Origin of the sequence: Olleya marilimosa CAM030, from assembly GCF_000518485.1 — a bacterium.
In the GTDB taxonomy this organism is placed as follows: domain Bacteria; phylum Bacteroidota; class Bacteroidia; order Flavobacteriales; family Flavobacteriaceae; genus Olleya; species Olleya marilimosa.
Map to the genome: position 1 here is coordinate 173015 of NZ_JADR01000002.1, position 57671 is coordinate 230685.

The 57671-nt window shown below is 31.5% G+C and carries 59 protein-coding genes (2 of these 59 running past the window's edge); 11 read left to right on the forward strand and 48 right to left on the reverse strand.

Going from position 1 to position 57671, the window contains the following annotated elements; all coding sequences use genetic code 11:
• The 7 genes from M890_RS0104765 to trhO all read right to left on the reverse strand — a co-directional run.
• On the reverse strand, positions 1-413 hold the 5' portion of the coding sequence (locus M890_RS0104765; protein WP_028282435.1) for a hypothetical protein. It extends 214 nt beyond the left edge of the window; only the first 413 of its 627 coding nucleotides appear in the window; the start codon lies at positions 411-413; the stop codon falls past the left edge of the window.
• Positions 414-415: 2 nt separating this feature from the next.
• Entirely contained in the window at positions 416-1069 is a 654-nt protein-coding gene (locus M890_RS0104770; RefSeq protein ID WP_028282436.1) for a CoA transferase subunit B, read from the reverse strand.
• Positions 1070-1089: 20 nt separating this feature from the next.
• Positions 1090-1782, reverse strand: a complete 693-nt coding sequence (locus tag M890_RS0104775) for a CoA transferase subunit A (RefSeq protein ID WP_028282437.1) — start codon at positions 1780-1782, stop codon at positions 1090-1092.
• A gap of 88 nt (positions 1783-1870) precedes the next feature.
• On the reverse strand, positions 1871-4231 hold the full coding sequence (locus M890_RS0104780; protein ID WP_028282438.1) for a penicillin-binding protein 1A: 2361 nt from the start codon (positions 4229-4231) through the stop codon (positions 1871-1873).
• A 15-nt stretch (positions 4232-4246) separates the two neighbouring features.
• Positions 4247-4729, reverse strand: coding sequence for a gliding motility lipoprotein GldH (locus M890_RS0104785; RefSeq protein WP_028282439.1), 483 nt, complete (start codon positions 4727-4729; stop codon positions 4247-4249).
• A complete protein-coding gene (locus M890_RS0104790; protein WP_028282440.1) occupies positions 4716-6086 on the reverse strand; it encodes a PSP1 domain-containing protein in 1371 nt (456 codons plus the stop codon). The genes M890_RS0104785 and M890_RS0104790 overlap by 14 nt, the downstream gene beginning before the upstream one ends.
• A 188-nt stretch (positions 6087-6274) precedes the next feature.
• Positions 6275-7339, reverse strand: a complete 1065-nt coding sequence (gene trhO / locus M890_RS0104795) for an oxygen-dependent tRNA uridine(34) hydroxylase TrhO (protein ID WP_028282441.1) — start codon at positions 7337-7339, stop codon at positions 6275-6277.
• Between the two features lie 431 nt (positions 7340-7770).
• On the opposite strand from trhO, the gene recA reads away from it, so the two are divergent.
• The 4 genes from recA to M890_RS0104815 all read left to right on the forward strand — a co-directional run bounded on the left by recA (position 7771) and on the right by M890_RS0104815 (position 11396).
• The gene (gene recA / locus M890_RS0104800; RefSeq protein ID WP_028282442.1) at positions 7771-8775 is read left to right on the forward strand and encodes a recombinase RecA; all 1005 of its coding nucleotides are present in this window, start codon (positions 7771-7773) and stop codon (positions 8773-8775) included.
• A 100-nt stretch (positions 8776-8875) separates the two neighbouring features.
• Positions 8876-9280 carry a hypothetical protein gene (locus tag M890_RS0104805; protein ID WP_028282443.1) on the forward strand — a complete coding sequence of 135 codons (405 nt, stop codon included), beginning with the start codon at positions 8876-8878 and terminating at the stop codon, positions 9278-9280.
• Positions 9281-9309: 29 nt separating this feature from the next.
• On the forward strand, positions 9310-9852 hold the full coding sequence (locus M890_RS0104810; protein WP_028282444.1) for an RNA polymerase sigma factor: 543 nt from the start codon (positions 9310-9312) through the stop codon (positions 9850-9852).
• A complete protein-coding gene (locus M890_RS0104815; RefSeq protein ID WP_028282445.1) occupies positions 9852-11396 on the forward strand; it encodes a hypothetical protein in 1545 nt (514 codons plus the stop codon). Before M890_RS0104810 ends, M890_RS0104815 begins: the two co-directional genes overlap by 1 nt.
• An 81-nt stretch (positions 11397-11477) precedes the next feature.
• On the opposite strand, the gene M890_RS0104820 is transcribed toward M890_RS0104815, so the two are convergent.
• The gene (locus M890_RS0104820; RefSeq protein WP_028282446.1) at positions 11478-12215 is read right to left on the reverse strand and encodes a lysophospholipid acyltransferase family protein; all 738 of its coding nucleotides are present in this window, start codon (positions 12213-12215) and stop codon (positions 11478-11480) included.
• A 79-nt stretch (positions 12216-12294) separates the two neighbouring features.
• On the opposite strand from M890_RS0104820, the gene trpS reads away from it, so the two are divergent.
• The gene (gene trpS, locus M890_RS0104825; protein ID WP_028282447.1) at positions 12295-13263 is read left to right on the forward strand and encodes a tryptophan--tRNA ligase; all 969 of its coding nucleotides are present in this window, start codon (positions 12295-12297) and stop codon (positions 13261-13263) included.
• A gap of 8 nt (positions 13264-13271) precedes the next feature.
• Here the strand turns inward: trpS and dprA are convergent, their stop codons facing one another.
• Positions 13272-14375 (reverse strand): DNA-processing protein DprA, encoded by a 1104-nt coding sequence (gene dprA / locus M890_RS0104830; protein ID WP_028282448.1) that lies wholly within the window; start codon positions 14373-14375, stop codon positions 13272-13274.
• A gap of 106 nt (positions 14376-14481) precedes the next feature.
• Between dprA and M890_RS0104835 the strand changes: the two genes are divergently transcribed.
• Positions 14482-15417 carry an HU domain-containing protein gene (locus tag M890_RS0104835; RefSeq protein ID WP_028282449.1) on the forward strand — a complete coding sequence of 312 codons (936 nt, stop codon included), beginning with the start codon at positions 14482-14484 and terminating at the stop codon, positions 15415-15417.
• Positions 15418-15551: 134 nt separating this feature from the next.
• Entirely contained in the window at positions 15552-16061 is a 510-nt protein-coding gene (locus tag M890_RS0104840) for an acyl-CoA thioesterase (RefSeq protein ID WP_028282450.1), read from the forward strand.
• A 74-nt stretch (positions 16062-16135) separates the two neighbouring features.
• Here the strand turns inward: M890_RS0104840 and M890_RS0104845 are convergent, their stop codons facing one another.
• From M890_RS0104845 to M890_RS0104965, 25 genes are all read right to left on the reverse strand, one after another.
• Positions 16136-17368, reverse strand: coding sequence for a murein hydrolase activator EnvC family protein (locus tag M890_RS0104845; RefSeq protein ID WP_028282451.1), 1233 nt, complete (start codon positions 17366-17368; stop codon positions 16136-16138).
• A gap of 3 nt (positions 17369-17371) precedes the next feature.
• Entirely contained in the window at positions 17372-18145 is a 774-nt protein-coding gene (locus M890_RS0104850; protein ID WP_028282452.1) for a lipoprotein insertase outer membrane protein LolB1, read from the reverse strand.
• A complete protein-coding gene (locus M890_RS0104855; protein WP_028282453.1) occupies positions 18145-19509 on the reverse strand; it encodes a tetratricopeptide repeat protein in 1365 nt (454 codons plus the stop codon). Before M890_RS0104855 ends, M890_RS0104850 begins: the two co-directional genes overlap by 1 nt.
• 28 nt (positions 19510-19537) lie before the next feature.
• The gene (locus tag M890_RS0104860) at positions 19538-20557 is read right to left on the reverse strand and encodes a sugar phosphate nucleotidyltransferase (protein ID WP_028282454.1); all 1020 of its coding nucleotides are present in this window, start codon (positions 20555-20557) and stop codon (positions 19538-19540) included.
• A gap of 89 nt (positions 20558-20646) precedes the next feature.
• Positions 20647-21081 carry a dUTP diphosphatase gene (dut, locus tag M890_RS0104865; protein WP_028282455.1) on the reverse strand — a complete coding sequence of 145 codons (435 nt, stop codon included), beginning with the start codon at positions 21079-21081 and terminating at the stop codon, positions 20647-20649.
• Positions 21082-21122: 41 nt separating this feature from the next.
• On the reverse strand, positions 21123-22550 hold the full coding sequence (locus M890_RS0104870; RefSeq protein WP_028282456.1) for an oligosaccharide flippase family protein: 1428 nt from the start codon (positions 22548-22550) through the stop codon (positions 21123-21125).
• A 53-nt stretch (positions 22551-22603) separates the two neighbouring features.
• Positions 22604-23062: a hypothetical protein gene (locus M890_RS0104875; RefSeq protein WP_028282457.1), complete on the reverse strand. Its 459-nt coding sequence runs from the start codon at positions 23060-23062 to the stop codon at positions 22604-22606.
• 19 nt (positions 23063-23081) lie between these two features.
• On the reverse strand, positions 23082-23555 hold the full coding sequence (locus M890_RS0104880) for a hypothetical protein (protein WP_028282458.1): 474 nt from the start codon (positions 23553-23555) through the stop codon (positions 23082-23084).
• A 116-nt stretch (positions 23556-23671) separates the two neighbouring features.
• Positions 23672-24532 carry an ATP synthase F1 subunit gamma gene (atpG, locus tag M890_RS0104885; RefSeq protein ID WP_028282459.1) on the reverse strand — a complete coding sequence of 287 codons (861 nt, stop codon included), beginning with the start codon at positions 24530-24532 and terminating at the stop codon, positions 23672-23674.
• Positions 24533-24636: 104 nt separating this feature from the next.
• Positions 24637-26217, reverse strand: a complete 1581-nt coding sequence (atpA, locus tag M890_RS0104890) for a F0F1 ATP synthase subunit alpha (protein WP_028282460.1) — start codon at positions 26215-26217, stop codon at positions 24637-24639.
• Positions 26218-26259: 42 nt separating this feature from the next.
• The gene (gene atpH, locus M890_RS0104895; RefSeq protein ID WP_028282461.1) at positions 26260-26796 is read right to left on the reverse strand and encodes an ATP synthase F1 subunit delta; all 537 of its coding nucleotides are present in this window, start codon (positions 26794-26796) and stop codon (positions 26260-26262) included.
• Positions 26797-26805: 9 nt separating this feature from the next.
• On the reverse strand, positions 26806-27306 hold the full coding sequence (locus M890_RS0104900) for a F0F1 ATP synthase subunit B (RefSeq protein WP_028282462.1): 501 nt from the start codon (positions 27304-27306) through the stop codon (positions 26806-26808).
• A gap of 98 nt (positions 27307-27404) precedes the next feature.
• Entirely contained in the window at positions 27405-27593 is a 189-nt protein-coding gene (gene atpE / locus M890_RS0104905; RefSeq protein ID WP_004569351.1) for an ATP synthase F0 subunit C, read from the reverse strand.
• A 40-nt stretch (positions 27594-27633) separates the two neighbouring features.
• A complete protein-coding gene (gene atpB, locus M890_RS0104910; protein WP_028282463.1) occupies positions 27634-28746 on the reverse strand; it encodes a F0F1 ATP synthase subunit A in 1113 nt (370 codons plus the stop codon).
• A gap of 135 nt (positions 28747-28881) precedes the next feature.
• A complete protein-coding gene (locus M890_RS0104915; protein WP_051437448.1) occupies positions 28882-29253 on the reverse strand; it encodes a DUF6168 family protein in 372 nt (123 codons plus the stop codon).
• On the reverse strand, positions 29246-29488 hold the full coding sequence (locus M890_RS0104920; protein ID WP_028282465.1) for an AtpZ/AtpI family protein: 243 nt from the start codon (positions 29486-29488) through the stop codon (positions 29246-29248). Before M890_RS0104920 ends, M890_RS0104915 begins: the two co-directional genes overlap by 8 nt.
• Complete coding sequence (locus M890_RS0104925; protein ID WP_051437449.1) at positions 29457-29843, reverse strand: bactofilin family protein; 387 nt, start codon at positions 29841-29843, stop codon at positions 29457-29459. The genes M890_RS0104920 and M890_RS0104925 overlap by 32 nt, the downstream gene beginning before the upstream one ends.
• Before the next feature lie 11 nt (positions 29844-29854).
• A complete protein-coding gene (gene porW, locus M890_RS0104930; RefSeq protein WP_232219130.1) occupies positions 29855-32401 on the reverse strand; it encodes a type IX secretion system periplasmic lipoprotein PorW/SprE in 2547 nt (848 codons plus the stop codon).
• A 146-nt stretch (positions 32402-32547) separates the two neighbouring features.
• The gene (locus tag M890_RS0104935; protein ID WP_028282468.1) at positions 32548-33258 is read right to left on the reverse strand and encodes an ABC transporter ATP-binding protein; all 711 of its coding nucleotides are present in this window, start codon (positions 33256-33258) and stop codon (positions 32548-32550) included.
• Between the two features lie 21 nt (positions 33259-33279).
• Complete coding sequence (locus tag M890_RS0104940; RefSeq protein ID WP_028282469.1) at positions 33280-34758, reverse strand: DUF5687 family protein; 1479 nt, start codon at positions 34756-34758, stop codon at positions 33280-33282.
• Positions 34759-34811: 53 nt separating this feature from the next.
• The gene (locus tag M890_RS0104945) at positions 34812-35501 is read right to left on the reverse strand and encodes a hypothetical protein (RefSeq protein ID WP_028282470.1); all 690 of its coding nucleotides are present in this window, start codon (positions 35499-35501) and stop codon (positions 34812-34814) included.
• Positions 35502-35506: 5 nt separating this feature from the next.
• A complete protein-coding gene (locus M890_RS0104950; RefSeq protein ID WP_028282471.1) occupies positions 35507-36184 on the reverse strand; it encodes a hypothetical protein in 678 nt (225 codons plus the stop codon).
• A 3-nt stretch (positions 36185-36187) separates the two neighbouring features.
• On the reverse strand, positions 36188-36811 hold the full coding sequence (locus tag M890_RS0104955) for a hypothetical protein (RefSeq protein WP_028282472.1): 624 nt from the start codon (positions 36809-36811) through the stop codon (positions 36188-36190).
• A gap of 2 nt (positions 36812-36813) precedes the next feature.
• Positions 36814-37464, reverse strand: coding sequence for a hypothetical protein (locus M890_RS0104960; RefSeq protein WP_028282473.1), 651 nt, complete (start codon positions 37462-37464; stop codon positions 36814-36816).
• A gap of 1 nt (position 37465) precedes the next feature.
• Positions 37466-37804, reverse strand: a complete 339-nt coding sequence (locus M890_RS0104965; RefSeq protein WP_028282474.1) for a PadR family transcriptional regulator — start codon at positions 37802-37804, stop codon at positions 37466-37468.
• Between the two features lie 110 nt (positions 37805-37914).
• On the opposite strand from M890_RS0104965, the gene M890_RS0104970 reads away from it, so the two are divergent.
• Positions 37915-38970 (forward strand): ferredoxin--NADP reductase, encoded by a 1056-nt coding sequence (locus M890_RS0104970; RefSeq protein WP_028282475.1) that lies wholly within the window; start codon positions 37915-37917, stop codon positions 38968-38970.
• 198 nt (positions 38971-39168) lie between these two features.
• Here M890_RS0104970 and M890_RS0104975 read toward each other — a convergent pair whose 3' ends face one another.
• Both M890_RS0104975 and M890_RS0104980 read right to left on the reverse strand, forming a co-directional pair.
• On the reverse strand, positions 39169-40194 hold the full coding sequence (locus tag M890_RS0104975) for a glycosyltransferase family 9 protein (protein WP_232219131.1): 1026 nt from the start codon (positions 40192-40194) through the stop codon (positions 39169-39171).
• A gap of 36 nt (positions 40195-40230) precedes the next feature.
• Positions 40231-40839, reverse strand: coding sequence for a DUF4254 domain-containing protein (locus M890_RS0104980; RefSeq protein ID WP_028282477.1), 609 nt, complete (start codon positions 40837-40839; stop codon positions 40231-40233).
• Between the two features lie 111 nt (positions 40840-40950).
• On the opposite strand from M890_RS0104980, the gene upp reads away from it, so the two are divergent.
• The gene (gene upp / locus M890_RS0104985) at positions 40951-41610 is read left to right on the forward strand and encodes a uracil phosphoribosyltransferase (RefSeq protein ID WP_028282478.1); all 660 of its coding nucleotides are present in this window, start codon (positions 40951-40953) and stop codon (positions 41608-41610) included.
• Here upp and M890_RS0104990 read toward each other — a convergent pair.
• Entirely contained in the window at positions 41599-42522 is a 924-nt protein-coding gene (locus M890_RS0104990; RefSeq protein WP_028282479.1) for a DUF6427 family protein, read from the reverse strand. The two genes, upp and M890_RS0104990, sit on opposite strands and share 12 nt — an antisense overlap.
• A 46-nt stretch (positions 42523-42568) precedes the next feature.
• Here M890_RS0104990 and M890_RS0104995 point away from each other — a divergent pair, with 46 nt between their 5' ends.
• Positions 42569-42796 carry a DUF6341 family protein gene (locus M890_RS0104995; RefSeq protein WP_028282480.1) on the forward strand — a complete coding sequence of 76 codons (228 nt, stop codon included), beginning with the start codon at positions 42569-42571 and terminating at the stop codon, positions 42794-42796.
• A 3-nt stretch (positions 42797-42799) separates the two neighbouring features.
• Here M890_RS0104995 and purD read toward each other — a convergent pair whose 3' ends face one another.
• A complete protein-coding gene (gene purD / locus M890_RS0105000) occupies positions 42800-44071 on the reverse strand; it encodes a phosphoribosylamine--glycine ligase (RefSeq protein ID WP_028282481.1) in 1272 nt (423 codons plus the stop codon).
• Between the two features lie 112 nt (positions 44072-44183).
• On the opposite strand from purD, the gene M890_RS0105005 reads away from it, so the two are divergent.
• Positions 44184-45491, forward strand: a complete 1308-nt coding sequence (locus M890_RS0105005; protein ID WP_028282482.1) for a phenylacetate--CoA ligase family protein — start codon at positions 44184-44186, stop codon at positions 45489-45491.
• A 1-nt stretch (position 45492) separates the two neighbouring features.
• Here M890_RS0105005 and M890_RS0105010 read toward each other — a convergent pair whose 3' ends face one another.
• The 10 genes from M890_RS0105010 to M890_RS0105055 form a co-directional block, all read right to left on the reverse strand.
• The gene (locus tag M890_RS0105010; RefSeq protein ID WP_028282483.1) at positions 45493-48174 is read right to left on the reverse strand and encodes a carboxypeptidase-like regulatory domain-containing protein; all 2682 of its coding nucleotides are present in this window, start codon (positions 48172-48174) and stop codon (positions 45493-45495) included.
• Positions 48156-48983, reverse strand: coding sequence for a GLPGLI family protein (locus tag M890_RS16380; protein ID WP_051437450.1), 828 nt, complete (start codon positions 48981-48983; stop codon positions 48156-48158). The genes M890_RS0105010 and M890_RS16380 overlap by 19 nt, the downstream gene beginning before the upstream one ends.
• Before the next feature lie 139 nt (positions 48984-49122).
• Entirely contained in the window at positions 49123-51801 is a 2679-nt protein-coding gene (locus M890_RS0105020; protein ID WP_036597167.1) for a carboxypeptidase-like regulatory domain-containing protein, read from the reverse strand.
• Positions 51802-51805: 4 nt separating this feature from the next.
• The gene (locus M890_RS0105025) at positions 51806-52558 is read right to left on the reverse strand and encodes a GLPGLI family protein (RefSeq protein WP_028282485.1); all 753 of its coding nucleotides are present in this window, start codon (positions 52556-52558) and stop codon (positions 51806-51808) included.
• An 86-nt stretch (positions 52559-52644) separates the two neighbouring features.
• A complete protein-coding gene (locus M890_RS16385; RefSeq protein WP_051437451.1) occupies positions 52645-53397 on the reverse strand; it encodes a GLPGLI family protein in 753 nt (250 codons plus the stop codon).
• A gap of 3 nt (positions 53398-53400) precedes the next feature.
• Entirely contained in the window at positions 53401-53646 is a 246-nt protein-coding gene (locus tag M890_RS0105035; protein ID WP_028282486.1) for a hypothetical protein, read from the reverse strand.
• A 348-nt stretch (positions 53647-53994) separates the two neighbouring features.
• Positions 53995-54771, reverse strand: coding sequence for a glycosyltransferase family 2 protein (locus tag M890_RS0105040; RefSeq protein WP_028282487.1), 777 nt, complete (start codon positions 54769-54771; stop codon positions 53995-53997).
• Positions 54772-54773: 2 nt separating this feature from the next.
• Positions 54774-56183: an exopolysaccharide biosynthesis polyprenyl glycosylphosphotransferase gene (locus tag M890_RS0105045; RefSeq protein WP_028282488.1), complete on the reverse strand. Its 1410-nt coding sequence runs from the start codon at positions 56181-56183 to the stop codon at positions 54774-54776.
• A 6-nt stretch (positions 56184-56189) separates the two neighbouring features.
• On the reverse strand, positions 56190-57179 hold the full coding sequence (locus tag M890_RS0105050; protein ID WP_028282489.1) for a UDP-glucuronic acid decarboxylase family protein: 990 nt from the start codon (positions 57177-57179) through the stop codon (positions 56190-56192).
• Positions 57180-57671: the 3' end of a UDP-glucose dehydrogenase family protein gene (locus tag M890_RS0105055; RefSeq protein ID WP_028282490.1), read on the reverse strand. 807 nt of this gene lie beyond the right edge of the window; 492 of the gene's 1299 nt are visible here — the last part of the coding sequence; its start codon lies off the right edge, out of view; its stop codon occupies positions 57180-57182. It abuts the gene before it with no gap.

Below are 57671 nucleotides of genomic sequence, written 5' to 3' on the forward strand. Positions count from 1 at the left end.
TAATCTTCTGTGTCGTACAACTCGTTATAACAATGGATTAATTCATGGGATAATAAGGATACAGGAGAATTGTATCCTTTATTACGTTTGAACCATCTTTTTTTATGATTTTTTCTAAACACTACTCCATGAGTATCATAAAACAAAATAGTATTATGCGCTGGACTATAAGCATTTTTCTCTGCAGGAACTATAGTAATACTATTATCTGTATCTGCCACTAAAACATCAATGACATCAATACTATGCGTTTGATTATCCTCTATAAAAGTAATGGTAAGCGCACTACTTTTTACCAAAAAATCTAAAGCAATGGTTACGTTTTTTAAAAACCGATCTTCAATTAGATCATAATTTCTGTCTAATACATAATGATAGTCTATAAACTGATTACTTAAGGTCTTAATTTGCATTATTATATATCCATTTCTGGGATGTCACCTTCAATAATTAAATGACCTTCTGTAGCTTTTTTAATGTCCTCTACTGACACGCCTGGAGCTCGTTCTAATAATTTAAATCCTTTATCTGTAACTTCAATAACAGCTAAATTGGTAACGATTTTTTTAACACAACCAACTCCTGTCAATGGAAGACTGCACTTTTTAAGCAGTTTAGACTCTCCTGCTCTATTGGTATGCATCATTGCTACAATAATATTTTCTGCACTTGCAACCAGATCCATAGCTCCTCCCATACCCTTAACCATTTTGCCAGGTATTTTCCAGTTAGCAATGTCACCATTTTCTGCAACTTCCATTGCGCCTAAAATAGTCAAGTCTACGTGTTGTCCTCTAATCATAGAAAAACTCATTGCAGAGTCAAAAAAACTAGCTCCTGGTAATGTTGTAATGGTTTGTTTTCCTGCATTAATAATATCTGCATCTTCTTCGCCTTCAAACGGAAAAGGTCCCATTCCTAAAACTCCGTTTTCTGATTGAAATTCAACTTCTATATCATCACGCACATAATTGGCAACTAAGGTTGGAATACCAATTCCTAAATTAACATAGTAGCCATCTTGTACTTCTTTAGCTATTCGCTTTGCTATTCCTGTTTTATCTAACATATTGTATGTCTTTAACTTCTTTATCTAACTGTTCTTTGCTCAATTCTTTTCTCATATTTTTCACCTTGAAAAATACGTTGTACAAATATACCTGGAATGTGTATTTGATTAGGATCTAACTCACCAACTGGAACCAACTCTTCAACCTCAGCAACAGTAATTTTAGCTGCTCCAGCCATACAAGGGTTAAAGTTTCTAGCTGTACCTTTAAATATTAAATTTCCCGCTGCATCACCTTTCCAAGCTTTTACAAAAGCAAAGTCTGCTTTAAAAGCGTGTTCTAGCACATACATTTTACCATCAAACTCTCTGGTTTCTTTACCTTCGGCCACTTCTGTACCAAAACCTGCTGGTGTAAAAATAGCTGGAAAACCTGCTTGAGCAGCACGACAACGCTCAGCCAATGTCCCTTGCGGAATTAGCTCTACATCTAATTCGCCAGACAACATTTGTCTTTCAAACTCATCATTTTCTCCTACGTAAGAGGATACCATTTTTTTTATTTGCTTTTTTTGAAGTAGCAAACCTAAACCAAAGTCGTCAACACCTGCATTATTTGAAATACAAGTCACACCTTTTACATTACGTTTTACCAACTCTGCTATAGCATTTTCAGGAATACCACTAAGTCCAAAACCCCCTAACATAAAGGTCATATTATCTTGTACGCCTTCTAACGCATCTGAAACTGAATTAACTGTTTTTAGAATCATTATTTTCTAATTTTTTGTGGTTTAAATTTAATAAATAAAAAAGCCATTCTGAAGAGAATGGCTTTTAATTTTAAAGATATATTATAAGTTACATTTCTAACTCATCTGGGACTTCGTCATCTAATAAATCTAATCCTTGTGAATCTCCTCCATCTGGAACATATCCTTCACAATCTACTGCGATAGATAATTCTGAAGGACGTGTAAAACTACCTTGAGAGACGTCTAGAGTTTCATCTTCGTAACAACTTTTCATGTACATGCCCCAAATTGGTAATGCCATAGCTGCTCCTTGACCGTAAGTAATACTTTTAAAATGAACAGCTCTATCTTCTGCTCCAACCCAGACACCTGTTACCAAATTTGGTACCATTCCCATAAACCAACCATCTGACTGGTTTTGCGTGGTACCTGTTTTACCTGCTATTGGGTTTTTAAACTCATAAGGATAACCTGTAATAATTTCTGGATACACACCTGTTTTAGGCATCCATGTTCTACGTAATCTTGATCCTGATCCCGATTGTGTAACACCTTCCATTAACTTAACGGTTACATATGCTGTTTCCTCACTTAAAACATCTTTAGTTTCGGGTACAAATTGATATAAAACTGTATCATTTTTATCAACTATTGTCGTTACCATAACCGGTTTTGTGTAAACTCCTTGGTTAGCAAAAGCGGAATATGCACCTACCATTTCATACACACTAATGTCAGGTGTACCTAATGCAATAGAAGGTACTAATGGTATGTCTGATGTTATTCCTAAATTTTTAGCTAATTCGGCAACTGGTTGTGGACCAACTTTATCCATTAACCTTGCTGTAATTGTATTTACAGATTTTGCTAAAGCCTCCTTTAATGTTAGGTCTCCACTATAATTATTATCATCATTTTTAGGAGCCCAAGGCTCTGGATTACCATATTTATTAGCCTCAATAGTTAAAGGTGCTAATGGTAATTTGTCACATGGTGACATATGCAATTGATTTACTGCTGTTGCATAAACAAAAGGCTTAAATGTAGACCCTACTTGACGTTTACCCTGTTTTACGTGATCGTATTGAAAATGTCTATAATTCATACCACCAACCCATGCTTTAACATGACCAGTTTGTGGATCCATACTCATCATTCCTGGGTGCAGGAAAGACTTGTAATAACGCATAGAGTCAATAGGCTTCATTATGGTATCAAATTCTCCTGGACTACCATCTTTTTCCCATTTAAAAAGGGTCATTTGAGCTGGCTTATAAAAAGACGCTCTAATTTCTTTATCATTTTTACCAGCATTTTTTAAGATTCTCCAACGCTCACCACGTTTCATTGCTGTATTTAATAACTTATCAACTTCATCTGATGATAAATCTAAAAAAGGAGCAGTTTTATTTCGCTCTGGTGTATTTTGATTAAAAAACTCTGCCTGAAGTCTTGGCATATGTCTAGCAACAGCTAGCTCAGCATATTTTTGCATGCGTGAGTCTATGGTTGTATAGATTTTTAAACCATCATTATACAAACTATACTTAGAGCCATCTGCTTTTCTGTTTTTTGGATCTGCGATCCATTCTTTCATAAATTCTGTTAGATAACCTCTAAAATAAGTTGCAGATCCTGAACTATGACTATCAGGCGTATAATTTATACCTAAATCTGTTTTTTGAAGCGAATCTTTTTGTACGTCTGTTATATAACCATATTTAGCCATTTGGTCAAACACCGTATTTCTACGTTGTTTGGTCCTAATTGCACGTTGTCCCTTATCTTTAAGTGGATTAAAAAGTGATGGATTTTTAAGCATCCCAACAATCATTGCAGACTCTTTAAGTGTTAACTCTTTAGGCTCTTTACCTCCAAAATAAATCCTTGAAGCTGAGCGAATCCCATCTGCATTATTATCAAAATCCACAATATTTAAATATTGAGCAATAATTTCCTCTTTAGTATATTGACGCTCTAATCGTATTGCTATAATCCATTCTTTAAATTTTTGAAGGACTCTTTTTACTTTATTGCTAGAGGCTCTTTTTGTAAATAGTTGCTTAGCCAATTGTTGCGTAATTGTACTTGCTCCTCCACTTCCAGGCTTTAAAACTGCACGTAAAGTACCACGTCCATCAATACCAGAATGCTCCATATACCTTACATCTTCTGTTGCAATTAATGCTTGTACTAAATGCTCTGGTAACTCGTCAAAACTAACTGGTGTTCTATTATCACGAAAATAAAAATTACCTAATGTTTTTCCGTCAGATGAAATAATTTCTGTAGCTAAGTTTGTTTTTGGATTTTCTAATTGTGTGTGATCTGGCATTTCGCCTAACACTCCCCAAGATGCTAGTAGAAACAATAACACTACTGATAATAAACCTCCTAAAAACAGCATCCAAAACCATCTAATATACTTATCAAAGTTTGTTGCTTCTGCTTTTTTTGTTTTTGCCATATCTATCTGACTTGATTATTCTGTTTTTTCTATTCTAAATCCTACGTCTGTAATACCTTCTAGATTAACGACACCATTAACCTCTCCATTACTACGCATTGCTTGTTGTATGTTAACGTTATACGTGCCACTTTCGTTAAAAATAACACCTTTTTTATACCACAATTTATTTTCTTTTACGGACGACAACCCTTCGCCTAACCATTCGCCATTTTTTTTAGTCATGTCATACTCTAAAGTATCTGTTAAGGTTTTTCCGTGAGGGAAATTCATTTCGACAATTAAAAATAAATTACTGTATTTATAATCATTAGTATTTCTAACGTTAACAAATAAGTTATAAGGATTGATTGAATCTGGTGCGTTTATTTTAAAATTAACTATGTCTTTTTTATTCCAAGATGTTGATACACTTTTATACTGATCAAACACCGCTTTATCATCACAAGACGACAGCAACACTAGTAATAAAACAACTACAATTTTACTTATTTTCATTAGTTTGATTGTTATTGTTTTCAGGTCTTTTCTTATTTGGCTTACGTTTTGGCCTAGGTTTAGGTTTTGGCTTAGCACTGTTTGCCTGATTTTTATTAGGTTGATTTTTACTATTTGGTTGGTTATTGTTACCTACTTGATTTTTCTTATTTGTGCTAACTCTTTTATTAGGTTTAGCTTTTTTGCCATCATTAGTTTTAACTTCTGATTTATTATGAACTGGCTTTTTATTTCTACTTCTATTGTTTTTACGTTTTTTATTGCCTTTTGGACTATCAAAACGTGTTAAACTATCTTGACCTACAACGTTTTCAAACTCTGTTTTAGTATCTACAAGCAGCTCTACAGCGTATTCTTCAAGGCTTGCAACCTTTTCTCTTTTTTTATTTATTGCAATAATTTCTCTAGCTTGGTCTGTAGTAATAAGGTGCCAATTCATCCATTCTCCTTCATAAGCATACCACATATGTCCTTTAAAGATGTCTGTTTTTTGACACACAGCAGTCCCTTTTTCTGTGTATAATTTAGTATCTGGTTTTGGAAATGCTTTTAAGGCGTCTAAGTAAGAATCTAACTCGTAATTTAAACAGCACTTAAGTTTACCACATTGACCTGCTAATTTTTGAGGATTAAGCGATAATTGTTGGTAACGTGCTGCACTTGTACTTACAGATCTAAAATCTGTTAACCAAGTCGAACAACACAACTCACGACCACAAGATCCTATACCACCAAGTCTAGAGGCTTCTTGACGGAAACCGACTTGTTTCATTTCGATACGAATTCTAAACTCTCTGGCGTATATTTTAATTAGCTCTCTAAAATCCACGCGCTCTTCAGCTGTGTAATAAAATGTGGCTTTACTACTATCACCTTGAAACTCGATATCAGAAATTTTCATCTGGAGTTTTAAATCTATAGCAAATTGTCGTGCTTTAACCTTCATAGGTTCTTCTTTATCACGAGCTTCGCTCCAAATGTCTATATCTTTTTGAGAGGCTTTACGGTATATTTTTAATACATCGTTTTTAGTATCTATTTTTTTACGTTTGATTTGAACGCGAACCAATTCTCCCGTAAGGGTAACCATACCAATATCATGACCAGATTGAGCTTGAGTAGCTACAATGTCACCAATACTTAGTGTTAAATTTTCTGAATTATGATAATAATGTTTACGTCCGTTTTTAAATCTAACTTCTACCCAATCAAATGGTTTTTCGCCATTTGGGACAGACATATTTGCTAACCAATCAAACACGGTTAATTTATTGCAACTATCTGTACCACATGTTCCGTTATTTTTACAACCTTTTGGTTGTCCGTCTTTTCCTGTAGCGCAACTTTGACAAGCCATACTATTTATATGTATATATTGAATCTTAAGGTGTTAACCCAAAGATGAAGATTAATAATTAGTTGTTTTTGCGCAAGCGCATACCAACTCTTGTTAATTTGTAAAGATAAGATTATTTAGGTGACTTTAAAATATAAAAAAAGCGTGGTAAAATTTACCACGCTTTTTGCAATATTTTAATAGTGTCTTTACTTTTTAAAGGTCTCAAAAATGTTTCGCAAATCTTTTTTGTATGGTAAATGATCGGCACGTCCTTTTTTAAAGATATCGTTACTATTACCTTGTCCTTTTCTTAGTTGTTTTTGCTCTTCATATGGTAAAGCATGTATTTCTTTACATGCTGTAGAACAGCAGTTGTCCATTTCGGTTTTACAAGCTTCGCATTGTATAAATAGTAAATGGCAAGCATCATTAGCACAATTTACATGTGTATCACATGAGGTACCACATTGGTGACATTTTGCAATGACATGATCACTAATTTTTTCTGAGCGACGCTCGTCAAACACAAAGTTTTTTCCTATAAATTTATTATCAATACCTTCTTCATTAACCTGTCTAGTGTATTCAATAATACCACCTTCTAATTGATAGACATTTTTAAATCCTTTATGTTTGTAGTAAGCACTTGCTTTTTCGCAACGGATTCCTCCTGTACAATACATTAGTAGGTTTTTTTCTTCTTTATGCTCGCGTAAATCCGCTTCGATTATATCTAAAGATTCTCTAAAAGTATCAACATCTGGAGTTACTGCACCATCAAAATGCCCAATTTCACTTTCATAATGGTTACGCATATCTACACATACTGTGTTTGGATTTGCTAACATGTCGTTAAACTCTTTAGCCGATAAGTGTACACCTTTATTGGTAACGTCAAAGGTATCGTCATTTAATCCGTCTGCTACTATCTTATCTCGCACTTTAACTTTTAGCTTTAAAAAAGACATGTTGTCTTGTTCTACTGCTATATTTAATCTAACATCTTTTAAAAAATCGATGCTATCCAAATGGTTTTTAAAGGCATCAAATTGATCTGCTGGTAGCGATAGTTGTGCATTAATCCCTTCGGTAGCGACATAAATACGACCTAGGACGTCTAAACTATCCCATTTAATAAATAATTGGTCTCTTAATTGTTGTGGATTGCTAATTTGAGCATACTGATAAAAAGATAACGTTAGACGGTCTTTTCCAGCTTTTTCTATAAGTTCTGCTCTTTCAATAGCGCTTAATTTATTGTACAGTTGCATGCTATACTTAGTTTTAAGTGTTAATAAAAAGTTTTTGCAAAGGTATTATTTAAAATGAATTAGCCAATTGACAACCAAAAAAAAGTCCCTTGCGCTTTGCAAAGGACTTTTAATAGACTAACTCGTTAATAATTTTTTAATATTAATTAAAAAATGTTACGAGCTAACCTCCATCGGCTTTACAGTTACTATTAAGTAAAACAACAACTGAAACGCCTAATGCTTTTGTGAATACTAGTCTTTTTAAATATCTCATACCTCTAATTGTTAAAGGATTAACATTTTAAAAGCGGATTAAATTTTCTTTTTCATAGCATATTTTTTCCACTTCAATAAGTAGATGCAAAAACTTTAAAAAGGTTGCGTCATAAAATTAAAATTCGTTAAAAAAAGTAGTATTTTAGCATAGAATTTTTAATAAACTATTGACGATGAGTAAAGAAAACGAAGCAAAACTAAAAGCATTACAACTAACTTTAGACAAGTTAGATAAAGCTTATGGTAAAGGAACAGTAATGAAAATGAGTGATGCTGCAGTAGTAGATGTAGAAGCTATCCCTACAGGATCTTTAGGTTTAGATATTGCTTTAGGAGTTGGTGGCTACCCTAGAGGAAGAGTCATTGAAATATATGGACCAGAATCTTCTGGTAAAACAACATTAACATTACACGCTATAGCAGAAGCGCAAAAAGCTGGTGGTATTGCAGCTTTTATTGATGCAGAACATGCTTTTGATAGATTTTATGCACAAAAATTAGGTGTTGATATTGATAACTTAATTATATCTCAGCCTGATAATGGTGAGCAAGCTTTAGAGATTGCTGACAATTTAATTAGATCTGGAGCAATTGATATAGTCGTAATTGACTCGGTTGCAGCTTTAACGCCTAAGAGTGAAATTGAAGGTGAAATGGGAGACTCTAAAATGGGACTTCATGCAAGATTAATGTCTCAAGCACTTAGAAAATTAACTGCATCTATTAGTAAAACTAATTGTACCGTTATATTTATTAACCAATTACGTGAAAAAATTGGTGTTATGTTTGGTAACCCAGAAACAACAACTGGTGGTAATGCCTTAAAATTTTACGCTTCTGTTAGATTAGATATTAGACGATCTACACAAATAAAAGATAGTAATGGAGATGTACTTGGTAATAAAACCAGAGTTAAAGTGGTTAAAAATAAAGTAGCTCCACCTTTTAGAATGGCAGAGTTTGACATTATGTATGGTGAAGGTGTAAGTAAAGTTGGAGAAATATTAGATGTAGCAGTTGAAAAAGAAATTGTCAAGAAAAGTGGTTCATGGTTTAGTTATGAAGACACTAAACTTGGTCAAGGTCGAGATGCTGTTAAACTAATAATTAAAGATAATCCAGAATTATTTGAAGAGTTAGAACAGAAAATCAAACAAGCCATTAAAGACAGTCTTTAATATAAAAAATCCCGATTATTCGGGATTTTTTTATTTTTAGACGCAACCTTTTAACTTATCAAGCATCTACACTTTAAACAACGTTAGTTTACACAAAACAATGAAGCCATATTTTATTTGTTTAATAGCACTTATGACTTTTTCTTGCAGTATTGATAACGAAGAAAACATAAATAGCTACATAGAAGTATTACCAATTGTAAGCGTCTCTATGCCTGAATATTTTGAACAAGGCGAAACCTATCAAATAGATATAACCTATCTAGCTCCTACCAACTGTCATTATTTTAATGATATTTATTATGATTTAGAAGGAAATACAAGTCATGTTGCTATTTTAAATACAGTAGTAGATAACGGTAATTGTGAAATAACAAATCTAGAAGACCAAAAGTCTTTTAACTTTGAAGCAAATACTACTGGATTACATATCTTTAAATTTTGGCAAGGAGAAGATGAAAATGGCCAAGATATGTACCTATTAATGGAAGTTACTGTTGAGTAAATAATTATTAACTAACACCTTGTTTTAATTTGAGTTTAGAACAACTCATACATAAATGTAAGTCTAATGATACTAAAGCACAAAGCGAATTATACCAGCTTTTTTCAAGCAAATTATTCTCTGTAAGCTTAAAGTATTCAAACTCTTATGCTGAAGCTGAAGATAATTTACAAGACGCATTTATAACCATTTTTGCAAAAATAAAACAATATAAAAATAAAGGTAGCTTTGAAGGTTGGTTAAAAAGAATAACTATTAATACCATCATGCAACGCTACAGAAGTCAAAAAGTTTTTGAGATAGTTAACGAAGAAGCTATTGTTGATGAAAACATTGATATTGATGATGATGATGTTGGTCTAGATTTTTTATTACAATGCATCCAAGAGCTACCAGATAGGTATCGCTTGGTTTTTAATTTATATGTATTAGACGGTTATTCGCATAAAGAAATTGCAGAAATGCTTGCAATAACAACAGGAACAACAAAATCAAATTTAGCTAGAGCTAGACAATTATTAAAAGAAAAAATAGTAGCCTATAAAACGGGACAAAAATCCCAATTGTTATAATGAGTAGTAAAAAGAATATAGATCGCCTATTTCAGGAAAAATTCAAGGATTTTGAAGCTAAACCCGACCCAAAGGTTTGGCAGAATATACATTCAAAATTAAAAGAAGAAGAGGAAGACAACAAGCCTATTGCTATCCTTCCGTTGTGGTTAAAATTAAGTGGTATTGCAGCCTCGTTTATCTTACTGTTCGTTATAGGAAACACCTTTTTTAGTAGTCCTTCTGCTGTAAATACACCAACAACAGTAGATAATCCAAGTCCAAATAACAACACCATAAAAAAAAGCCCAACTTTAAATGAAAAGCAAAAGCTTCAGCAAAATAATTCCACTATTAACAACGCGACTACAACTGTGTCAGAACCTATAAACAAAGACAACAACACCATAGTTACTAATAGTCAAGACCCTAAAAACACTACAACTAAAGGTAATAACAATAAAGACGACAATGCTAATTTAATCCAACAGCAATCAGCTTCAAACTATACCAATTCATCTATAGTAACTAATGCTATTCAGAATAAACACAAGGTAACAAACAGTAACTATAATAATCAAAGTAATAATTTATCAGTTTCATCAAACAAAATAACAACAGATAATCAAACCAAACAATTACAACAATCTGTTGTTAACAATAAGAAGAATTCTGAAAAACAACCTATTAACATTACAAATAAAGACCATATAACTAAAGCTTTAACACAAGAAAACATAGCATCAAACACTACTATAAAGGACACTATACAACAGCAAAAACCTTCTATTGAAGATGCTATTGCTAATAACAAAGCTACTGAAGATCTTATTGAAAAAGAAGAAGAGGCTAATAACAGGTGGAATGTTTATGCTAACATTGCGCCTGTTTATTACAATGCATTTGGAGAAGGATCTCATATTGACGAGCAGTTTAATAAAAACAACAAATCTGGTGAGGTTAATACAAGTTATGGTGTAAAAGTAGGCTATACTTTAAATGATAAATTAACTATTAGATCTGGTATTAATAAATTAAATTTAAGCTACGACACAGACGACGTTATTGTGTATCAAAACGTTAGCACCAACCCAAGTCCTAAAGAAATTAGAAACATAGATTTTAATCCAGAAAATAATCAATCAATTAATATTATAAGTAGTAATAGTTTGCTATTGGGTAACAACAACTCTAGTTTAATTAAAAATGTTGGGCTTAGTCAGAGAATTTCGTATTACGAAGTCCCTGTAGAAATTGAATATGCTGTTGTAAACAATCAATTTAGTTTAAACTTAATTGGTGGTCTAAGTACTTTTGTTTTAGATGATAATAAACTGGTATCAGAATTTGATGGTTTTAAAATGGAGATTGGTAGCGCTAATAATATTAATAACTTAAGTTTTAGTGCCAATTTTGGAGTGGGTTTAAATTATAAATTTTCAGAATCTGTAATTTTTAATTTTGAACCAACCTTTAAATATCAATTAAATGCATTTTCCGACACCTCAGGAAACTTTAATCCATATATAATAGGTGTTTACACAGGATTTAGTTATAGATTTTAAGTATTGATTTAGTTTTTAAGAGTCCCTTTAAATAGGGAGTTAATACTGTAAGAGCTGCTCTGTGCCAAGAGCAGCTTTTTTTTATGCGATATAAACCTCTAATTGCTTTAAAATAATGTCTCTAGACTTTTTATTTAAAGCCTTAGTATCTTGTATAGTTAAATCGCTTGTAGGAATAAAATGGTGTACTTTAGCTCTTAACACTCCTGGTCCACCACTAAAAAAAGTATAAGAAAAACGTTTTTTGTTATCTGCAAAAGTTATTGGTACAATAGGCGTTTTATGGTTTATAGCTAAACGGAAAGCACCATCTTTAAACTCGTCTAAAATTATATGTTCTTCTGGGACTAAGCCTTCAGGAAAAATACAAATGCTTAACCCTTGTTTTAATCGTCTTTGCGCTCTTAAAAAAACTGCTTGTCTACTTTTAGCACTACTTCTATCCACCAATATGCATGTTCTTTTATAAAAAAAACCAAACAAAGGTATTTTTGCCAACTCCGCTTTACCAACAAAAACAAAAGGATTTTTAACAGTAACCAACATTAACATAATATCTAGCATAGAGGTATGATTACCAATAAACATATAGCTTTTGTTACGTTCTGGTTTTTGCAAATACTCTATTTTAGTTGGCAATCCCATACCTATTAAAATAAATCTAGCCCAAATACGAGCTAATTTGAAAAAATAAGGATACCAAGATTCTTTTAATATAGAAACAATCAATAACGGAAATAGGATTATAATTGGTATTGTTACTAATATGTAGAACCAAATACGATATAATACCCAAAAAATATACTTAAATACTATCATTTGCTGTCAAAACTAACTAAATTAATTGAGGTATTCTACTAAAAAAAGTACCTTTGCTTAATAGAATAGCCTAATAATTATGTCAAGAATACTTACAGGAATACAAAGTACAGGAACACCACATTTTGGTAATATAATGGGAGCATTGCGTCCTGCAATTGCATTAGCTAATGATGCAAAAAACGAGTCGTTTTTATTTATAGCAGACATGCACTCTTTAACACAAATTAAAGATGCTGAGACACTTAGAAACAACACTTACTCTACAGCTGCTACATGGATGGCTTTAGGATTAGACATTGAAAAAACTGTGTTTTACAAGCAAAGTGATATCCCACAAACTACTGAATTAGCCTGGTATTTAAGTTGCTTTTTTCCATTTCAACGTTTGACTTTAGCACATAGTTTTAAGGACAAAGCAGACCGTTTAGAGGATGTAAACGTTGGATTATTTACCTATCCAATGTTAATGGCAGCAGATATTTTATTGTATGATGCAAATATAATTCCTGTTGGAAAAGATCAATTGCAACATATAGAAATGACACGAGATGTAGCTTCTAGATTTCATGCTAAATTAGGCGAAACATTTGTTATACCTGAAGGGAAAATCCAAGAAAGCAACATGTTAATTCCTGGTACTGATGGTGCAAAAATGAGCAAGAGTAAAGGAAACACTATTAATATCTTTTTACCAGAAAAAAAATTACGCAAGCAAATTATGACTATCGAAACCGATAGTACAGCATTAGAAGACCCTAAAGATTGGTCAACTTGCAATTGTTTTGCTTTATATAAATTATTAGCCTCAGAGAGCGAAATTGAAACCATGAAAGCTAATTACGAAAACGGTAATTATGGTTATGGTCATGCTAAACAAGCATTATACGAATTAATCTTAACTACTTTTAAAACTGAACGTGAGCGTTACAACCATTATATGGCTAACTTACATGAAGTAGATGCTGCTTTAGAAAAAGGAGCTGAAAAAGCTAGAAAAATTGCTAATGATGTATTAGCAAGAGTTAGAGCTAAAGTTGGGTATTAATATAATATCTAAATAACCTCAAACAATTTTCCAGGAAGTGGTCTAACCACGCCTTTTAATTCCATATTAAGTAATGTGCCAGCTAGTTTATAGGTTGGCATATTACAATTAATAGCAATACTATCTAGCAAAGCCTTATTATTGTCTTTTAGGTAATTATACACAACCTTTTCATCAGGATCTAACTCAATAAACAACTGCTTTTGTACAGGTGGTTTTTGTAAGTTTTCCAATTGCCAGTTTAAAATATAAGGCACATCTAAAGGTGTAGATAACAAATGTGCTTTTTGTTGTTTTATTAAATTATTACAACCAACGCTTTGACTATCTGTGACACGTCCAGGGACTGCAAACACATCTCTGTTATATGAGTTTGCAATATCTGCTGTAACCAGACTTCCGCCTTTTTCTGCAGACTCAATAACTATGGTTGCTTGACTTATACCTGCAATAATGCGGTTTCTTTTTAAAAAATTATTTCGATCAAAAGTATCACTACTCCAAAAGTCAGTAAAAAAACCTCCATTGTTTTCAACTTCTGCAACGTACTTTTTATGCACTTTTGGATAAATTTGGTTTAAACCATGTGCTAAACAACCTATAGTTTGTAATTTATTTTTAATGGCAGCTTTATGTGCTGTAATATCTGTACCATAAGCAAATCCCGAAATTATAATTGGTTTATATATGGCTAACTCTTCAATTAATTTTTCACAAAATGCAATACCTGATGTGGTGATTTTTCTAGCTCCAACAATACTAATAATATGTTTATTATTAAGGTTAATGTTTCCGCTTTCAAACAAAACTATAGGACTATCAATGCAATGTTTTAAGTTTGATGGATATGTTGGGTCAGTAAATACGTGATGTTTTAGGTTTTCGTCTTTAATAAATTTTAGTTCTTTATCTGCTTCTTCAAAATGACTAGATTGATATAATTCACTTAAAATAATTTCGCCTATACCATCAATTTTTAAAAGGTTTTGTTTCTTTTCTTTAAACACAGCTTCTGCACTTCCGCAATGGTTAATTAGCTTTTTTGCGGTAGTATCTCCTATTTTAGAGACGTGTTGTAAGGCTAAAATATAGCGTAATTGGTCGTCATTCATTTTTTATTGCACTGATTTTGAAACTACAAGAAAAGAAATTTAAGTCTGTTAATAACTAATACACACTAAATTTTCTTGGTTTTTAAAATTTTCTAACTTTGTTACTATGCAATTAGAACATTACATAAGCGATTTATTATACAGATATGATTGTGTTACGGTTCCAGAATTTGGATCGTTTTTAACACAACGTCAATCTGCGCAAGTACACGATAGTACCAATGCCTTTTATCCTCCTAAAAAGCAATTGTCTTTTAACGAGCAAATACAAAATAACGACGGTTTATTAGTGCGTTATATAGCAGATATTGAAAAAATACCTTTTGAAACTGCTGCACAAAACCTATCTAAACGTGTTAAGTCTTTAAAGTCTTATTTAGTTGAAGGTGAAACGTTAAGTTTTGAAAACATTGGTGAGTTAATTTTAAATAATGAAGGTAAAATAGAATTTAATCCATCTTACCATTTAAATTATTTAACTGATGCTTTTGGTTTATCACAGTTTGTATCTCCTGCAGTAACTAGAGTTGTTTACAAAGAAGAAGCCGAAACCATTGAGCGTGTTATCCCAATTGCGGTAACACCAGAAAAACGTCAAAGCAAATCATACCTTAAGTATGCTGCTATTGCAGTTGTTGCTTTAGGCTTAGCTGGTTTTGGTTTTAATAACTACGTTAATACAGTAGCGCAACACAACCAAATTGCACAAGAAGAGGCAAATACACAATTAGATAGCCAAATACAAGAAGCTACTTTTGTAATTAGCAACCCATTACCTGCTATTACTTTAAATGTAAATAAGCAAACAGGTAACTATCATATTGTTGCTGGTGCTTTTAGAGTCGAAGAAAACTCTGATAAAAAAGTTGCAGAATTGCAAGAACAAGGTTTTAAAGCACGTAAAATTGGTGTAAACCAGTATGGTCTACATCAAGTAGCCTATGCAAGTTATACGTCCAGAGAAGAGGCTAATAATGCTTTAAACAGTATAAGAACAGAACAGAATAAAGACGCTTGGTTATTAATTAAGTCTTTGGACTAAAACTAAGCCATTAAGTATACCAAAAACCTCGTAAGTGTAAATTTACGAGGTTTTTTAATTCTTAATTTATTCTAAAATGCACTAACTAAATCTTAAAATCAGTTTACCTTTGCGCCTGAAAAGAAAAAATTATGATGAACGCAAGAACAGCTGAACACTCTAGAACCGTAATGACAGATTTAGTTTTACCAAGTGAAACTAATCCTTTAAACAACCTTTTTGGTGGCGAATTACTAGCTAGAATGGATCGTGCAGCAAGTATTAGCGCAAGACGACACTCAAGACGTATTGTTGTTACAGCCTCTGTAAATCACGTAGCCTTTAACAAAGCAGTCCCTTTAGGAAGTGTTGTTACAGTTGAAGCTAAAGTATCTAGAGCCTTTAAAACCTCAATGGAAATATTTATTGATGTTTGGGTAGAAGACAGAGAGTCTGGAAACCGATCTAAAGCTAACGAAGCTATTTATACTTTTGTTGCAGTGGATGAAACTGGAACACCAGTTGCAATACCAGAATTAATCCCAGAAACTGACTTAGAAAAAGAACGTTTTGCTGCTGCCTTAAGACGTAAACAATTAAGCTTACTACTAGCAGGAAAAATTAAACCAAACGATGCTACAGAGCTTAAAGCTTTGTTTGAATAACATTAAATAAAAAACCCAATGCTTTGCATTGGGTTTTTTATTATTTATATCTAACAATACAATTTAAACTTTTTTTACATCTTATAAATCCATTCTGCTGGATCCACTGAAGCATCATTTTTATACAAACTAAACCATAAAAGTGTTTCGCCTTCACTATTAGTAAATACCTCTCCTATTTCTTGTTTAGTGACTATTTTATCTCCTGTTTTAACGGATATTTTCTTTAAATTATGGTACGCAGAGATGTAATTACCATGCTTTATTAAAACCGTAGGATTACCCCTTTTTTGAATTATAATTTTTAAAACCTCTCCTTTAAAAACAGATCTAACAATAGCATTTTGCTCTGTAGCAATACGTACACCACTACTATTTATAGTTAGTGACGCATCTGTTGGATGACGTTGAACACCATATTTAACTTTAACCAAACCTTTTTCTACAGGCCAAACTAATTTACCTTTATTACTTAAAAAATCGGCTGCCAATATTTTTGCTTCCGGAGTTAAAGCAAACGTGCTAGACGCTTTAATTGTTGTGGTTTTTGTGCCAGCTTTTTTGTTAGAATTTGCAATAGCCTCTTTAATAATACGATCAATTTCTCGATCAACCTCTCTGGCTTCTTGTTGCTTTTCTTTAATCTGAGCAGCATACTTATTTAAATCTTTTTTAATAGAAGCCATGATGGATTCATGCTGCTTCATGTCTTCCTCCAAAGCTTTTTGCACCTCTCTGTTTTCTGCAATCAACTTATCTTTAGCTGCTTTTTGCTTACCAAGTTCAAGGTTTAAATTTTGAAGTTTTAATGCTTTTTCTTTGATGTTTTCTCCTTGTTGCTTTTGATATTTAGAGTACTGATTCATGTACTGTAAACGCTTATAAGCTTGTCTAAAATTGTTTGAAGACAATAAAAACATAACACGACTTTGGCTGCTTTTATTTTTGTACGTATTCAAAATTGTTTTAGCGTAATTGTCCTTTAAAATAACCAACTCATCACGTAATCCAGATATTTTTTTTTGGTTTACAGCAATTTCTCTGTTAATCAAATTAGCTTGTTGGTTGGTAACCTTAATCAGGTTACGTCTTACGCTTAATTTGTAATTTAAGTCTTCAATAAGTGTCGTTTGGCTTTTTTGCTTGGACTGGTTTTGAAACAGTAAAGCATTGATTTGCTTTATTTGGTTTTTAATTTCAATACGTTTAGCCTCTAATTGATCTATTTTATTTTTTTGCGCTAAAGCGGAAGTTGTGCCCAATATTGCAAAAAAAGAAACTAATAACAGTAATTGACGATACTTCATAAATTACAATTCTATTTTTTTATAGCCAGAAGGTATAGTAAATGGAAAACGTACGTCTTCATTTAATTTTACAGACTTAAGCTCTAGATTAATTTCCAATTGCTCTTCATCTTCTATTGCTAGTATTTTGGTTAGTTCTGGTAAGGTTTTGTCGTCTACTTTTTGATAAGCTAAATAATCAATATGTAAAATGCGCTTGTCACTTGGTTGAGATATTTCTTGAGCGTCCATTTTAAAATGCGACGGGTTTACAAATAAAAACAACTCGAACAACTCGCGTTGTTTTTTAGGTTGTAAAATATAGGATTTGTCATTAGCTGACAGGTTGTATTTATCATCGTTTAAGTCAAAAAGCGATTGACCTAATAGCATATTTTGTACTTTACTAAAATCTAAATCTGTACCTAATAGGTTACTTAAATAAGCAAAATCGCCATCAAAATAAGTATTATCCCATTTGTTATAAAAGGCAACTCTTGCTGGCGTAATAAGTACTTTAGCAATCCCTAAATAACTCATCCAAATGGTTTTATCTTTCTCCATTCTAAAGCTTAAAGACACACCTTTTGATTTTTGATTTTGTGTGTAATCTACTTTTAGCTTTCCTGTTAAAGACGTAAAATCAATATTAGCTTTTGTACTATTTTTAATAAGTTGTTTGACTGATAGTTTAGTGTCTACCGTTCCATTAGTCACTAGAGTTTTAGACCCTTTACAGCCAGATACTACCATAGTGATTAATAGTATTACAAAAGATATGCGTGTTTTAAATGCCATTAGTTTAAACCTTCTAGTTTTTTTGCTTTATCTGTAAACGTTTTTGCTTTAGAAAAATTGTTAGTAGCAGTGTAAGCTTTGGCTAACTGTTTGTAAAAATCAATCTCCATTTTTGGGTCTTCAATTATATAATCCACACCAATTTCTAGGCTATTTATAGCATCTTTAGGACGATTTAAATAATTTAAAGCGACACCATTTGCTAAATATAAAACGGGTTGTGATGGAAAAACCTCTAAACCTTCTTCACTTTTTTGATGTGCTTGATCAAACTGTGATAAGTCTATGTGAAGCAAAATTATGTTTCGTAAAATACCAAAGTTTTCTTCTTCCTTCTGTAACGCTTGCTCGTAAAAGTTAAGCGCTTTTTGTTTTTCACCTTTTAATAAATAATACTGTGCCAACTCTACCAAAGTTTTTCCGCTAGATTCTATTTTTGTAAGCATAGAGGTGACTTCTACCAAATCCTGCTCGTATTGTTGATTTATGCTTACAAACTTTACAAAATCTGCCAATACCTTGATTTTAGATTCTGGGTTAATTTGCGAGCTTTGCAACGCAATTTTCATGGATTGTATAGCCTTTTCGTTTTGTCCTGCTTCTAAATAAAACTTATATAAAGCTAAATGTACTAGCTCTGATTTTGGATTGACTTCCAATAATTTTTTGGCAGTTTCAAACGCTTTTTTGGTCTCTCCACTTTCACTGTAACGATAAATAAGTCGTAAATAAGTATCTTCAGATTCTGGATTTTTATCCACACGATCTTCTAGGTTTTCTATTTGATCTTTTTTACGACCTGTCGCGTTATAAATTCGGTTTCGTAAAATGTCACGATCCTTGTTTATTCCTAACTCGTCATCAAGTTCATCTAAAATTTTTAGTGCTTCTTTAAAATCACCAGTTTGCATATATATATTAGCCAGATCTTCTTTATAATCTGGATGATATTTAACTAACTGCCTTACTGTTTTTATGGCTTTTTTATATTCTTTTTGATGAATATAGGTACTATACAATTCATCCAAAAACCACTCGTTATCAGGAATTTTGTTAACAGCTGTTTTTAGCGCATCCTCTGCTGCACCAAAATTTTTAAGATTATTGTAGTTTTTACCTAACTCAAAATATAAAATAGCTTCAGAATCGTCAATTTCTATACACTTTAATAGGTTATCTACAGCACGTTGGTAATTCTCTATTCCTTTTTGCTTTAAAGCTTCAAAAAAGTACTCTTGGTAAGCGTCTGAAACATCTCCTAAATCATCGTCAGGTTTTTTATCAAAATCAATTTGCGCAGTATTGACCTGCGGAAATAGAAATATCCCTAATATAATAAGTAGTATGTAACTTTGTTTTTTCATTAATTTGACGCTTCGCTTTGCTTTAAAATTATTCTAACACAGAATAATCTCCTATACTAATTTTGGTGAATTTTCCATCAAACTTAACATGATTACCAATCATAGCTTCGTCTAAATTAGCATTTTTAATAGTAGTATGGTTTTGTATTAGGCTATTTTTAACGGTTGAGTCTTCTATAACACAGTTATTTCCAACCGAAACATATGGTCCAATAGTGGTATTTTTAAGTACTACGTTGTCACCAATGTAACATGGTTCAATAATGGTTGCATTTTCGGTTTTAACCGTGTCTGCTACTAATTGCTCTTCTCCATCTGCTTTTAAAAAGCCTAACATACGTTGATTAGTTTCTAAGGTTATGGCTTTGTTTCCGCAGTCCATCCACTCGCTAACCACACCTGTTTTAAACACTTTACCTTCAGACATCATCCCTTTAATACCATCATTAATTTGGTATTCTCCACCATGTATAATATTGTTATCCAAAACAGTTTGAAGCTGCTCTTTAAGTTGACTTACTTCTTTAAAGTAATAGATACCAATAACTGCTAAATCGCTAACAAATTGTTCTGGTTTTTCAACAAGCTCAATAATTTCGTTTTGTCCGTTTAGCTTTACAACGCCATAAGCTTCTGGTTGGTCTACTTGTTTGGTCCAAATTACTGCATCTGCATCTGGATCTAAATTAAAATCTGCCCTAATTAACGTGTCTGCATATGCAATTACTGCTGGACCAGATAATGAGTCCTTAGCACACATTATAGCGTGACCTGTACCTAAAGGTTGGTCTTGTCTATAAATAGACGCTTTAGCACCTAAACTTTTTGCTAAATCCTTTAGGCTAGATACCACATCATCACCAAACCAAGCTGGATCACCTAAAACAAAAGCAATCTCTGTAATAGGTTGATTTAAAACTTTAGCAATGTCTTTAACCAATCTGTGTACTATTGGTTGTCCTGCTACTGGAATTAAAGGTTTTGGAACTGTTAAACTGTGTGGTCTAAGACGAGAACCTCGTCCTGCCATAGGAACTATTATTTTCATGTTATTAAATGCCTACCTAAGCAGGAATCTTATTATTGTTAAACTAAATTTTTATTTTTTAAGATTGAATTTTTGGTGTTCAATACTTTTTATTTTGTGCCTGTGCTACCAAAACCACCTTCACCTCTATCGGTTTCAGAAAGTGTTTGTACTTCTAACCATTCTGCACGTTCATGTTTTGCAATTACTAATTGTGCAATACGTTCTCCATTTTGGATTATAAAATCTTCGTTAGAAAGATTTACTAAAATGACACCTATTTCTCCTCTATAATCTGCATCTATTGTTCCTGGAGCATTAAGTACTGTAATTCCTTTTTTTGCTGCTAGACCACTTCTTGGTCTAACTTGAGCTTCCAATCCTATTGGTAACTCTATAAACAAGCCTGTTTTAACGATTGTACGCTGTAAAGGCTTAAGTAGTATAGAGTCTGTAATATTGGCTCTTAAATCCATTCCTGCAGACGCTATGGTTTCATAGTGTGGCAATGCGTGATTGGATTTATTAATAATTTTAATCTGCATATTGTTTATTTGCTTCTGTATAACCTGAATTTCAGATTAGTTTAATTTCTTTTTAATAAACGTTTTATTTCTTTCTTTTCAAAAAGAACTATTAATCCCAAAAATACTAAAACTATAATAGTATTAATGTAATAGTTGGCTTTTGTATTTAATGCTACAATAGATAACGCTACAGCCATAAATAAGTAGCCTAAAATTTGCTTTAAATTATAAGGTACTGGATAATGCTTTTGACCTAATAAATAAGACAATATCATCATAACTCCGTAGGCTACCAAGGTTGTCCAAGCTGCTGCTATAAAACCAAATTCAGGTATTAATGTAATATTTAAACCAATTGTAACAATTGCACCAACAATAGATAAGTACATTCCGTATCTGGTTTTATCAGTAAGTTTGTACCAAATAGCCAAGTTAAAATAAATACCTAAACATAAATTAGCAAGTAATACTATTGGTACGATTTGTATGGCTTGCCAATAATTAGAATCTGTAACTAACATGGCTTTAAAAATATCTAAATAGGCTATAATAAAGACAAGCATTAAGCTACCTGTTATTACAAAATACTTCATGATTAAAGCGTAGGTTTGTTTTGCGTTTTTTTCTTTTGCATGAGAAAAGAAAAAAGGCTCTGCACCTAACCTAAAGGCTTGTATAAAAATAGTCATAAACATTGCTATTTTATAACATCCACTATAAGCACCATTAATGTCTTTGTCTAATAAATTAGGAATGACCCATTTATCAAAATTCTCATTAATAACATAAGCTAAACCAGCAACCATAATTGGCCAACCGTAATTAATTAATTGTTTGAAAATAGTAAGACTAAAGTGAAGCTTGGTTTTAAAAAAGTAAGGTAACAACAGTAATAATGTCACAGCACTTGCAGCCAAATTTGCTATAAAAATATATTGGACTAAGTCTGAAGTATCATACCAAGAAAAAGACAAATCAAATTTTGGAATACACCAAAGGAAAAAATAATTAAGTAAAACATAAATTAATATGTTACTAATTTTTATGGCTGCAAATTTAATTGGTCGTCCTGTTGCACGTAAATACGCAAAAGGAGCCACTACCAATGTGTCTAACACAATAACACCAATTAATAAATTAAAATACTTTTGAGAAATGCCAAACATGTTAGATAGTTGATGACTATAAAGCAACATGGCTATTAAAAACAAAAATGTTGTAACAACTAAACTGATAAACGTCGTAGAAAATATCTTATCTTTTTCTTTAGATTTTGTAAAAAATCTAAAGAAAGCTGTTTCCATTCCATAGGTAAGCAACACATTAAAAAATGCAGCGTAAATATAAAAGGTTGTGTTGTCAGAAAAGCTTGTGGTTTTTAAGTTCCCTGTATGAAGAGGCACTAAGACAAAATTCATTAGACGAGGTAATACGGTTGCTAAACCATATATAATCGTGTCTTTAAAAAACTTTTTTAGTACGCTCAATGTATCAGTAAATTAGGCTTAAATGTATTGATTTTAAAACAGTTTAAAAAGTATTAATTATCTGTTGGTCCATCAGGATAATAAACGCCTTCTTTTTCGTCTAAATAATTGACTTTATAATACTTTGTCACTCCATCCTGGATGTAACTAATAGCACACTCTCTATTTTCTAACTTAAATGGAAAAAAACCTGTAGTTGTAAGTGCATTATCCTCTGCATTGGTCAATCTTTTTGTAAGTCTAGAGGTGTACAAACCTTTTCCTTCTTTAAGTTTACCCTTCATTTTTCTGAAGTAAACACTATCTATTGTTATATTTTTTTCAGGAATAAGATTAGCAAAATAAACATTAACTCCTACGCTTCCAATCTTAACACCTGTTGTCCAATTATTAAAATAAGCTCTTGTTAGGTTTAAAGGTGCATCTTTTTGAAAAGCATATTGTGAGGGTTTACAGCTTAAAACAGTTAATACTATTAAAGCTATAACCATCGGTTTTAAAGTAGGTCTCATTTTGTGTTAGTAGGTTTGGTTAGTTATTGTTTAAATTTCTTGGTGGTGCACTTGGGTATTGCTCCATTTGTTTTTCGACTAAATTCTCAATCTTAAAGTACTTAATTGTACCATTTTCTGTATAACTAACTACTGCTTCATTATCCTTTAAATCAAAAGGAATCTCTGATGTATCTACACTATAATCCTTAGGTTGATTAGCAATAGTTATGATACGTCCAATATATAAATCTGGAAAATTAGGTTTGGTGTTTAAAGTAACCTTATGTCCCCTAAAATACAAACTATCTAATTTTAATTTTTTAGGATTAGATGCCATAGGAATAAATACATTTATACCTGAGCCACCATCTTTAAGACCTGCTACCCATTTTTGATAATAAGCTTTATCTGTTTGGAAAGCTGCTTCCTTTTGAAGTTTTTGTGCGCTAGAGCATTGCATAAATAGAAAACTAGTTAAAATTGAAACGCTTAAATATTGTATAAATTTCATAATTAAAGGAATTTGTATAAAGGTAATTAATCAAAAGGTATTCCATAAAAAAAACCTTATCCATTTTGAATAAGGTTTTAATGTATAAAACATTCTACTACAGTAGAAAAATTGTATTAGTTATTTAATGCTTCTGCACCACCAACAATCTCTAAAATTTCGTTAGTAATTGCAGCTTGACGTGCTTTGTTGTAAGTCAATTTAAGTTGATCTCTTAACTCTGTTGCATTGTCAGTTGCTTTATGCATTGCTGTCATACGTGCACCATGCTCTGAAGCAAAACTATCTCTAATCCCTTTATATAACTGTGTTTTTAAAGACTTAGGTATAAGTTCTTCAACTATTTCTAGTTTAGATGGTTCAAAGATATAATCAGAATTGTTATCTGCTTCACCTTCTATTGGTACAATTGGTAAAAACTGTTCAGTCATTACTTCTTGTGTTGCTGCATTTTTAAATTTATTGTAAACGATTTCGATTTTATCAAATTCGCCTCTAGTAAATTTACCCATTAGCATTTCGGCAATGTCTGCAACACTGTTAAAGGTTAAGTCGTCATAAATGGCACTTTGGTTACCAATTACGATTCCTTTTTTAGCAAATGCATCGTTTGCTTTTTTTCCGATAGCTAAAACAGATACTTTTTTACCTGCATAGACATTAGAAATCAAGTGTTGTGTTTGCTTGATAATGTTAGAATTAAAAGCACCACATAAACCTCTATTAGAAGTTATAGATACAATTAAAACGTTGTTAATCTCGCGTTGTTCTGCAAATTTACTTCCAGCATCTTCATCTAAAGTTGCACTTAAACTTTGTAAAAGTTCAGTTAACTTATCAGAATAAGGACGCATAGCAGTAATAGCATCTTGAGCTTTCTTTAACTTAGCAGCAGATACCATTTTCATGGCACTAGTAATCTGCATCGTTGAAGATACTGAAGATATTCTATTACGTATTTCTTTTAGATTAGCCATTCTTTATATTATAAAGACTCTTCGACATGCTCCGAGTGACATTAATTTAATAATTCAAATTTATAGTTATAGACGACTAATCTATAACTATAAATTTATAATTGTTATGCTCTATATTTAGCTGAAAGATCTTTACATACAGCGATAAGTGTATCTGTAACCTCGTCAGTTAATTTACCTGCTTTTAAAGTATCTAAAACACCTCTGTGCTTAGCATTTAAGAATTCAAGATAATCTCTTTCAAATTCTTTAATTTTATTTACAGGTACGTCTTTTAATAAGTTTTTAGATCCAGCGTAAATAATTGCTACTTGATCCTCTACAGTAAATGGATCGTTTTGACCTTGCTTTAAGATCTCTACGTTACGTTTACCTTTTTCAATTACATTTAAAGTTACTGCATCTAAATCTGAACCAAACTTAGCAAACGCTTCTAGCTCACGATATTGTGCTTGATCTAACTTTAAAGTACCTGATACTTTTTTCATTGATTTAATCTGTGCGTTACCTCCAACACGAGATACAGAAATACCTACGTTAATTGCTGGACGTACACCAGAGTTAAATAAATCTCCATCTAAGAAGATTTGTCCATCTGTAATAGAAATTACGTTAGTTGGGATATATGCTGATACGTCACCTGCTTGTGTTTCAATAATTGGTAATGCAGTTAAAGATCCACCACCTTTTACGATTGGTTTTAATGATTCTGGTAAATCATTCATCTCTTTAGCAATAGCGTCATTATTAATAACTTTTGCAGAACGCTCTAATAATCTAGAGTGTAAGTAAAAAACGTCTCCAGGATACGCCTCACGTCCTGGTGGACGACGTAATAATAAAGATACCTCACGGTAAGCAACTGCTTGTTTTGATAAATCATCAAATACAATTAAAGCTGGTCTACCAGTATCTCTAAAATACTCTCCAATAGATGCTCCTGTAAAAGGTGCATAAACTTGCATTGCAGCAGGATCTGATGCATTTGCAGCTACTATTGTAGTATAAGCTAAAGCTCCTTTTTCTTCTAAAGTTTTAGCAATAAGCGCTACTGTTGAAGCTTTTTGTCCAACTGCAACATATATACAGTATACAGGCTCACCTGCATCGTAAAATTCTTTTTGATTTAAGATAGCATCAATACAAACTGCAGTTTTACCTGTTTGTCTGTCACCAATTACTAGCTCACGTTGACCTCTACCAACTGGGATCATAGCATCGATTGCTTTAATACCTGTTTGTAATGGCTCAGTTACTGGCTCTCTGTAAATAACTCCAGGTGCTTTACGCTCTAAAGGCATCTCATAAGTTGTTCCAGTGATTGGTCCTTTTCCGTCAATTGGGTTACCTAATGTATCTACAACACGTCCAACAATACCTTCTCCTACTTTAATAGAGGCAATACGGTTAGTACGTTTTACTGTAGATCCTTCTCTAACTCCTACTGAAGTTCCTAAAAGTACAATACCTACATTATCTTCTTCAAGGTTAAGTACGATACCTTCTAAACCACCATCGAATTCTACTAACTCACCATATTGTGCGTTAGCTAATCCGTAAGCACGTACAATACCATCACCTACTGTTAATACTGTTCCAACTTCGTCTAATGAAGCGCTAGCTTCAAAACCTGAAAGTTGTTGTTTTAAGATTGCTGATACTTCAGCTGGTTTTACTTCTGCCATCTTTATTGATATTTAGACCCTTCGACAAACTCAGGGTAAGTCTTAGTTTATTGTAAATTCTCTTTTTAACTTGCTTAATTGGTTAGCGATACTTGCATTATACTGCGTATCTCCAACACGTAAAATGAAACCACCTAAAATGCTTTCATCTACTATATTTTTTATTGCTGCATCTTTACCTGTAAGTTCTTTAACTTTAGCTAAAACTTTAGCTTCTAAAGCTTCTGTTAAAGGAACTGCTGTCGTAACGGTTGCAATTTGACTACCTTTTTGTTGCTCATATAAAGTTATAAACTTTGATGCTACTTCTGGTAATAAATCTGTACGTTTATTTGTAATAAGAGTGTCTATAAGGTTTACCGTTGCTGGATTAATCCCTTTAAAAACCTCTAATAATGCAGATTTTTTAATGCTAGAACTAATTACAGGACTGTAAAGCATATCTTTTAAATCTTTACTTTGCGCTACTGTATTATTAATTAGCTCCATGTCATTGTTTACAACGTCTGTTGTATTATTATCTGTAGCTAAGCTTAAAACTGCTTTTGCGTAACGTATTGCTGCTCTTTCTCCTGCCATGACTTAAACTTAGTTTAATTTAGCATCATTTAACATAGACTCAACTAACTCTAATTGTTTGTCTTTGTTAGATAATTCTTGACGCACTACTTTTTCTGCAATGTCTAAAGATAAACCTGCTACGTGATTTTTTAATTCTGCCATAGCTGATTTCTTTTCGCTTTCAATAGCTGCTTGTGCTTGAGCAATCATGTTGTTTGCTTGAGCTTGAGCTTCTGTTTTAGCGTCTTCAATCATTTTATTTTTTAACTCTCTTGCTTCTTTAAGCATAGACTCACGTTCTGCACGTGCTTCTTTTAATAACTTCTCGTTATCTGCTTGAAGATTTTGCATTTCTAACTTAGCATTTTCAGCTGAGTCTAATGCATTTTGAATACCGTCTTCACGAGTTTGTAAAGCGTCTAGAATAGGTTTCCATGCAAATTTTCTCATTAATAATATTAATATTACTAAGATAATGGCTTGCATAAAGAATAAGCCTACTGAAAAGTCGTTTAATAAAGCTTCCATAAAATATAGATTACTTAAATAATGTTTTGTTTAATTTAAAACAGTTCCTGCAACCAACCGTTGCAGAAAGCTGTTTCTTTTTTGTTTTTAGGAAATTTTTATTTCCCTAAGATTAATGCACCGAATGCTAAACCTTCTAATAAGGCTCCGATGATGATCATCGCAGTTTGGATTTTTCCAGCTGCTTCTGGTTGACGAGCAATACCTTCCATTGCTTTTCCTCCAATTTGACCTAATCCGATTCCTCCACCGATTACGATTAATCCTGCTCCAATTAAATTGTACATACTAATTTGGTTTTATAAATATTAATTAAACAAATTCTTATTAATGATGGTCATGTTCTTCAACTGCCATTCCTATAAATAACGATGATAACATCGTGAAAATAAACGCTTGTAAAAAGGCTACTAAAATTTCGATAACCGAAATAAATAATGCTAACACTAAAGACATTCCTGTCGATCCTACAACACCAAACGATTCTTTTAAAGTAATCATTAATGCTATTAAGCTCATTACCACAAAGTGGCCTGCAGTCATGTTTGCAAATAAACGCACTAATAATGAGAAAGGCTTAATTAACACAAAACCTACTAACTCTATTACTGCTAATATTGGACGTAAAATTACTGGCACACCAGGCATCCATAAGGTGTGTTTCCAAAAGTCTTTACTCCCGCTAAATAAATATATAACTGCTGTAAAAATTGCTAGACAAGCAGTTACTGCAATTTGACCTGTTACGTTAAACCCTATTGGTGTTAACCCTAATAAGTTTAATATCCAGATAAAGAAAAATACAGTTAACAAAAAGCCCATAAACTTACGGTACTTTTTCTCTCCAATATTTGGTTTAGCAATATCATCTCTAACATATATTACTAATGGCTCTAAAACTCTACTAAATCCTTTTGGCACAGAGTGTCCTTTTTTATAACCTCTTGCTAACGCTGTAAAACCTAATAACATTAACACTCCAGTCAATAACATTCCAAATACAGATTTTGTAATTGAAAAATCTATAACTTTATGTGCATTTGTTGGATGGTGTGCATCATCAAAAGCTACTGTTGTTGCGCCATTATCTAACTCGTAAATTTTACTGTGTAGCTTTACTAAACGTGTGTCTCCTTTTTCTACTATTACACTTCCACTATCATCATGGTGAAATGCTGAAGACATAAATGTTTTTAAACCATTACTTGTCCATACGATTACTGGCAACGGAAAGCTATAGTGTGTCCCAGACTCATTGTGTGTAAACAAATGAAAATCATGAGAATCCTTTAAGTGATGTGCGATATACTCTTTAATTTCTTGAGCAGTATCCACTTTATTTCCTGGCTCTTGCTTAACATCGCTTCCGTAAGAGGACACTGAAAATAAAGTCAGAACTAATATCGCTATAAAATTGATAGATTTTTTTGCCAACATCATACTTTTTGTTACTAATAAATTTATGGTCTGTAAATTTTGTGCAAATGTAAGTAATAATTTAAAAAGGTAAACGCTTTTTTTAATTAGATTTTTTTTAAGGTATTAATAGTCACTATTATTCTTTATTTCAAGCACTTACTTGCTTTTTAATAATTTGGCTATACAAACAGTCTCAACAATTAAAAATAAAAAAAATGGAATTAATAAGCCTAAACGATGTTGCATCGCTAAATCTTGCTCAGAAAATATCGTGGATTTAAACAATAGTATGAAAATTCCTATTTTTAAAAACATCATTGTTAGGTATGCTGCACCGATTTGATTGGGCATTTTATCGTAAATAAACTCTATGCTTAGATATACTATTAATACTGCTATACCATGAAATAAATATAGCTTTTGTAAAGAGTAAGGCAATACGTCTTGGGTTAAATAATTTTGAAGGTTGTAAGCAACTGCTAGTAATACTAATATTATTACAACTACATATAGTATACGTTTATTCATTTTTAGTCTTTTGATCGTTAGTTATTTTAACAACTTGCTTGATTACAGCGTACATTGCAATAAAAACAGATAATAACGTCATTATTTTAAAATATAATTGACTACCATCGCCATATTTGCTATCCAACCAATTACCTAATTGGCTACCTAACCAAATGGTTAAACCCATTTGTATGGCAATAGATGTAAACCTAATGTAAGGATTAAGCTGTTTTTTTTGTTTTTGATCCGCCATTTATATCTTTTACTGTCGTTTTCATAACACACGATACATTAAATGTTGCTCCAGGCTCTACAGCCAGTTTTTGTGTGACCACTTCACCTTCTATATGCGCTGTAGACTTTAAGGTTAAGGTTTCGGTTAATTCTAAAGCTCCAGTTAGCTTTCCTTCAAAATAAGCGTTACTACATTTAAGAGTCCCTTTTATTTCGCCTTCTTTACCAATAACTACTTTACCAGACGCCTCAACATTACCTTCGATTAATCCATCCACACGTAAGTCTCCTTCACTAAAAAAATCTCCTACTATTTTAGTACCTTTTGCTATTATATTTTGAATAGAAAATTGCTCTTGTTGCTTTTTTTTCATTTTAAGGGAAATTATTGATTTTCTAAATATTGGTTTAGATTTTTATGTATTTGAAGAATTTGATAGTTGTCAGAAGAAATTCCAAAATAAGGTCTATCTATCTTAGGTTTATCTTCTGCCTTTAATATATCTGCAAATCCTTTTGCACCATCTACACTTTTTAAACCATGAACAACCACAAAAGAGATTTCTGGATTATATACATCCACAGATGTGGATAAATTATAATATTGAATTTTAGGGGTTACCTCGTCTAACATTTTTTTAAATGTAGCTATCGCTTCAGTGTTATTTTTTTCAAATTGAAACAACACTTTAAAGGACGTAGACTCTGTATTTGGTTTAAATGTTTTATCACTTACAGATTTTAAACTGTTTACTATGGCTTGCGCCTGAATTGCTTCTGGCATATTAGCAAATGCTAATGCAACATCATTTAATCCATCTATATACGCTTGATAACCGTTTAACCTACCATTAGCTGTCGCTTTTAAAAGTGCGAATTTTGCTACTATTGGCTCGCCATCAAAAAACTTAATATATTTATTTGACTTTTCAATGACCTGAGCATACTCTTGTTTTTCTAGTAATTTATAGGTTGCTTCATATAGACTTTCCGGACTACTTTCGTCTCTAGTTGCTGCTAATTCAGGATTTTTTAAAATCTCGGCATACCTAGAACTTGCATAATTAGCTATAATATCTGTTTTAGTTATTTGTGCTTCGTCATTTTGACCTAAAATCTCATATATTTTATATAAATTATACTTAGATGGTAAAATTAATTTTTGCTCTGGATTACTTGCTAATAGGTTTAAAAACTTGCTTTTAGATAAATTATATTCTTTAAATTTTTCTTTGTAAATCAAACCTAATTGATAATAGGCGTAATTACGTTCTTTTTTAATGCTATCTAACTCTTTTTGTGCTGTAGGTATTTGAGCTATATAATATTGAGGGTCTAAAAACTCTTGGTCCTGTTCTAAAACTGCTGCTATATCAGGATTGGATTGATTGCCAATTGCGCTTCCGCTTGCAGATGACCATCTCCAATCGTCTTGATTTTTACGGTCTCCCCAAATACGAGTAAATTCATTTTTACCATAAGCAACTGTGCTTGGGTTATAAAAATAAAAATTACTACCAACACCTGGTAATCCACCTCTTGGCTTAGTGACGTTGTTTGTTGGTAAGTTTGTTGTTGCTAATCCTTTTTTTCTAGCTTCGATTTCTAAACGTTCTTTTTCTTTTTCAGCTTCTAATTTAAGTTGATTAGTATAGTCTGTAAAAAACGTAACACGATCTGCATCAGACATGTTTACTAGTTTAAGTATACTATCATTAACTTCGGCTAAGCCTTCATAATAAATAACGTCGTCTAAGTTTTCGCGTTTACGCTTTATAGTACGATATGGTTTACTATTTTCAACCATACTAGTCATTGTGCTATCAAAATAAGCGCCTGCAACTTTATAGTTGTTTCTATCAAAATAAAAATCGCCTAAAGTCTCATAGTTTTTAGCAATTAAAATTTTATCTGTAGATTTTTCTCTTAGTGATTTATTGTAATATACTACTGCTAAGGAATCTGATTTATTAGTTAAATGAAACTCTCCTATTTGGTGATATATCTTATCTAGGTACGGACGATTTTCTCGGTTTTTTTCTAATTTGGTTAGGTGCTTTAAAAACGCAATTTTATCACCTTTATCGTAATCAAAATTTTTAGCTTTTTCAATCTGAGCAGCCATTAAGTAACGACGTGGGATTTTTCGGTTTAAATCTATAACCTCGTCAAATGCGATATTAGCACTATCTTTAAAGGTTAATACATTATAAAGTTGTCCTTTTATAAAACCAAAACGTCCTTTTTCGTCATTGTTTTTAGTTGCTTTAGCTGCAATTTTTATTTGTGTTAAAGCGCTATCTAAAGCTTTAGTATTAATGTAGGCTTGTGCTAAAATGGAGGTCGCATCTGCTAACTCTTGACCTTCTAATTCTTCTTGTTCTATTAGACGTTTTAGGTTTTTAATGGCCAACTCGTCATTTTCTAAACGCATATTGGTTTTTTCTCTCCAAACCTTTGCTGTGTTTATCTTATCTGAAGCAGGATACTTGTAAAGGATATAATTAAAGGCTTCTAGAGCAGGCACAAAACGTTGATCAAAATATCTAGCTTCTCCTAACAATAAATAGGCTTCATCAATTTGAGGATTATACTCTTTACCTTGAATATTCATCCCATGTTTTTGGATGGCTTTTACTGCTTTTTCTTCCGCTTTAGTAAAACTTTCGTTTTTTGATTGTCCTGGTAAAACAATTTCATCACTAACTTGCATACGCTCGACAGGCAATATGTCCCAATAGTTGTCCTTGTAACCATCGTTAAGACTGTTTTGTCCTTGTTTTAAAGCCTCGTAACCATTAAACAATGCGTTATACTCTGCAGTAACTGCATGAAAATTACGATTTATAAAACTGTTTTTTTTTCTTGAACAACTAGTAATTGTTGCTAAGATCAAACCAAAAACTATACAAATTTTTAATGCTATTCTCAATGCGGTTGTATTTAGTGTAATACATAACTAATTAATGCCATAATTATTATTTATAATTATGGACAGGTGCGTAAAAATAAGCATCTTTTTTACTTTTAGCCAAAAAATGAACTGAAACTTAGATGTTTTACATATCTAAGAGACTGTTAAACTGGATTTACTGTACCAGAAAAATGCGCTTCCAACTCTTTTAAAGTTGCTTCGCTAGTTTGTATATCTTTAATTACTTGACCTTTATCTAAGACCACAATACGCTCGCATACATCTGTGACGTGCATTAAATCGTGACTAGACACTAAAACAGTGACTCCTTTTTTCTCAGCTAAATCCTTAATAATTTGCTTTAATCTAATTTGTGTTGTTGGATCTAAATTAGCAAAAGGCTCATCCAAAATAATTACCTCAGGATTACCAATTAACGCAGCGACAATACCTGCTTTTTTCTGATTACCTTTACTTAAATCACGAAGGTATTTTTTTTGACCCAAAATTTCGCCATGAAAAAAGTCTTCAAACTGTGACACTAAATTGTCTACGTCTTGTTTGTTTTGTCCACGTAAATCACCAATAAAATAAAAATATTCTTCTGGTGTTAAATAGCCAATTAAAAAGCTTTCGTCAATAAAAGCAGACGTAAAGGGTTTCCAATCTTCGCTCTCGTTAACTAATATTCCATTAGTTTTAATATAACCAGTAGTAGGTTTAATTAAATCCAATAACAAACTAAAGTACGTTGTTTTTCCTGCACCATTATTACCCACAAGACCAAAACTTTGACCTTTAGGTATGTCTAAATTAGAAATATTTAAAACTTCGTTTCCGCTATATTTTTTTGAAAGATTTGTTGTTGTTATCATAGTTAAAAAGTTTTGTAAATATTAATTGTCTTGGTTAAATGCTTTTATCATTTCATACTTAGAGTCTAAGTACTTATTGGTAATAAAGCGCATGATTTTTTGATGAAAAATAATTCCGATAACTCCTAGTAGTATTAACGCAGATATACCTGCATAAAAACTAACAAAATGAGATAATAACCCAAAAATAGCCAATGGTAAAAGTAACAATGGAATACCAATTAACCATTGTACTGCTCCTGTACCCTGAAAGTTAAAAGCTGCACGTTGATTTAAGTCTATTTTTTTTCGATTAAAAGATCCACCAAGCATTATAACATAACTATTAACACCTATGTTATACACTGCTGCTGCAAAATGTGCAACTAAGATTTTCCAACCAAAATAGACATAAGGAATACTTAGTACAAACATGATAATAACACTAAGGACCATTAAGGTGTATTTAGATTTTAAATATTGTTCATACTTAATATTTTGGCTCATTAACATTTTGTAATATCCACTATCCCAAGCCGGAATAAATTGCCCAAAATTAATTAAGAAAATACCAGTCACAAATACACCAATAAAACCATACATAATTGGCATGTCTCTGTATATTGGTTGTGGGTAAAAAAACAAACCATATAATAATCCAAATACCAACATAAAAACAGCAGACCTTGGACGTTTGTTTCTCCAAATTAATTTTAAATCTAATTGCATAAAAGGTGCACTATCACCAAAACGCTTGGTCCATCCTAAATCTGAAGTGGTCACCTCTTTAATTTTTGTTTTAAGTGAATGGTCTAAGTATAATTTTTTAATTAATATTTTATGATTAAACAGATATAAACCAATTAAAATTACAATCAAAATTAGCAGTAATAATGGATTGTTAACTATGGCTAACATAGCTGTAGACAAAGCACCTGAAATATTAATAATATTAAAATAGTTAAGTCCAAATAACGTACCAGCAAATATGATTATTGGTAGAAATGACAATTCTGTTTCTGCAGAAAAACTTTCAATAATAAAATTTAAAAAATTATTAATTAGGGTTAGTAAAATCATAGCAGCAGCCCAAGTCATTACGGTTGCTAGTTGATAATCCTTAGTAATAAGGATAATACTAAAAGGTATTATAGCAAAAAGGGGTAAAAAATTAAAAAAGGATACTGCAGATTTTCCTAAAACAAAATGCACAATACTACTTCTTTTAATGGGTATGGTTAGCAAAGGTTTGACACTCATTACTGGTAATTTTTGAAGAAAAAAACGCAATAATAAATCGCCTAAAAACCAAAAAAAGATAAATCCATTAACCACAATAAAAGGGTCTTGATCCGGAAAAGTTTTCTGTAAAATTGGATATAATCCAAAGCCTAATGCTAAAAACACTAAAATAAAGTATAACGCAAAAAAGCCCATGACAATCTTTATTGCTAAGCTTTTACCAAAGCTTGCCGAGCGAATAAATGACTTCCACTCTAAGCTTAAAAATTTACTAATCATAGTTGTTATTGTTTGGTTGGTTTAATAGATAAGTATACAAATGTGCAAAAATGTTACAAACAAAATTCTGGATAGGTCTGGTTTAAAAGTTGTTCTGCTTTGTTTGGTATAACTTCAAAACTAATATACATCCAAAGACAAAACAGTGTAGAAAAAATAGACACACCCAAAACAATGTAAGGATAACTAAAAATATTCCCAGAAAAATTATACCATTGTGGCAGCTGAGTGAGTAAAACTATTGCTGAAGCTCCTGCTTGTTTAAATATTATTTCTTCTAACATCCATTTTTTATTGGACAGCGCTTTACGCTGTTTAAATTGTTTTTTTAGTTGTATGCTTTTATAGATTACAAAAACACATATTAGAACATAAAACCCTATTAAAAATGATTTTGCTAAAACAGAAGATAATGACATATAGATAATCAAAAACAAAGCAATAGTTGATATTAACTTAGGAAACGTGAACCACTGTTTTAATTCTGCCCATAAATACATTATGTAACGTTTATTCATTGCTTTTTGACGACGTTCTAACACGTCCATAAAACCAAAGACTCCAAATTTTTTGAAGGCTTGGTCTCTAGCCTCTTCAAACGATATATCTGGTTGAGTTTGCCATACAGACTCTATATCGTTTGCTAAGTGATCTACTAACTCGGTTTGTAAATCATAATGCTCAACGTAGTGTTGTCTTGTAAAGGCGTATAGGTTTTGTATTTGAGGTTGGGTTAACTTCATTAAAATTATAATATTTTATATTGATAATACAATGATTTTTGGTCTTTGTAGATTTTTCTTGACACAACTTCTGACGCAATACAAAATAGAAAAGAAATCACCCACAAAACAATAAACCAAAGTGCGCCTTGACCTTCAATTAAACTTGATTTAAAAAGTGTTAGAGATAAACTAAATAACTGAGCCAACAGGTTTACAAACTGTGAAACGGATTGCATATAACTTAATGACAAATGTTTTTTATTGTCTATTGTTTTACGTCTATAAGACCACCAAAATGAAAGAATAGTGAAAACAAATAATACACCTACTAAACTGAATAAAAAGTTTTCTTTATTCTCCAAAACTTTATACAAACTTACCAACACATACATTAAAGCTACTGTAATAATAATTTTAGGTAAGCTAAAAAAAGACAACAAATACTTAAACACCCTTTTATAGAAAGATTTTTCAATTTGCTTAGTTCTATTAGTTATTAACGGTTTGAAGCCTTTAGTCCCAAAAGCTATCTTCGCTTTTGTTACTGCATCCTCAAAAGGCAACTTTGGATTGTCTTCTAAAATTTGAGCAGTAGCGTTAGCCAAATGATCCACCAATTCGATTTTCAAATCAAACCATTCTATTCCGCTTTTTTCAACGTAGGTATCTATGTATTGTATTTGTTCTTTGGTTAACTTCATTATCTAGATAATATTTTTTGAGTACTCTAAAATCTTATTCTTTTTGTTACGCAACTCGATTGCTCCTGCTATGTTAAATAAAACTGCAAAAAACCAAAAGGTGATAAAAAAATATTGATTTTCTAACCATGGTTTAGCTGCTCCCATAGTGTATAAAAATAAAGAAGGTAAAGCCATTATTGAATATAAAGGCTGTGCCATTTGCAACTTTTTAAAGGTTTTATGATGTGAATATCCAGCAATCAGCGCCCAAAAATGTATAGTTGAAAGACTAACTACAAGAACAATAATTGATGTCTTGTTTGGTTGCAACTTTTGCATCCAATAAACCAAAAATCCCAACATTAATGTAAAAGGCATATAGTTAGGCTTATAAAAAAACATAGCTAAACGTCGCCACATTTCTCTTTGATAACTCCAATGGATTGTTTTTTGACGTTTCTTTTCAAAATCTTGAATAAAATCTATTTTAGATTTAAGATAATCTTCTAACTGTTGGTTTTTATTAGATGCTTCAAAATCTGAAGCTAAATGATCAATAAGCTCCAATCTAACATCTACATACTTTACCTTAAGTTTAATTAGGTAATTATCAATTTGGTTTATATTTTCTTCGGTTAAGCTCATTCTTAAACAAGTTTTTTATATTCCTTTTCATAGTTTCTCATAATACTAACAGCTGTTTTTACAAACGCATAAATCAGTGTACATGATATTGCAAACACTCCTGCTGCAATCCATTGACCACTTTCTGATTCAGCTTGATACTTAGTTAATAAATGCAAAGCATTAACCACTTGAAACAAAAACACATATACCAATCCAATACGCTCTACACCAGAAAATCGATCATAATTAAATACCCTTAATACAACCAAGTAAACAATTCCTAAGACAATAAAGAACAGCAATGGAAAACTAAAAATAGCAGTCTCAATGGTTTCAAAACCAAAATTATTAATAAATAAACGAGCGCTAATTATGACACCTAAAAACACTAAAAGACTATTAATGGTTAGCATATTTATCCAAATTAGTTTCAATAAATTATTGTAAGTGTTTCTTAAAAAACCCTCATTATCCTGTAACAATCTAGCTTTATTACAAACCATATAGGCTTTAAAAGCATCATAAAAAGACAATTCATTGCTTAACTCTAATTCAGCCTCTAATGCAGAAGCAATGTGGTCCACCATTTCCATTCTAATATCTGCAAAATGGATTTCAGAATTCTCTAAATAAGTATCTATAAATTGTATGTTTTCTTTACTCAACTTCATACTAATCCAAACTTAATTTAGGATTCATAAACGTTTCCATGGTTTTAATGTAATCCTTAAGTTCCTCCAATTTACTAACCGTTTCTTTATTACCTTTTTCGGTAAGCTTGTAGTATTTACGTAAACGGTTATCAACTTTTTTGACCTCGACATCTAATAATCCCTCAGCTTCCAGCTTATGCAAAGCAGGATACAAAGCACCTTCGGTAATATTAAGTTCACCTTTAGTAATTGCTTTCACTTTTTGCGTCATTTCGTAACCATACATTTTTTCGCTTTCATTTAAAAGCTTTAAAATAATAGTGGTTAGACTACCCTTATATAATTTTGAATTTGCCATATTACAAACATACATAATTTTCTTATGCATAATAAACTTATGTATTAATTTTTTTCTAAACAGAAGGCAAAACGGTAAAGCTTCATTATTTTTACATAAAAATTTAAACCATGTCTCAATTTAATACACTAACAATTTCTGATATCACACGTCAAACAGACCAATGTGTTACGTTGACTTTTGCTGTACCAGATAATTTAAAACAAGACTATGCCTTTAAAGCAGGTCAATATATTACACTAAAAACTAAAATTAACGATGCAGAAGTAAGACGTGATTACTCATTATGTTCTTCTCCGTCAAGCGGAATACTAACCGTTGCGGTTAAAGCAGTACCAAACGGAACCTTTAGTACTTATGCCAACAGCAGTTTAAAAGCTGGAGATACTTTAGAGGTTGCAAAACCACAAGGACGTTTTGTTTTTGAACCAAAAGCATCCGAGGAACGCACAATTGCAGCATTTGCAGCAGGAAGCGGAATAACACCAATTTTAAGTATTGCAAAGACAGTATTAGAGCAAGAACCTAAAAGCCACTTTGTATTAGTTTATGGTAACAAAACGGTTAATGACACTATATTTTTAGCAGATATTTTAGCCTTACACCATCAATATCCAGAGCGTTTTTATGTACAGTTTTTATATAGCCAATCTCAAGAAGAGAACGCTTTATTTGGACGTATCGAAAAAAGTACCGTTAACCTTATTGTAAAAAATAAATATAAACACGTAACAATTGACGCGTTTTACCTTTGTGGTCCAGAAGCAATGATTAACACAGTAAAAGAGGTTTTAGTTGAAAATAATATTGCCGAAAATACTATTCATTTTGAATTATTTACTGCTGCTACCCAAAATACAACAACCACTGCAGAAGCAACTGATGGTAATACCCAAATTACAGTAACAGTGGATGACGAGTCAGAGACCTTTACTATGTCTCAAAAACAAACCGTATTAGAAGCTGCTTTAAAACAAGACTTAGATGCACCATATTCTTGTCAAGGTGGTGTTTGTAGTAGCTGTATTGCAAGAGTTACAGATGGTCAAGCAATAATGAGACAAAACAACATACTTACAGATGCCGAAGTGGCTGAAGGATTAATTTTAACCTGTCAAGCACATCCTACAACACCTACATTGGTAGTCGATTATGATGATGTATAAGCCAAAATAAACGTTTAAACGTTTTTTTTATACCTTTTACCGAATCGCATCTAAAACAGACCTTCAAAAAATAAAACTAGTCTAGTATCAGATATCTTTGAAACAGATTATAACACTGAAATTTGTTAGTTTAAGGGATGATATTAATTTTATATTAGTAGTTAAAATCTAAAATGCCTCAAGAAATTGAGGCTTTTTTTATGCGTTTAAAACAGCAGTAACTTTTTCTGTAATTTGTTTAGGTAGTATACTTCCAGCCACATTTTTATAATCTTCTGGATATTTATTACCATAAATAGAAGTCGGTAATTTAGGATACAACATTTTGTCTGGTGTAATATTATAGCTTTTAGGCTGATTAAATGCTGCAAAACCTGCATAAGGATGCGTAACTCCCCAAATAGTAATCACTTTAACACCAAGCATAGCTGCCAAGTGCGCATTACCAGAATCCATGCTTATCATTACATCCAAGTTAGATATTAAATCTAACTCCTGGTTTAAATTATAAAGACCTGCAACATTTATTACAGCATCACTATTTGCTGCTAATGTATCCAGTTTAGCTTGGTCTGCTTTACCACCAAACAGAAAAATAATATAATGCTTCTGTAATACATTAATAACCTCTTGCATTTGATCCAATGGATACATTTTGGATGTGTATTGTGCAAAAGGTGCTATACCAATCCATTGCTTTGTGTTTTGGTTATTTACTTTGTTTAAGATTGCTTCTGGCAGAGTTTTTTTTGAAGGAAAACTAGGGTTATCTAAACTAAGCTTAAAACCTAAGGCTTTAAAAACGTCTGCATAACGTTGATGCGTACTTTTTAAAGGATGAAAATTTTGCCCATTAACTAGTGCTTTCTTTTCGCTTCGACCTTTATCTATTTGTTTAAATTTTTTTCCGAAGAAAAAAAGCTTTAAAATCTTAGTTCTTAAAACATTATGTAAATCTGCAACAGCATCTATTTGTAATGCTTTTAGTTGCTTGGATAGTTTATATAATCCAAAAACACCTTTGTGCTGTTTGTGTAAATCAATAGCAAAAACCTCAACATTTTTTAAATCTCTAAAAAAAGGAGCAAAAAACGGACGTGTTAAAACGGTTAATTTAAGGTCTGGATAATGTTGTGTTAAGGCTTGTAAAACAGGAACAGTCATAGCAACGTCTCCCATTGCAGAGAGACGTATTACTAAGATATGCTTTGGTATTTTGGACATACTAAAAACACGTGCTAAAATTACAAGTGCACGTTTTTATTTCTGATTTCTTAAAACAGGGTTAAGCTCGTCGTCATTATACATTTTCATTTGCTTATACACTTTCATGTATTTATAACCATTTTGGATATCTGATAATAAGGTATCAATAGCAGTACTTAAATCCACACGTTGTTCTAATAAAATATCCAATTTAGTTTGGCATGCTGCTTTATGCGCTTCAGAAGCATCTGCTCTAGTTGCTTCTTCTTCCATGTGGTATACTTTTAGCGCAAGGATAGACAATCTATCAACTCCCCAAGCTGGACTTTCAGTATTAATAGTTGCATCACTTTTAGGTGTTACATCTTTATATTGCTCTAAAAAATAGCTGTCAATATATTCTACCATATCAGTTCTATCTTGGTTAGAGGCATCAATTTTACGTTTTAAAGTTAATGCTGCAACTGGATCAATTTGTGGATCACGAATAATATCTTCATAATGCCATTGTACAGTATCTATCCAACATTTACGGTACAATAGGTGCTCTAATAAGTGCGTGCTTTTATCATAAACATTGGTAAACGGTTGGTCTACCGTATTAATGATATGGTACTTTTTTATAACGTCCTGGAATATTGTATTTGCTGTATCTGTAAACATATTGTTATTTTTAAGACTGTAAAATTACATAATTTAAACTGAATTTTAGGCTGTACGCGTTTTGGCTTTTTAAATATTAGAGTAACTTTACTTTTTAAAGACATAATTATCATGCATATTCATAATCTATCTGAACAAAATTCTATTTTAAATCAATTTATTGCTGAAATCAGAGACGTTTCTGTCCAAAACGATAGTATGCGTTTTAGAAGAAATATTGAGCGTATTGGAGAAATTTTAGGCTACGAATTAAGTAAGGCTTTAGAGTTTGAAACTAGATCTATAACAACTCCTTTAGCAACAATAATGACTGAAACCCCAAAAAACGATGTGGTTTTATGTTCAATACTTAGAGCTGGAGTCCCATTACATAATGGTTTACTAAACTATTTTGATAAATCAGAAAATGCATTTATATCTGCTTACAGACACCATTTAGATAATCCTGAATCTTTTGAAATAGTTGTCGAGTATCTAGCATGTCCTGACCTTACTGGTAAAACATTAATATTAGCAGATCCTATGTTAGCCACAGGACAATCTTTAATTGCAACTTACAAAGCTTTAGAGCCTTTTGGAAAACCAAAGCATGTGCATATTGTTGCTGCAATTGGTGCAGAGCCTGGTGTTGATTATTTAAAAAATAATTTACCTGAAAACACTAATCTGTGGATTGCTGCAATAGATAAAAGCTTAAATAATAAAGGTTATATCGTTCCTGGATTAGGAGATGCTGGCGATTTAGCTTTTGGTGCAAAACTACAACACTAATAAAACGATTGGTATAACAACTAACAATCCTAAAAACAATTCTTTAAACCACTTTTCTTCAATAGTTTCAATATAATTGGTAATTATTACAGCCAAAGGTGCAAATAAAAATAACAGCTCGCTTCCATTTTTTTGAGGTGCAAATGCTGCAATCACACTAGCAAAAACACAAGCTAAAAATAAGATTTTATAAGAAGGTCGATAACTTCTCATTTTCTTTTTAATATCCTTTAAATAAAACAAAGACGACCAGATACCAAAAGATAACAACATAGTTATTGCTGTTATAAATTGTACCGAATTATAGCTGTTAAAATCAAAATTAACTGCTGGATTTATATTTAGTGCTAAAAAATAATCATCGTAAACAAGGACGGAAAAACTAATTGCTAAAACAGCAACAGCAGCCAATCCAATAAACGGAACCAAGTAATATTTTACAGTGGTTTCTGAAAACAACAACATAGCAATAAACAGCAACGGGAAAAACAAAATAGCCCAAAAATAAAATAGCGACGCCATAGCAATTAAAAACCCTGAATCAAATAGCTTTTTAATTACATCTTTTTTTGACCTAACACTTATTAAACGTCTTAATGTGAGTAATATAAAAAAATTAGAGACTACAATTTTATAGTCCAATAAAGCTTGCGGAATAGCTAAAAAAAACAGCGCAAATAATAAAATTTCGTAGTTATTTTGTTGCGATAATAAGTTTTTAGTAACTATAAAGTTAAGCAATAATATAGACAAATACACTAAAATAAAAACAGCGATATTGGTCCAAATGGACGTTTCAGCATTAACCAAATTTGGGTACTTAAAAGGCAACAATAAAAAAGCAATTAGTGTGATACTAAAAACAATTAAAAAATTAATTGGTTTGGATTTGCTAAAAATTGTTGTAATCATTAACTCTTTTTGTATTTTTGTACTATAAATATACTACTATATAATTATGAAAGATTTTTTTGAAGCTATACAAAGCCTTTTTGTTGACGTATTATTTGCTCCTTATGACGCATTAAGAGCCTTAGAACTAGAAAGCTGGTGGGCAGCAAACTTTATGTCTTGGATATTTATCATCATTGGATTTGTAGCGTTTATTTATTGGATGTTACAATTAAAAGGTTACGCAGCTAACAACGAAGAAGATAAAAGTATCTCTTCACACTCATATTTATAAAACTTATAGGTCAAATCCTATATCTTTTCTATAATTCATCTTATCAAAGTTTAGTTTATCTATACTTTGGTAAGATTTTTTTATGGCCTCTTGGTACGTATCGCCATAACTAGTTATTGCCATAACACGACCACCTGAGGTTACAATACCTCCATCTTTATTTTGTGCTCCTGCATGAAACACAATAGAGTCTTCAATATTTTCTAGACCTGTAATGACTTTTCCTTTTTCATAAGCTTCCGGATAACCACCAGATACTAACATAATTGTAGTTGCTGCTCTTGGGTCTACCTCAATAGTAATTTGATCCAAAGTTTGATTAGCAATTGCTTGAAAAACCTCAACTAAATCGTTTTTAAGTCTTGGCAATACGACTTCTGTTTCAGGATCACCTAAACGCACGTTGTACTCGATAACCTTAGGCTCATCTCCTACTTTTATCAATCCAATAAATACAAACCCTTTGTATGGTAAATTATCTTTTTGCAAACCAGCAATCGTTGGTTTAACCACTTGCGCTTCGACTTTATCCAAAAAGGCTTGATTAGCAAAAGGAACTGGAGACACTGCTCCCATTCCGCCTGTATTTAAGCCAGTATCACCTTCGCCAATACGTTTGTAATCTTTAGCAGTTGGTAGGATTTTATAATTTTTACCATCGGTTAGCACAAAACAACTTAACTCTATTCCGTCCAAAAATTCTTCGATAACCACTTTAGTACTTGCTTGCCCAAACTTAGCATCCACAAGCATGCTTTTTAATTCGGCTTTAGCCTGATCAATATCATTTAAAATTACAACCCCTTTACCTGCTGCTAATCCATCTGCTTTAAGTACAAATGGCGGATTTAAGGTTTCTAAAAACGCGTAACCATCTTCCACAGTGTCTTTATTAAAGCTTTGGTAAGCTGCAGTTGGTATGTTATGTCTGTATAAAAACTGTTTTGCAAACTCTTTACTACCTTCTAAGGTTGCAGCTGCTTGTTGTGGTCCAATTACCGCTACGTTTTTAAGTGCGTTATCTGCTAAGAAAAAATCATGAATACCTAATACTAAAGGATCTTCAGGACCAACCACTACCATAGTAATTTTATTATTTAAAACCACCTCTTTTATGGCTTCAAAATCGGTTACGCTAACAGGTACATTTTTAGCTATTTGTGCTGTTCCAGAGTTTCCTGGTGCTACAAAAAGCGAGCTACATTTTGGGCTTTGTTTAAGCTTCCAAGCAATTGTATGTTCTCTTCCTCCTGATCCTAAAATTAAAATATTCATTGTAGTAATGTTGTGTTGTTGTTGTTTCCACAAAAATAATTATTTAAAAGAATTTGATTGACTTTAAATCCAATAGTTTTTTATTTCTTTATTTTACAGAAAATCTATTGCATTGAAACAATTTGAATGGTCTTTACGGTTAAAAGGATTTCCTGTTAATGAAGCTAAAAAAACACAAGCTATTATTGATGGGTTTACACAAGCTGATTATGCTAATTACCTAAGTAAGCAACTACAAGCCATTGTTGCGTTTCATTTAGAACACACACCATTTTACAACACTTTATGTCAAGGGATTGACACCAAAGATTGGAGTGCCTTACCTGTGTTAACCAAAGCTAACTTGCAACAACCTTTAGCTAATAGATTATCCGATAAGTATACTTTAAAAACCGTACATAAGCATAAAACCTCAGGATCTTCCGGAACCCCTTTTGAGTTTGCTAAAGACAATTTTGCGCATGCTATGACTTGGGTAACGTTTATGCAACGTTATAGTTGGTTTAATATAGATTTAAACACCTCTAAACAAGCGCGTTTTTATGGCATTCCGTTAGATACCAATGGATATTATAAAGAACGTTTAAAGGATTGGTTAGGTAACCGTTTTAGGTTTTCGGTGTTTGATTTAAGTGATGCTGCTTTAAATAAAGTATTACATAAATTTAAACGTACAAAATTTAATTACATTAATGGTTACACTAGTGCTATCGTACAATTTGCAAAGTTTTTAAAACGAAATAATATTGTTTTAAAAGACGTTTGTCCAACATTAACTGTTTGTATTGTCACCTCTGAAATGCTATTTGATGACGATAAAAAACTGCTTGAAACACAATTTAATATTCCTATTGTAAATGAATATGGTGCAGCCGAATTAGGACTTATTGCTTTTGAGGACCAAGACGACAATTGGATAGTAAATACCAACCATTTATATGTCGAAATTTTAGACAATAACAACCAACCTGTCCCTTATGGTCAACCAGGTAAAATTGTGGTCACCGATTTATATAATCGTGCACACCCTTTTATACGTTATGAGCTTGGCGATTTAGGTCAGTTGTCCACTAAAAGCACATTACAACGTCCCATTTTAGAATCTCTAATAGGACGTACCAGTGACTTTATTTCGCTTCCAAGCGGAAAAATTGCAGCAGGCTTAACCTTTTATTATGTGACTAAAACCGTCATGACCAAAGACGCGAATGTAAGAGAGTTTATAATTGAACAAATTGAAATTGATACCTTTAAAATTGACTATGTTGCTACCGAAGCGTTAAGCCAACCTCAGCAAAAGGCTGTACAATTAGCTGTAGATAAATATTTGGAACCTAATTTAAAATTAATTTTTGAGCAGAAAACTATTTTGGAACGGGAAGTTAGTGGTAAACTAAAACAGTTTAGGTCTGGATTGTAGATTAAAATCTATATTCTGCTTTTAAAAGTACCATGCGTGGTAGTAATCTAACTTCTGTAGTTGAAGACCCTAAATCGCTAATAGAAAAACTAGTGTAACGCTTGGTATTAAATAAGTTTTTACCAGTTATGCCTAGCGTTAGTTTTTTATCAATCAATTTGTATTGCGTTTCAAAATCTAAAAAATAATAGGTGTTGTCTGTGTCTAAACTTCCAAAATGATAACGTTCTGTTTTTACTTTTGCATCAAACTTTTTATTAAAGATAAAATCAAGATCTAAAAAAGATTGATTATTAGTAAACTTACTATTGGCAAAGGTTTCAATTTTATTTGTTGTCCAAGCAGTACCTAAATGGTAATTAAAAACCCCTTTGAAAGCAGACCGTAACTCTAATCCATAATTATAATTACTAGACACCACTGTTCTTAAATTAGAATTATTTACGACGTTTTTAAATTCATTTTTGGTGTAACCTAAATCTAATTTTAGGTTAGATGACATAAACTTAAAATAGTAATCAAACTTGGTATTAATAGTTAAAAACTGACTGTCTTTAATAAGTGTTTTCTGGGTTTGCGTATAGTTTTGATTAATAAGGGTGTTGGTGGACAAAAAATCATGATTTTTAGTATAAAGCACCAAGGTGTTTGCAAAAAACCGATTTGCCCAATTACCCAATTGATAATTAAGCATCACACTAGAGGCTTTTAATTGGTTAAAGGTATTTGTTCCTTTACTAAACGATCTAAATCCTGTTAACACATAATTACTGTACACGTCTAACACTTTGGCATTAGCCGTATTGTAACTATAAGTGGTTTGTATTTTATTATTACTATTTATAGTCCACTCTGCACCTAGACTTGGATTAATATAAAAAGGAGTTTGTTGGTTAGACGTATTGTTACTGCCTAATGTATTAAACAACTGATGCGCTTCAAGGTTACCACTTAGTGCAAAATTATCTAGTTTTATCTTGTATTTGCTTTTAAAATATAAATCGTTAACTTGATATTTAGTCTGGTTTTGATACTCTATTGGCTGATGTAACGAAACGTTATCTTCCAATAGTGTAAAACTAGTGTTTAATTTATCCTCTCTAAACTGGTTACCAAGTTGCAACTCTAATAAATGTCCATTTGATTTACGATCTAAAATATGTGCATTTACACCAACAAACTGCATTTGGTTATTACTAACCTGAAAGACATTATTTGCTGTACTATACTCTGGAAATAAATCTTGATACAAAAATTGATTTATGGTGTAATTTTGTGGCTTTTTTTCGGTAATAAAACGACCTGTAAGTAACATTACCTTTTGGTCTTTAAATTTATTAGTATAGTTTAATTTTTGATCAAAAAAAGTAGTGTTTTGTTCTAAATTTTGGAGTGTAGACACACCATTAAATACTAAATTAGCATCATTATTATAATAACCACTATTGTACTTTGTGGTAGACTCTAACATTTTAGTGTTGGAAGGCTTGTAGATAACATCCACCTTCCCAAAAGCCAATTGCTTTTTATTATCCAGCTTATAATCTTCCGTGTTAGTAAAACTGTTAGTATTTGTGGTAATATTATCCACTTGATTTCTAAAAAAAGAGGTTTCATCCCAATTAAAAAAGCCTAAGGTTTTTATTTTTAATTTATCTGAAGGATTAAATATGGCGTTTAGCGAGACCAACTCGGCATTATTAAAATTGGTGCGTTCTTTTTTAAAATTAGAATCGGAAGCCGATAAGCCTATTAAATTACTTACCGATTGATTATCTCCTATACTTGCTGGTTGATTAAGTCTAAAAGGCTTAATTAATTGTTGAATATCCCCTGTAGCATTATAGCCAATACTATTGGCATTGGCTAAAAAGTAGTATTTATTTTGTTTACCAAAATTCATCAAATTAGCCTTGTAATGATAAAAACTATCGTTACCAATATTAGCCTCCAAATTACCAAACCAAATGCGTTTTGATTTTTCGTTTAATTTTAAGTTTAAAGCTACCTTATCGCTTACTTCTATATCTTTTAGCAAGTGGTTGTTGGAGTAGTTTTGTAACACCTCGACCGTTTCAATAGGATAAGCAGGCATATTTTTGGATAATAATTTATACCCTTTTTCAAATAAATCGTCACCATCAATCATTAGTTTTTCAATCTCTTTATTACCAACTTTTATAGTGCCTTCACTGTCTATATTTAAACCTGGTATTACTTTTAGTAAATCCTCGACTGTATGTTCATTTCCTCTTGTAAAGTATTTAGTTTTAAAGGTTATGGTGTCCTTTTTTATTACCATTGGACGTTCTGATTTTATAACAACCTCATCCAATGTAAAAGGTTGTTCTTCTAAAACTACGTTTATGGTTTTATTATTTTGAGTACCATCTAATACTAATGGAATTGTTTTGGTTTTATAGCCTAATGCATTAAAAACCATATTAAATTGACCTTGGTTTTTGGTAACCAAGGTATAGTTTCCGTTGTTATCTGAATATGTGTAATTTAAAACACGATTAGTTAACGTATCTTTTATAGTTATGCTAACGGAATATAAGCTGCCATTACTATCTGAGACAGCTCCAGACAATGTTGTTTGTGAGCGACAAACGGTTTGAGACAATACTAGAAGCGTTATGAAAATTAGTTTTTTCAATATTATTATTTTTTGTCTTCCCATTCAAAAACCAACTCGCGTCCTTGTCTTTTACTATGGTCGGTAAAACCAACGGTTGTCCCTCTACCCTGTCTAGATTTAAGATTGTTTTTTAAATTATTCATTTTTTTATTAAATACCTCTTCTCTTAACGCTACAAATGCTTTTAAACCAATGTTTACATCATGCTTGTCTTGATTAAGTGTCTTTTCATTAATCGTTTTTTTAGTTATTTTAGTAACAATCCATTCGTATTTATGTGTTTGGTCATACATATCTAAAATTAGTCCTGGTAATCCATGAAACTTCCATGGTCCAAAAGTTATTGGGATGTCATTAGTATACCATGCTATATAATTTCGGCCTCTAAAACTTGTGGTTGCTTTATTGCACATATATGTGCCAATTTTAAGTGTATCTGGATGGTTTAGATCCCAATCTAGTTTAGGAAGTGCTTCCGTTACTAAATACGTTTTACTATCAAAGGTTATATTCTCTGTAGACGATAACTTATGTGTATTAAGATTTACAAAGTTTCGTTTTATAACATTTTTTTTACCAATAACAATTGTTTCGTTTATCTCCGAATCATTAGTATCATCCTTTTGTTTGCTATCTTCATCAAGCGGAATTTCGTAATAATTAGATTTATTTTCTTTTAAATATGGGATTAAAATTCCTTTTTTAGAAATTGGTACATAGTTGTTAAAATTAACCGTGTATTCTATTTGGTATTGGTTGCTAAGCGAATCTGACAGACTTGTTTTGTCTGAATTTTGTGCACTTATAAGCTGTATTGAAAATAATAAAGCAATTAAAATTTTAATTTTCATGATTGATTGATTTTATGCTAAGTGTTAACAGAATAACTGTATTATCTAACTTAAAAATACAAGTTTTTCCAAATTAATAATTGTGGTAAAAACCGGAAACAACCTCTTTCAGGTTATATTTATTTAATAAGTATCTTTATTACAATTTATAAATCACTTTAAACATGATAATACGTGGTAAAACAAATGTTTTACTATCCTGAATCAAAAAGTTACTAAAGTTATTGGTTTGCCTAAATTTGACATCAAACATATTACTTGCACTAACCTCAAATCCCCAAGGACTGTCTTCGGTTTGATAAAACAAACTGGCATTAGCCATATCAAATTGATTGGTGTTATTTGTTGTTTTGTTATTAAAGGTATCTAAACTGTAGTCTGCTTTAAAAATAAAGTCGTTTAAAAAATCATATTCCAAATTGGTAAAAAAACTGGTATTTAAAAACTGGGTAAGATTTCCTCTAGATTTGTAATTACTAGTCGCGTGCTTATAACCAACCTCAATATTAGGATGGTTTTTAAAATTAGTTTCTAGGCTTAGTGTATTATTAAAGTTTTTAGAACTGTTTAAACTAGTATTTAGATTTACAATTTGATAGTAATCATTATAACTCCATCTAGAATTAAATTTCAGCTTTAGCTTTTTAATATTTTTAGAAACACGACTAGACACACTAAGCGTTTGCTCTGGTTGATCAAACATTACTGGTGTGCTAAACTGCTCGATACCTTGTAACTGTATTGTGTTTTTTATGCTTTTTATACGTTTATTATAAGTTGTAATCAGACTATAATTTAAACCTCTAAACAAACTAAATCTCCTATAACTTACACTTGCAGTATGGTATAATGTATTACTTAGGTTTGCGTCACCTTTAAACACACTATTAAAGTTATTTAAAACAAAATTATTTGCAATCCTGTTTACTGTTGGAAAAGTAGCGTTAAGCTTATATTTAAAATCTATTTTTTCGGAATTACTAAACTCGATATTACTAGTAAATTGAGGTAATAGTACTGTTTTAGAATTACTTATACCATGAGACAATTGATTAGCCTGCCAATTATAAAAATGAAGATAAGCTGCAGGTTTAAATGTTGCAATCCCTATTTGAAACTTGTACTCTAAGCCTAAATAGGTATCCATTAAATTATAATGCAACTGATTATTAAATCCTGCGGTTTCAAAATTGTTAATAGTCCCATCACTAAGTTGTTGTAAATCTTGAGTATTAAAACTATTAAATGCTGCATTAACACCCAAAGACGTATATAAATGATTAAAATTATTTAGTACCCAATAGTCTTTTAAAATGGTATTTACGCTATTGGTTTTTACCGTTTTAGTCTGTTGGATATTATAATTTACATCCATTTGCAAGGGTATTAAACCTTGTAATATTTGCTGATTGGTTAGCCAATTAGTAATGGGTTGATCATTTTTAAAATTATATATGCTTTGTAAAGTTGCTGTGTGATTTTTGGATAACTTCCTGCTATAACTAAAGTTTTGCTTTAGATTTAATCCTGTAACATTGTTAGTTGTGCTAATAGTATTATCCTGTGATGGATTAATCGTATTTATTACTCCTAAACCTTTATTGTTGGTTACTTTTATTACGGTATTTATATTTAGATCTTCTTTTATGGTTGGTTTATACTCTAAAGTTACTTTTCCTATGCTAAAAAAATTATCCAACGCATTATTAGCAAAACGTTGTTCTGTAAATGGTTGGTCAATATTTTGATAAGTATTTATGGTATTACTTGCAGTGGTATTTTTTTCGTTATTAACAATCGCGTAAGCGCTTAAATCTGTAACCTGGTTAATGGATTGCCTGATATTAAAAGCGCCAAATTGGTTGGTACTTGACTTATAGTCTTGATTGTCTAAAAATTGGGCAAAATCACTGCGATATAGTTTAAAATAGTTTCCTGCATCGCTTAACAATTTACCTATACCTCCTTCAAACTCTAAATAATCTTTAATAGTAAAACTTTTGACACCAGTGTTATTAAGATCACCAATAGCGTTTACATTGGTTTTAGGGCTGTAATAAAAAATACTTGGATGCACTACGTAGCGATCTTTAATACCTGCTCCAGCTTCAATATCTCCAAACATAAATTTTTTCTTGTCCTCTTTTAACTTAATGTTTAAAGCCATGTCATCGCTATCTTGCAAGCCTTTTAACATTGCGACATCATTGTAGTTGTCTAAAACCTCAACTTTATCTACTGCATCTGCAGGAATATTATTAACAGCTAGTTTACTGTCTCCTGTAAAAAAGGTTTTATTTTCTACTAAAACTTTAGTGACTTTAGTACCATTAACTGTGACATTACCGCTACGATCCACGTCTACACCTGGTAATTTTTTAAGGACATCCTTAAGTTTACGTTCTTCACCTGTTACAAATTTATCTGTTAGATAAACAATGGTGTCTTTTTTGACCACCATTGGCGGAGTGTATGTAATAGTGACCTCGTCTAATTGGTCTAAATTTTCTTTTAAAATGATGTTATTGGAGGTGTCTTTGTCTAAATTAACATCTTCGACGTTAGGTAAAAACCCTAAATAACTTGTTGTAACGGTATAATTTTGATTTTTTTCTAATTGTAATTTGTAATTACCATCTTGGTTAGTAATTGCAAACGTAACGTCAATATTATCTGCAACTGGAACTGCCAAAATATTAGCATATTGCAAGGGTTGTTGCAAGCTGTCTGACACTTTACCTTGCAAGGTAATGGTTTGCGCTTGTAGAGCTACACTAATTGACATTACTAAAATCAAAACTAAATATTTAATTAACATAGCTTTATTGTCTAGATTGCTTTGCTCGTTTTATTCTAGCTTCTAAATTAGCTTTAATTTCAGAAAAAAAAGTTTTTCGTTGTACCTCTTTTCCCTCAGTTGGTTGCTCTATTTTATGGTCTACATCAAATTTTATTTCTGAAGCAAAATAAGTGTTATTACCTACATTTACTTCTAAGATTAATCCAGGCAGACCTTCAAACTGAAGTGGACCAAAAGGTACTGGTATTTGTGTTGTATACCATGCCTCTATAGCCATACCATCTTTATAAGCCAAAACCTCTGAGCTATTTAATAGTTGTGCTTTAAAACAAGTATAATCGCCAATTTTTTTATAGTCTTTAGTCAACTTCCAATTTAGTTGCTTTGTGCTATCTACAACCAAAAGTTTTTCGCCTCCCATTGTCATTGCATACAATGTTTTGTTCTCTTTTAGATTAACGTAATACTTTTGGTGTTTTACTCTTTTTATAATTTTATTTAACTCGTTTTGTTCGTTGTCTGAATCTAAAGTTATTTTAATGTCATTTAAAGAAAAGTAGGATTGATTTGCATCAAATAGTAAGCTATAACTAAGATGTTTATAATTATCGGCACCTTCAACTATTTTTTTTAATGAGGACTCAGAAAAGTCACTTTTTAAATTTTCTTTTATAGCCTCAAGGTTTACTACTCTGTTGTAGGTTACCTTATTAATTTTGTTTTGACTTATCCCTTGATAAGCAAAACATAGTAGGAATATTAAAATATATTTCATAATTAAAAATTGAAACTGTGTAAAACGCCTTAAATATTAAAACTAAATTCTTGTTCTTTATTTTTGTTTTTTTTGAATTTTAGCCATTAATTATTCCTTCTTTCTTCTTTAAGTTTAGCTATTTTATGAGATAATTCTTCTTTAGAAATAAATTCGCCTTTTGGTGTTTTTTCAAGCTCCTGACTGTTTTTATGAAATTTAATTTGAGTAGCAGTATAAATTAAAGTTTTAAAATTTAATTCTAAAATTAATCCTGGTAAATTATAAAACCCTCTTGGACCAAATCTAAATGGTATTTCTGGTGCAAACCAAGCTGATACTTTATGCAATTGCTTTTTTCCATTGACATATTCTACATAATCTGTTGTTGCTAAATAGCAGACATATTTGTCAATTGTTTTACTTTGGTTTGTAATCTTCCAATTTTTAATACTAATAGAATCCTTATAAATGTATTTTTTATTTAAAAAATTAAACCATTTTTTGCATTCATTAGGTTTGATGTTATAATAATACTTGGTTTCAAGTTCAGACATGATTTTAGCAAGTTTAGACTCAAACGGATTAACATCATTATCCATTTGATTTACTCCAGTAAAAACTGCTGAATTTTGATTAGCATTTAAAATCATTTTTATCGAGCTTAATAATGCTATTCCCTTACTATAGGTTTTTACCACTTCTGGCGCATCCTCGATTTTATTTAAGTGCTTTTTAATGGTGTCATTTTCTACTTTTTGACTATTAAAAGTTATTTTATAATCAACGGTTAAACTTTGCTGAGCGTAAGAATTTGCCACCAATAGAAAAATGAAAATAATATAGCTTGTTCTATTCATAATTTATTGACTCCAATAAGATCCAGCAATAAAATCTACTTCTGCAACACACTTATCAAAATAAGTGTTTCCTACTGCATAAGCAGCCTCAGCATCAAGACCCAAAGAAACGCCTAAGGCTTCATAACCTTCAGCACCAGCAAAACAGTGATCATAATTAAACGATGGATCACTTTCTTCCATGAAGCTTACGGAATCCATACTCATCATAAATAAAGCTACAAAAGTTAATCCTAATAATTTTTTCATAATTTCTAAAATATTAAACCAGTTACATTGTTTAAACTGGTTGATAATTAATTAAGTTATTAGTCGATATTTAAATTAATAGTTGTCGCTATTAAATTTGTAATAAGTTGTCAAAAAAATAAAAAACAAGCGCTTGTTAGAGATTAATCTTGCGTCTCTAGCTAGTAGTTAAAATTGACAACGTTTAACTATTATACTATTAACAAACCGAAGCTAAATCTAAAAAAATAAAACATTGATATTTTAATCGTTTTTTTTTGCGATTTATCGAAAACAACACGTTTCGCTCATTTTGTGTTGTGGTTAAAACCACACATAATCAAATGTTTATAAAAAACGCTAGGTAAACTATTGTTTAGTAGATACAATTAGTCTAGACTTTACAAAAAAATGTTCGTAAATAAAAATAACCATGCTGTATATGGATTTTATTGTTGAAAATCCTAAGCCTTTTTTATACACCCAATAGTTATGTTTTAATAACTCTAATTTATTAGAAGAGATAGAGTTTGATCTAACACGATAATATGCTAATGGCTCTTGGACACCTAGAGCAGGTTTACCAGACTTTTTGATGGCAGACAACCATAGTAACCAATCCTGTCGTTTGCGTAGGTTAGGCGCTGTTATTTTACCTAAGGCTTTGGCATTATACATTCCGGTAAGATTACCTATGTAATTAGTTTTTAAATATTTTTTATAACTGAGTTGTGGTAATGCTTTTACTAACTTGTTTAATGATTGTCCTGCCTCATTAATCTGTTTGTAACTACTAAAACTTACATCACAATTTTGGGTTAGCATAACATTAACTTGAATTTCCAATTTATTATGCATCCACAAATCATCTGCATCTAAAAAAGCAATAAAATCGCCTTGTGAAGCTTCAATACCTTTATTTCTGGATATTGCTGCGCCTGCATTAGTTGTATTTGATAGTAATTGGATATTATCATGCATGGCAACATATTTTGTTACTAATGCAATGGTATTATCTGTTGAGCAGTCGTCTATTAACCATAACTCCCAATTAGTATACGTCTGACACAAAATACTTTTTATAGTCTGATCTATAAAAGCTTCTGAGTTATACATTGGTGTTATTATAGAGACTAATGGTTTCATGTTTAGTAGGCTTCTTTTTGACCTTTAAAAACGTTTATCATGGTTTGAAAAATGATTCTAATGTCTAATACTAGTGACCAATTTTCGATATAAAAATTATCGTATTTAATACGGTTAATTATGTCTTCGTCATTTTTTATTTCACCTCTATAACCTTTGACTTGGGCTAATCCAGTAACGCCAGGCTTAACGTTGTGTCTAAATATAAAATTGTACTTATCAATTTTTTTTGAATAATCATCTGTATAAGATAGCATGTGTGGTCTGGGTCCAACAACACTCATGTCACCTTTTAATACATTATAAAATTGCGGAAACTCGTCCAAACTAGTTTTACGTAAAAACTTACCAATTTTAGTTACTCGTTTATCATTTTGTGTGATATAGGTTCCTGCAATAGTTTTATTAGTTTTTAAAGATCTAAATTTATAACAAGTAAACTCTTTATAATTAATTCCGTTACGTGTGTGTTTATAAAATAAAGGTCCTTTAGATTCTAATTTTATTACAATAAACAATAATGGGACTAGCCATGATAAGATAAAAATTATAATAAGTGATGAAAAAATAACATCAAAAATGCGTTTAATAAATTTATTAAAATCATTGTTTAAAGTTACCTCTGGCATTGACAATACTGGTAGATAATTATAATAATCTGTTTTTAATCTACTAGTTAGCAACTTATTGGTTTTAGGTATAAACTTAATGTTACAGTGATTAATCTCGGCATACTTAACATAATCATTGACTTGCTTCTCTGTCAGTTCATCAATTGCACAATAAATCTCGTCAATACTTTTATCGTTAGATAAAAATTGAAAACTATCTGAAATATTTCCTGTATACGATTTAGAATCTGTATTTGCAAAGGTCGCTTTAATGGTATACCCTAATTCTTTACGTTTGGTAAATAATTGTTTTAGCTCTTGTGCGCCTTCACCTTTACCTATTATAACTACGCGTCTAACATTTCCTTTTAAAAAGGAACGATAAGACTTTAAAATATAGTAACTAACTAGTTTTGCAGTACTAATAAATAAAAACGATAGTAATAAGTATTTTAGGGTTGTAAAAGCTGGTGTATCTATACTTCTAAAAGCACCTATAAAAGCATACACTATAATACCAAAAGCTAAAAATTGCTTTATAATTAATGATATAATATTGATACTTGAAGTGTAACGATAAACCTCATAAAACCGCAATAAAGACGTCGATATCATCCAGAAAAATATGGAATATACCACGTACAAAAAGTGTTTATTATTTAATATCTCTATATCAAAATAGTAAAGACTTGATTGGTTAAAATTGAAAAAGTAAAACGCTAACACATTAATGACAAGTAGGTCAAAAATGATAAGTATAGGTCTAAGTAACCAAGAGTACCTTCCGCGTTTATACTCCATAGAAAATTACTTATTAAAATTTGAAAAATCTTTGTGTTCGCTTTTATGAAGCTCTGCTTCTGTTAAGTTTTTAAAGTAGTCATAAGTTTTTTTCATACCTTCTTCTCTTCCTACTTTAGGTTCCCAATTTAATAATTTTTTAGCCAATGAAATATCAGGTTGGCGTTGCATAGGGTCATCTACTGGCAAGTCTTTATAAACTACTTTTTGGGTTGTGCCTGTTAGTTTAATAATCTCTTCAGCAAAATCTTTAATGGTAATTTCGTGCGGATTTCCAATATTTACAGGGTTTGCATAATCACTTAATAGTAATCTATAGATCCCTTCTACTTGGTCTGTCACATAACAAAATGAGCGTGTTTGACTACCATCACCAAATACGGTCAAGTCTTCACCACGAAGTGCTTGACCCATAAAAGCAGGAATTACACGTCCATCGTTAAGTCGCATTCTTGGTCCATAAGTGTTAAAAATACGAACAATACGCGTCTCTAACCCATGAAACCTATGATAGGCCATAGTTATGGATTCTTGAAAACGTTTAGCCTCGTCATACACACCTCTTGGTCCAATGGTATTGACATTACCATAATAGTCCTCTGTCTGTGGATGCACTAATGGGTCACCATATACCTCTGATGTAGATGCAATAAGTAACCTTGCATTTTTCGCTTTAGCTAAACCTAACAAATTATGGGTCCCTAAGCTTCCTACTTTTAATGTTTGAATAGGAATTTTAAGGTAATCTATAGGACTTGCAGGTGATGCAAAATGCAAAATGTAATCTAAATCACCTTGTATATTGATAAAATTTGTGACATCATGTTGAATAAAAAGAAAATTAGCATTTGAAGACAGGTGTGCTATATTTTTGGGATCCCCTGTTATGAAGTTATCCATACCAATAACAAAATAACCTTCATTAATAAAACGATCGCATAAGTGTGATCCTAAAAATCCTGCTGCTCCAGTAATTAAAACTCTTTTTTGACTCATTTATCTTCCTATTGAGACATATTTAAACCCTTCATTTTCAACATCTTTTACGTCATATAAATTACGTCCATCAAATATGGTTGGACTATTCATTATATCTTTAATTTTTGCGAAATTTGGAGTTCTAAAAATACTCCACTCTGTAGAAATAATTAATGCATCTGCTTTGCTTAATGCTTCATACATACTATCTGCAAAGTTAATTTTATCACCTAATTTACGTTTAACATTTGGCATAGCCTCTGGATCAAAAGCTGTTATATTACATCCTGCTTCTAATAAAGCATCAATCATATATAAAGCAGGAGCCTCTCTAATATCGTCTGTTTCAGGTTTAAATGCTAATCCCCAAATAGCTATATTTTTTCCTTTTAGGTCATTATTAAAATGAGATTCTATCTTAGGTATTAACACCAATTTTTGTCTAGCATTAACATTAATAACCGCATCTAAAATTTTAAAATCATAGTTGTTATCCAATCCTGACTTACG

Excerpts from the sequence above, each read along its gene's own strand:
- M890_RS0104770 (WP_028282436.1), bottom strand. The coding sequence starts at position 1,069 with ATGTTAGATAAAACAGGAATAGCAAAGCGAATAGCTAAAGAAGTACAA.
- M890_RS0104775 (WP_028282437.1), bottom strand. The coding sequence starts at position 1,782 with ATGATTCTAAAAACAGTTAATTCAGTTTCAGATGCGTTAGAAGGCGTA.
- M890_RS0104780 (WP_028282438.1), bottom strand. The coding sequence starts at position 4,231 with ATGGCAAAAACAAAAAAAGCAGAAGCAACAAACTTTGATAAGTATATT.
- M890_RS0104785 (WP_028282439.1), bottom strand. The coding sequence starts at position 4,729 with ATGAAAATAAGTAAAATTGTAGTTGTTTTATTACTAGTGTTGCTGTCG.
- M890_RS0104790 (WP_028282440.1), bottom strand. The coding sequence starts at position 6,086 with ATGGCTTGTCAAAGTTGCGCTACAGGAAAAGACGGACAACCAAAAGGT.
- trhO (WP_028282441.1), bottom strand. The coding sequence starts at position 7,339 with ATGCAACTGTACAATAAATTAAGCGCTATTGAAAGAGCAGAACTTATA.
- recA (WP_028282442.1), top strand. The coding sequence starts at position 7,771 with ATGAGTAAAGAAAACGAAGCAAAACTAAAAGCATTACAACTAACTTTA.
- M890_RS0104805 (WP_028282443.1), top strand. The coding sequence starts at position 8,876 with ATGAAGCCATATTTTATTTGTTTAATAGCACTTATGACTTTTTCTTGC.
- M890_RS0104815 (WP_028282445.1), top strand. The coding sequence starts at position 9,852 with ATGAGTAGTAAAAAGAATATAGATCGCCTATTTCAGGAAAAATTCAAG.
- M890_RS0104820 (WP_028282446.1), bottom strand. The coding sequence starts at position 12,215 with ATGATAGTATTTAAGTATATTTTTTGGGTATTATATCGTATTTGGTTC.
- trpS (WP_028282447.1), top strand. The coding sequence starts at position 12,295 with ATGTCAAGAATACTTACAGGAATACAAAGTACAGGAACACCACATTTT.
- dprA (WP_028282448.1), bottom strand. The coding sequence starts at position 14,375 with ATGAATGACGACCAATTACGCTATATTTTAGCCTTACAACACGTCTCT.
- M890_RS0104835 (WP_028282449.1), top strand. The coding sequence starts at position 14,482 with ATGCAATTAGAACATTACATAAGCGATTTATTATACAGATATGATTGT.
- M890_RS0104840 (WP_028282450.1), top strand. The coding sequence starts at position 15,552 with ATGAACGCAAGAACAGCTGAACACTCTAGAACCGTAATGACAGATTTA.
- M890_RS0104845 (WP_028282451.1), bottom strand. The coding sequence starts at position 17,368 with ATGAAGTATCGTCAATTACTGTTATTAGTTTCTTTTTTTGCAATATTG.
- M890_RS0104850 (WP_028282452.1), bottom strand. The coding sequence starts at position 18,145 with ATGGCATTTAAAACACGCATATCTTTTGTAATACTATTAATCACTATG.
- M890_RS0104855 (WP_028282453.1), bottom strand. The coding sequence starts at position 19,509 with ATGAAAAAACAAAGTTACATACTACTTATTATATTAGGGATATTTCTA.
- M890_RS0104860 (WP_028282454.1), bottom strand. The coding sequence starts at position 20,557 with ATGAAAATAATAGTTCCTATGGCAGGACGAGGTTCTCGTCTTAGACCA.
- dut (WP_028282455.1), bottom strand. The coding sequence starts at position 21,081 with ATGCAGATTAAAATTATTAATAAATCCAATCACGCATTGCCACACTAT.
- M890_RS0104875 (WP_028282457.1), bottom strand. The coding sequence starts at position 23,062 with ATGAGACCTACTTTAAAACCGATGGTTATAGCTTTAATAGTATTAACT.
- M890_RS0104880 (WP_028282458.1), bottom strand. The coding sequence starts at position 23,555 with ATGAAATTTATACAATATTTAAGCGTTTCAATTTTAACTAGTTTTCTA.
- atpG (WP_028282459.1), bottom strand. The coding sequence starts at position 24,532 with ATGGCTAATCTAAAAGAAATACGTAATAGAATATCTTCAGTATCTTCA.
- atpA (WP_028282460.1), bottom strand. The coding sequence starts at position 26,217 with ATGGCAGAAGTAAAACCAGCTGAAGTATCAGCAATCTTAAAACAACAA.
- atpH (WP_028282461.1), bottom strand. The coding sequence starts at position 26,796 with ATGGCAGGAGAAAGAGCAGCAATACGTTACGCAAAAGCAGTTTTAAGC.
- M890_RS0104900 (WP_028282462.1), bottom strand. The coding sequence starts at position 27,306 with ATGGAAGCTTTATTAAACGACTTTTCAGTAGGCTTATTCTTTATGCAA.
- atpE (WP_004569351.1), bottom strand. The coding sequence starts at position 27,593 with ATGTACAATTTAATTGGAGCAGGATTAATCGTAATCGGTGGAGGAATC.
- atpB (WP_028282463.1), bottom strand. The coding sequence starts at position 28,746 with ATGATGTTGGCAAAAAAATCTATCAATTTTATAGCGATATTAGTTCTG.
- M890_RS0104915 (WP_051437448.1), bottom strand. The coding sequence starts at position 29,253 with ATGAATAAACGTATACTATATGTAGTTGTAATAATATTAGTATTACTA.
- M890_RS0104920 (WP_028282465.1), bottom strand. The coding sequence starts at position 29,488 with ATGGCGGATCAAAAACAAAAAAAACAGCTTAATCCTTACATTAGGTTT.
- M890_RS0104925 (WP_051437449.1), bottom strand. The coding sequence starts at position 29,843 with ATGAAAAAAAAGCAACAAGAGCAATTTTCTATTCAAAATATAATAGCA.
- M890_RS0104935 (WP_028282468.1), bottom strand. The coding sequence starts at position 33,258 with ATGATAACAACAACAAATCTTTCAAAAAAATATAGCGGAAACGAAGTT.
- M890_RS0104940 (WP_028282469.1), bottom strand. The coding sequence starts at position 34,758 with ATGATTAGTAAATTTTTAAGCTTAGAGTGGAAGTCATTTATTCGCTCG.
- M890_RS0104945 (WP_028282470.1), bottom strand. The coding sequence starts at position 35,501 with ATGAAGTTAACCCAACCTCAAATACAAAACCTATACGCCTTTACAAGA.
- M890_RS0104950 (WP_028282471.1), bottom strand. The coding sequence starts at position 36,184 with ATGAAGTTAACCAAAGAACAAATACAATACATAGATACCTACGTTGAA.
- M890_RS0104955 (WP_028282472.1), bottom strand. The coding sequence starts at position 36,811 with ATGAGCTTAACCGAAGAAAATATAAACCAAATTGATAATTACCTAATT.
- M890_RS0104960 (WP_028282473.1), bottom strand. The coding sequence starts at position 37,464 with ATGAAGTTGAGTAAAGAAAACATACAATTTATAGATACTTATTTAGAG.
- M890_RS0104965 (WP_028282474.1), bottom strand. The coding sequence starts at position 37,804 with ATGGCAAATTCAAAATTATATAAGGGTAGTCTAACCACTATTATTTTA.
- M890_RS0104970 (WP_028282475.1), top strand. The coding sequence starts at position 37,915 with ATGTCTCAATTTAATACACTAACAATTTCTGATATCACACGTCAAACA.
- M890_RS0104975 (WP_232219131.1), bottom strand. The coding sequence starts at position 40,194 with ATGTCCAAAATACCAAAGCATATCTTAGTAATACGTCTCTCTGCAATG.
- M890_RS0104980 (WP_028282477.1), bottom strand. The coding sequence starts at position 40,839 with ATGTTTACAGATACAGCAAATACAATATTCCAGGACGTTATAAAAAAG.
- upp (WP_028282478.1), top strand. The coding sequence starts at position 40,951 with ATGCATATTCATAATCTATCTGAACAAAATTCTATTTTAAATCAATTT.
- M890_RS0104990 (WP_028282479.1), bottom strand. The coding sequence starts at position 42,522 with ATGATTACAACAATTTTTAGCAAATCCAAACCAATTAATTTTTTAATT.
- M890_RS0104995 (WP_028282480.1), top strand. The coding sequence starts at position 42,569 with ATGAAAGATTTTTTTGAAGCTATACAAAGCCTTTTTGTTGACGTATTA.
- purD (WP_028282481.1), bottom strand. The coding sequence starts at position 44,071 with ATGAATATTTTAATTTTAGGATCAGGAGGAAGAGAACATACAATTGCT.
- M890_RS0105010 (WP_028282483.1), bottom strand. The coding sequence starts at position 48,174 with ATGGGAAGACAAAAAATAATAATATTGAAAAAACTAATTTTCATAACG.
- M890_RS16380 (WP_051437450.1), bottom strand. The coding sequence starts at position 48,983 with ATGAAAATTAAAATTTTAATTGCTTTATTATTTTCAATACAGCTTATA.
- M890_RS0105020 (WP_036597167.1), bottom strand. The coding sequence starts at position 51,801 with ATGTTAATTAAATATTTAGTTTTGATTTTAGTAATGTCAATTAGTGTA.
- M890_RS0105025 (WP_028282485.1), bottom strand. The coding sequence starts at position 52,558 with ATGAAATATATTTTAATATTCCTACTATGTTTTGCTTATCAAGGGATA.
- M890_RS16385 (WP_051437451.1), bottom strand. The coding sequence starts at position 53,397 with ATGAATAGAACAAGCTATATTATTTTCATTTTTCTATTGGTGGCAAAT.
- M890_RS0105035 (WP_028282486.1), bottom strand. The coding sequence starts at position 53,646 with ATGAAAAAATTATTAGGATTAACTTTTGTAGCTTTATTTATGATGAGT.
- M890_RS0105040 (WP_028282487.1), bottom strand. The coding sequence starts at position 54,771 with ATGAAACCATTAGTCTCTATAATAACACCAATGTATAACTCAGAAGCT.
- M890_RS0105045 (WP_028282488.1), bottom strand. The coding sequence starts at position 56,183 with ATGGAGTATAAACGCGGAAGGTACTCTTGGTTACTTAGACCTATACTT.
- M890_RS0105050 (WP_028282489.1), bottom strand. The coding sequence starts at position 57,179 with ATGAGTCAAAAAAGAGTTTTAATTACTGGAGCAGCAGGATTTTTAGGA.